General features: G+C 68.7%; 58 protein-coding genes and 2 tRNA genes (2 of these 60 running past the window's edge). 37 read left to right on the top strand and 23 right to left on the bottom strand.

The genetic code is table 11. From position 1 onward, the window contains the following. The 9 genes in view from SB816_RS28270 to SB816_RS28230 are tightly spaced (at most 23 nt apart) and all read left to right on the top strand, a layout consistent with a single transcriptional unit that may run on beyond the window. Positions 1-35, top strand: the 3' portion of a protein-coding gene (locus SB816_RS28270; RefSeq protein ID WP_410547859.1) for a hypothetical protein. Its footprint begins 145 nt before the window's first position; only the last 35 of its 180 coding nucleotides appear in the window; the start codon falls outside the window, past its left edge; its stop codon occupies positions 33-35. Continuing rightward, the gene (locus SB816_RS28265) at positions 32-1324 is read left to right on the top strand and encodes a hypothetical protein (RefSeq protein WP_410547858.1); all 1293 of its coding nucleotides are present in this window, start codon (positions 32-34) and stop codon (positions 1322-1324) included. Before SB816_RS28270 ends, SB816_RS28265 begins: the two co-directional genes overlap by 4 nt. Next, on the top strand, positions 1321-1491 hold the full coding sequence (locus SB816_RS28260; protein WP_410547857.1) for a hypothetical protein: 171 nt from the start codon (positions 1321-1323) through the stop codon (positions 1489-1491). Before SB816_RS28265 ends, SB816_RS28260 begins: the two co-directional genes overlap by 4 nt. Further along, positions 1484-1786, top strand: a complete 303-nt coding sequence (locus SB816_RS28255) for a hypothetical protein (protein ID WP_410547856.1) — start codon at positions 1484-1486, stop codon at positions 1784-1786. The genes SB816_RS28260 and SB816_RS28255 overlap by 8 nt, the downstream gene beginning before the upstream one ends. Beyond that, positions 1783-3180, top strand: a complete 1398-nt coding sequence (locus tag SB816_RS28250) for an SNF2-related protein (protein WP_410547855.1) — start codon at positions 1783-1785, stop codon at positions 3178-3180. Before SB816_RS28255 ends, SB816_RS28250 begins: the two co-directional genes overlap by 4 nt. Positions 3181-3182: 2 nt before the next feature. Further along, positions 3183-3440, top strand: coding sequence for a DUF3310 domain-containing protein (locus SB816_RS28245; RefSeq protein WP_410547854.1), 258 nt, complete (start codon positions 3183-3185; stop codon positions 3438-3440). Then, the gene (locus SB816_RS28240) at positions 3440-3631 is read left to right on the top strand and encodes a conjugal transfer protein TraR (protein WP_410547853.1); all 192 of its coding nucleotides are present in this window, start codon (positions 3440-3442) and stop codon (positions 3629-3631) included. The genes SB816_RS28245 and SB816_RS28240 overlap by 1 nt, the downstream gene beginning before the upstream one ends. Before the next feature lie 9 nt (positions 3632-3640). After that, complete coding sequence (locus SB816_RS28235; RefSeq protein ID WP_410547852.1) at positions 3641-3985, top strand: hypothetical protein; 345 nt, start codon at positions 3641-3643, stop codon at positions 3983-3985. Positions 3986-4008: 23 nt separating this feature from the next. After that, positions 4009-4920 (top strand): tyrosine-type recombinase/integrase, encoded by a 912-nt coding sequence (locus tag SB816_RS28230; RefSeq protein ID WP_410547851.1) that lies wholly within the window; start codon positions 4009-4011, stop codon positions 4918-4920. Between the two features lie 23 nt (positions 4921-4943). Here the strand turns inward: SB816_RS28230 and SB816_RS28225 are convergent. After that, positions 4944-5019 (bottom strand) — tRNA-His (locus SB816_RS28225). A 233-nt stretch (positions 5020-5252) separates the two neighbouring features. On the opposite strand from SB816_RS28225, the gene SB816_RS28220 reads away from it, so the two are divergent. Further along, complete coding sequence (locus SB816_RS28220; RefSeq protein WP_054503165.1) at positions 5253-6710, top strand: phospholipase D-like domain-containing protein; 1458 nt, start codon at positions 5253-5255, stop codon at positions 6708-6710. 92 nt (positions 6711-6802) lie between these two features. Here the strand turns inward: SB816_RS28220 and SB816_RS28215 are convergent, their stop codons facing one another. Continuing rightward, a complete protein-coding gene (locus SB816_RS28215; protein ID WP_054503166.1) occupies positions 6803-7231 on the bottom strand; it encodes a PaaI family thioesterase in 429 nt (142 codons plus the stop codon). Between the two features lie 170 nt (positions 7232-7401). Between SB816_RS28215 and SB816_RS28210 the strand changes: the two genes are divergently transcribed. From SB816_RS28210 to SB816_RS28200, 3 genes are all read left to right on the top strand, one after another. Then, positions 7402-8307: a helix-turn-helix transcriptional regulator gene (locus SB816_RS28210; protein WP_064526087.1), complete on the top strand. Its 906-nt coding sequence runs from the start codon at positions 7402-7404 to the stop codon at positions 8305-8307. 240 nt (positions 8308-8547) lie between these two features. Next, a complete protein-coding gene (locus tag SB816_RS28205) occupies positions 8548-9255 on the top strand; it encodes a fumarylacetoacetate hydrolase family protein (RefSeq protein ID WP_410547850.1) in 708 nt (235 codons plus the stop codon). A gap of 206 nt (positions 9256-9461) precedes the next feature. Continuing rightward, on the top strand, positions 9462-10334 hold the full coding sequence (locus SB816_RS28200; RefSeq protein WP_049072832.1) for an NAD(P)-dependent oxidoreductase: 873 nt from the start codon (positions 9462-9464) through the stop codon (positions 10332-10334). 19 nt (positions 10335-10353) lie between these two features. Here the strand turns inward: SB816_RS28200 and SB816_RS28195 are convergent, their stop codons facing one another. After that, entirely contained in the window at positions 10354-11625 is a 1272-nt protein-coding gene (locus tag SB816_RS28195) for an MFS transporter (protein WP_410547849.1), read from the bottom strand. 156 nt (positions 11626-11781) lie between these two features. Beyond that, positions 11782-12744 (bottom strand): LysR family transcriptional regulator, encoded by a 963-nt coding sequence (locus SB816_RS28190; RefSeq protein WP_054503170.1) that lies wholly within the window; start codon positions 12742-12744, stop codon positions 11782-11784. Between the two features lie 141 nt (positions 12745-12885). Here SB816_RS28190 and SB816_RS28185 point away from each other — a divergent pair, with 141 nt between their 5' ends. From SB816_RS28185 to SB816_RS28175, 3 genes are all read left to right on the top strand, one after another. After that, a complete protein-coding gene (locus tag SB816_RS28185) occupies positions 12886-13863 on the top strand; it encodes a Bug family tripartite tricarboxylate transporter substrate binding protein (RefSeq protein WP_054503171.1) in 978 nt (325 codons plus the stop codon). Positions 13864-13926: 63 nt separating this feature from the next. Further along, on the top strand, positions 13927-14880 hold the full coding sequence (locus tag SB816_RS28180) for a phosphate/phosphite/phosphonate ABC transporter substrate-binding protein (protein WP_144654620.1): 954 nt from the start codon (positions 13927-13929) through the stop codon (positions 14878-14880). A gap of 17 nt (positions 14881-14897) precedes the next feature. Continuing rightward, complete coding sequence (locus SB816_RS28175; protein ID WP_054503173.1) at positions 14898-15686, top strand: deaminated glutathione amidase; 789 nt, start codon at positions 14898-14900, stop codon at positions 15684-15686. Positions 15687-15720: 34 nt separating this feature from the next. On the opposite strand, the gene SB816_RS28170 is transcribed toward SB816_RS28175, so the two are convergent. Continuing rightward, positions 15721-16290, bottom strand: coding sequence for a helix-turn-helix domain-containing protein (locus SB816_RS28170; protein WP_144654619.1), 570 nt, complete (start codon positions 16288-16290; stop codon positions 15721-15723). A 38-nt stretch (positions 16291-16328) separates the two neighbouring features. Here SB816_RS28170 and SB816_RS28165 point away from each other — a divergent pair, with 38 nt between their 5' ends. After that, a complete protein-coding gene (locus SB816_RS28165) occupies positions 16329-17210 on the top strand; it encodes a DMT family transporter (RefSeq protein WP_144654887.1) in 882 nt (293 codons plus the stop codon). A 10-nt stretch (positions 17211-17220) separates the two neighbouring features. Here SB816_RS28165 and SB816_RS28160 read toward each other — a convergent pair whose 3' ends face one another. Continuing rightward, entirely contained in the window at positions 17221-17877 is a 657-nt protein-coding gene (locus SB816_RS28160; RefSeq protein WP_049072824.1) for a GntR family transcriptional regulator, read from the bottom strand. A 216-nt stretch (positions 17878-18093) separates the two neighbouring features. Here SB816_RS28160 and SB816_RS28155 point away from each other — a divergent pair, with 216 nt between their 5' ends. From SB816_RS28155 to SB816_RS28140, 4 genes are all read left to right on the top strand, one after another. Then, a complete protein-coding gene (locus SB816_RS28155) occupies positions 18094-19068 on the top strand; it encodes a Bug family tripartite tricarboxylate transporter substrate binding protein (protein ID WP_054503178.1) in 975 nt (324 codons plus the stop codon). 25 nt (positions 19069-19093) lie between these two features. Then, a complete protein-coding gene (gene ggt / locus SB816_RS28150; protein ID WP_054503179.1) occupies positions 19094-20689 on the top strand; it encodes a gamma-glutamyltransferase in 1596 nt (531 codons plus the stop codon). Positions 20690-20795: 106 nt separating this feature from the next. Then, entirely contained in the window at positions 20796-22136 is a 1341-nt protein-coding gene (locus SB816_RS28145) for a trypsin-like peptidase domain-containing protein (RefSeq protein WP_064527300.1), read from the top strand. A 54-nt stretch (positions 22137-22190) separates the two neighbouring features. After that, positions 22191-23453, top strand: a complete 1263-nt coding sequence (locus SB816_RS28140; RefSeq protein ID WP_269873526.1) for an arsenic transporter — start codon at positions 22191-22193, stop codon at positions 23451-23453. 99 nt (positions 23454-23552) lie between these two features. Here the strand turns inward: SB816_RS28140 and SB816_RS28135 are convergent, their stop codons facing one another. Beyond that, positions 23553-24098, bottom strand: a complete 546-nt coding sequence (locus SB816_RS28135) for a thioredoxin family protein (protein ID WP_144654616.1) — start codon at positions 24096-24098, stop codon at positions 23553-23555. Positions 24099-24129: 31 nt separating this feature from the next. Next, positions 24130-24822 (bottom strand): cytochrome c biogenesis CcdA family protein, encoded by a 693-nt coding sequence (locus tag SB816_RS28130; protein ID WP_410547848.1) that lies wholly within the window; start codon positions 24820-24822, stop codon positions 24130-24132. Positions 24823-25004: 182 nt separating this feature from the next. Between SB816_RS28130 and SB816_RS28125 the strand changes: the two genes are divergently transcribed. Genes SB816_RS28125 through SB816_RS28115 form a run of 3 tightly spaced genes read left to right on the top strand, consistent with a single transcriptional unit; the run spans position 25005 to position 27238 of the window. Beyond that, positions 25005-25166: a hypothetical protein gene (locus SB816_RS28125; RefSeq protein WP_155755589.1), complete on the top strand. Its 162-nt coding sequence runs from the start codon at positions 25005-25007 to the stop codon at positions 25164-25166. 8 nt (positions 25167-25174) lie between these two features. Further along, entirely contained in the window at positions 25175-25912 is a 738-nt protein-coding gene (locus tag SB816_RS28120) for a response regulator (RefSeq protein ID WP_054417700.1), read from the top strand. Beyond that, complete coding sequence (locus tag SB816_RS28115) at positions 25913-27238, top strand: ATP-binding protein (protein ID WP_100504627.1); 1326 nt, start codon at positions 25913-25915, stop codon at positions 27236-27238. Positions 27239-27356: 118 nt separating this feature from the next. On the opposite strand, the gene SB816_RS28110 is transcribed toward SB816_RS28115, so the two are convergent. Next, a complete protein-coding gene (locus tag SB816_RS28110; protein ID WP_410547847.1) occupies positions 27357-27782 on the bottom strand; it encodes an organic hydroperoxide resistance protein in 426 nt (141 codons plus the stop codon). 126 nt (positions 27783-27908) lie between these two features. After that, entirely contained in the window at positions 27909-28862 is a 954-nt protein-coding gene (locus tag SB816_RS28105) for a LysR family transcriptional regulator (RefSeq protein WP_410547846.1), read from the bottom strand. 270 nt (positions 28863-29132) lie between these two features. Here SB816_RS28105 and SB816_RS28100 point away from each other — a divergent pair, with 270 nt between their 5' ends. The 9 genes from SB816_RS28100 (at position 29133) to SB816_RS28060 (ending at position 39085) form a co-directional block, all read left to right on the top strand. After that, positions 29133-30107, top strand: a complete 975-nt coding sequence (locus SB816_RS28100) for an ABC transporter permease (protein ID WP_410547845.1) — start codon at positions 29133-29135, stop codon at positions 30105-30107. Then, positions 30104-31009, top strand: coding sequence for an ABC transporter permease (locus tag SB816_RS28095; protein ID WP_049072815.1), 906 nt, complete (start codon positions 30104-30106; stop codon positions 31007-31009). The genes SB816_RS28100 and SB816_RS28095 overlap by 4 nt, the downstream gene beginning before the upstream one ends. Before the next feature lie 8 nt (positions 31010-31017). After that, positions 31018-32001, top strand: coding sequence for an ABC transporter ATP-binding protein (locus tag SB816_RS28090; RefSeq protein ID WP_395756849.1), 984 nt, complete (start codon positions 31018-31020; stop codon positions 31999-32001). After that, entirely contained in the window at positions 31998-33026 is a 1029-nt protein-coding gene (locus tag SB816_RS28085; RefSeq protein WP_410547844.1) for an ABC transporter ATP-binding protein, read from the top strand. The genes SB816_RS28090 and SB816_RS28085 overlap by 4 nt, the downstream gene beginning before the upstream one ends. After that, a complete protein-coding gene (locus tag SB816_RS28080) occupies positions 33023-34618 on the top strand; it encodes an ABC transporter substrate-binding protein (protein ID WP_410547843.1) in 1596 nt (531 codons plus the stop codon). The genes SB816_RS28085 and SB816_RS28080 overlap by 4 nt, the downstream gene beginning before the upstream one ends. Then, positions 34615-36513: a CocE/NonD family hydrolase gene (locus SB816_RS28075; protein ID WP_410547842.1), complete on the top strand. Its 1899-nt coding sequence runs from the start codon at positions 34615-34617 to the stop codon at positions 36511-36513. The genes SB816_RS28080 and SB816_RS28075 overlap by 4 nt, the downstream gene beginning before the upstream one ends. Positions 36514-36622: 109 nt before the next feature. After that, positions 36623-37639: a porin gene (locus SB816_RS28070; RefSeq protein ID WP_410547841.1), complete on the top strand. Its 1017-nt coding sequence runs from the start codon at positions 36623-36625 to the stop codon at positions 37637-37639. Positions 37640-37820: 181 nt separating this feature from the next. Further along, positions 37821-38261, top strand: coding sequence for a hypothetical protein (locus SB816_RS28065; protein ID WP_054503189.1), 441 nt, complete (start codon positions 37821-37823; stop codon positions 38259-38261). Then, positions 38258-39085, top strand: a complete 828-nt coding sequence (locus tag SB816_RS28060; protein WP_064527282.1) for a DUF2145 domain-containing protein — start codon at positions 38258-38260, stop codon at positions 39083-39085. Before SB816_RS28065 ends, SB816_RS28060 begins: the two co-directional genes overlap by 4 nt. A 45-nt stretch (positions 39086-39130) precedes the next feature. Here SB816_RS28060 and SB816_RS28055 read toward each other — a convergent pair whose 3' ends face one another. Continuing rightward, positions 39131-39658, bottom strand: coding sequence for a DedA family protein (locus tag SB816_RS28055; protein WP_116791957.1), 528 nt, complete (start codon positions 39656-39658; stop codon positions 39131-39133). A 50-nt stretch (positions 39659-39708) separates the two neighbouring features. Beyond that, positions 39709-41094: a PLP-dependent aminotransferase family protein gene (locus SB816_RS28050; RefSeq protein WP_054503190.1), complete on the bottom strand. Its 1386-nt coding sequence runs from the start codon at positions 41092-41094 to the stop codon at positions 39709-39711. A 278-nt stretch (positions 41095-41372) separates the two neighbouring features. On the opposite strand from SB816_RS28050, the gene SB816_RS28045 reads away from it, so the two are divergent. Together SB816_RS28045 and SB816_RS28040 are read left to right on the top strand one after the other, a co-directional pair. Further along, positions 41373-42323, top strand: a complete 951-nt coding sequence (locus tag SB816_RS28045) for a glycosyltransferase family 9 protein (RefSeq protein ID WP_410547840.1) — start codon at positions 41373-41375, stop codon at positions 42321-42323. Positions 42324-42356: 33 nt separating this feature from the next. Next, a complete protein-coding gene (locus SB816_RS28040) occupies positions 42357-43478 on the top strand; it encodes a glycosyltransferase family 4 protein (protein WP_410547839.1) in 1122 nt (373 codons plus the stop codon). Between the two features lie 21 nt (positions 43479-43499). Here the strand turns inward: SB816_RS28040 and SB816_RS28035 are convergent, their stop codons facing one another. The 11 genes from SB816_RS28035 to SB816_RS27985 all read right to left on the bottom strand — a co-directional run bounded on the left by SB816_RS28035 (position 43500) and on the right by SB816_RS27985 (position 52548). Then, entirely contained in the window at positions 43500-43823 is a 324-nt protein-coding gene (locus SB816_RS28035; protein ID WP_410547838.1) for a four-helix bundle copper-binding protein, read from the bottom strand. A 128-nt stretch (positions 43824-43951) separates the two neighbouring features. Continuing rightward, positions 43952-44539 carry a GrpB family protein gene (locus SB816_RS28030; RefSeq protein ID WP_410547837.1) on the bottom strand — a complete coding sequence of 196 codons (588 nt, stop codon included), beginning with the start codon at positions 44537-44539 and terminating at the stop codon, positions 43952-43954. 43 nt (positions 44540-44582) lie between these two features. After that, positions 44583-45539, bottom strand: coding sequence for an alpha/beta hydrolase family protein (locus SB816_RS28025; RefSeq protein WP_410547836.1), 957 nt, complete (start codon positions 45537-45539; stop codon positions 44583-44585). A gap of 418 nt (positions 45540-45957) precedes the next feature. Then, a complete protein-coding gene (locus tag SB816_RS28020; protein ID WP_144654606.1) occupies positions 45958-46851 on the bottom strand; it encodes a manganese catalase family protein in 894 nt (297 codons plus the stop codon). A 399-nt stretch (positions 46852-47250) separates the two neighbouring features. Then, positions 47251-47327: transfer RNA gene (locus SB816_RS28015), tRNA-Arg, on the bottom strand. Between the two features lie 109 nt (positions 47328-47436). Then, a complete protein-coding gene (locus tag SB816_RS28010; RefSeq protein ID WP_049072794.1) occupies positions 47437-48021 on the bottom strand; it encodes a helix-turn-helix domain-containing protein in 585 nt (194 codons plus the stop codon). Positions 48022-48033: 12 nt separating this feature from the next. Further along, positions 48034-49326, bottom strand: a complete 1293-nt coding sequence (locus SB816_RS28005; protein ID WP_410547835.1) for an NAD(P)/FAD-dependent oxidoreductase — start codon at positions 49324-49326, stop codon at positions 48034-48036. Positions 49327-49373: 47 nt separating this feature from the next. Further along, entirely contained in the window at positions 49374-50063 is a 690-nt protein-coding gene (locus SB816_RS28000) for an amino acid ABC transporter permease (RefSeq protein ID WP_049072792.1), read from the bottom strand. A 2-nt stretch (positions 50064-50065) separates the two neighbouring features. After that, positions 50066-50758, bottom strand: a complete 693-nt coding sequence (locus tag SB816_RS27995; RefSeq protein WP_054503196.1) for an amino acid ABC transporter permease — start codon at positions 50756-50758, stop codon at positions 50066-50068. Positions 50759-50795: 37 nt separating this feature from the next. Beyond that, positions 50796-51587: an ABC transporter substrate-binding protein gene (locus SB816_RS27990; protein ID WP_343718970.1), complete on the bottom strand. Its 792-nt coding sequence runs from the start codon at positions 51585-51587 to the stop codon at positions 50796-50798. 205 nt (positions 51588-51792) lie between these two features. Beyond that, positions 51793-52548 (bottom strand): amino acid ABC transporter ATP-binding protein, encoded by a 756-nt coding sequence (locus tag SB816_RS27985; protein ID WP_410547834.1) that lies wholly within the window; start codon positions 52546-52548, stop codon positions 51793-51795. 127 nt (positions 52549-52675) lie between these two features. On the opposite strand from SB816_RS27985, the gene SB816_RS27980 reads away from it, so the two are divergent. Further along, positions 52676-54178: an aldehyde dehydrogenase family protein gene (locus SB816_RS27980; protein ID WP_410547833.1), complete on the top strand. Its 1503-nt coding sequence runs from the start codon at positions 52676-52678 to the stop codon at positions 54176-54178. A 149-nt stretch (positions 54179-54327) separates the two neighbouring features. Further along, on the top strand, positions 54328-54991 hold the 5' portion of the coding sequence (locus SB816_RS27975) for a phospholipase A (RefSeq protein WP_395756861.1). The gene runs 620 nt beyond the window's last position; 664 of the gene's 1284 nt are visible here — the first part of the coding sequence; its start codon is at positions 54328-54330; its stop codon lies off the right edge, out of view.

Here is a 54991-nt window from a genome sequence, read left to right as displayed (position 1 = left end):
TGGCCGCATGGCTGATAGGAGCATTTCTCAAATGACCCAACAAGACGACATCACCCAGCGCGTGCTGACGGACGACGAACTTATGGCCCTGCTACCTGGCGCTGTCCGCCTTCCTCCTGGCTGGAAAGACACCGCCCGCGCCATCGAATCCGTCGTGCTGTCCAAGCTGCGCGCCCCTGTAGCCGACGAGCGGGCGGCGTTTGAGGCGTGGGCAACCGCCATCGCAGAAAAATATGATGTGACGCGCAACGGCGACCACTACATGGAGCCGTACACCGAGTGGGTATGGGAGGCATGGCAAGCCAGCCGCGCCGCCCTGGCAAGCGCCCCTGTAGCCGACCGTCAGCGCCTTCGTGAACTAGTTGATGTGGTCTGGAACGAGGCGACCGAAAGTACCGCCGTGCCGGATACGCCGTGGGCTGATCGGCTGATCGACAAGGTATTCCCCTCGCTGGCGGCAAGCGCCCCTGTAGCCAGTCTGCCGGACGTTGAGCCGGAGCCGCGCACAGCCGAGGATTACGCAATCCCGGTGGTCGGCGTGGGGACAAGTGCCCCTGTAGCCATGTCCGAAACGGAGCGCAGCGCCATTACCGGCCTGATCGCCGTAGCGCGTGCCGCCTTCAACGTCGCAGACGACGCAGAGGACGACGGCGACCAGATCAAGGTGGACCGTGCGGACGCCGACGCCCTGAGCGCAGCTTTGGACGCGCTGGATGAACTGCCCGACGATCAACCAGGCTATTCGATGGGGCCGAGCAATAAGGCCGAGTGGGCGTTACGCCGTCTGCTGAACGCGGCGAGCGCCCCTGTAGCCGGGGAGGCGCGGCCGGTGGCCAGGATCGACAATTTCGGCAACGTGGTCATGCTGACGTCCGATGCGCCGCTCAATAGCTACCTCTATGCCGCGCCCCAGGCCAGCGCCGATGCGTTGGAAGTAGCGCGCGCGGCGCTGATGGAGATTGCCGACCTGGCGGACGTGGAGGCGGACCAGCGCGGCGTCATCGTCAATCAGGCGCTGACCAAGATTGCCAAGATTGCCAAGATGACCGCCGTGCCCCAGGCGGACAAGGATGGCGCGGTTGACGAATCGCGGAATCTGCAAGGAAATCCGGTTGACAGATCGGCGGAATTGCAAGGTGACAAGGACGGCGGCCAGCAGCGCGCCGAAGACGCCGAACGGTGGCGCTGGGCTACGGCCACCGATGAAAACGCCCAAATGCTCTACACCATCGTGCAGGCCTACGGCGGTGACCAGCAAAAGATCAACGAGCGCGCCGACTTCTACCGCGCCGCCCTTTCTGCCACCCAGGAGCCGCCCAAATGACCCGATACCGTGCGCTGCGCCTGATGGGCTGCGGCTGGTTCACTGCGGGATTTATCGCCGCCCTCAACGAAGCATTCGGCGTTCCGAAAAATGAGGCGAGATTCATGAATGTCGTCGTAGAGATTGATGACCCCACCCAGGCCGAACAAGGAGAGCGGGATGCCTAGCGCCACTACCCTCATCATCCTGACCATGCCGAAAGGGCATGTGCGGCCCGGCTCGAGCAAAGTGGATTGCCAGGCGCTGGCCGCCGCCTTCGACCCGACCACCGCGCCGCGCGACCAGCAGCTCAAGTACGCCGCATGCGTCCCGGTCTTGCACCCCAAGCCGGCCACACCCGCCAACCCGAACGACAACCCCGGGCTTCAAGCTGCCGCCGTGATGATCATCATCGGGTTCGCGGTGCTGCTGGCCGTCCTGGCCGTCCTGGCCCTGGAGAAATCGGGAGGCGCAAAGCCGTGACTGCCCGCCGCGCCTTCGCCGCGCGCCCCTATGGCGCGCTCATCACCAACCACATCCTGGACGTGGCGCGCTGCGGCGTGTGGGCCGGCATGGGCATGGGCAAGACCGTGTCCACGCTCAACGCCCTGGACCTGCTGGAGCTCGCCGAGCCGGGCCCGGCGCTGGTGTGCGCGCCGCTGCGCGTGGCGCAATCGACCTGGCCGGACGAGGCGGCCAAGTGGCGGCACCTGCGAAACGTCGCCGTCACGCCCATCGTCGGGGACGTGAAGGCCCGCGAGCGTGCCGCGCTGCGCGCCTTCGATTTCTCGGCCAGCATCTTCACGATCAACTACGAGAACCTGCCCTGGCTGGTGGACTTGCTGGAGCGCTGGAAACGGCCCTGGCCGTTCCGCAAGATCGTGGCCGACGAGTCCACCAAGCTCAAGGGCTTTCGGCTGCGGCAAGGCACGCAGCGCGCCCGCGCGTTGGGTCGCGTGGCGCACAAGCACGCCGCGCACTTCGTCGAGCTGACCGGCACTCCGTCGCCGAACGGGCTGCAGGATCTGTGGGGCCAGGCCTGGTACTTGGATCAGGGCCAGCGGCTGGGCCGAACGTTCGACGCGTTCCGCCAGCGCTGGTTTCGGCCGTCCTTCGATGGCTACGGCATCGAGCCGCTGCCCTTCGCCCAGGAGCAGATCGAGAATGCTATGCGCGATCTGTGCCTGTCCTTGGACGCGCGCGACTGGTTTGACTTGAAAGAACCGATCGTCAATATGATCCGCGTCGACCTGCCGCCCAAGGCCCGCGCGCTCTACGATGACATGGAAAAGGCCATGTTTGCCCAGATCGGCGAACACGAAGTCGAGGCGTTCAACGCGGCGGCCAAGACGATGAAGTGCCTGCAGTTGGCCAACGGTGCCGCCTACGTCGGCGAGGACGGCACGCAATGGGCCGTGGTGCACGACATCAAGCTGCAGGCACTGGACGAGATCATTGAGGAAGCGGCAGGCATGCCGGTGCTGGTGGCCTATCACTTCAAATCCGACCTGGTCCGGCTGCTCAAGGCGTTCCCAAAGGGACGCCAACTCGACAAGGACCCACAGACGCTGCGCGATTGGAACGCCGGCAAGATCCCGGTGCTGTTCGCCCACCCGGCCAGCGCCGGCCACGGCCTGAACCTGCAGGACGGCGGCAACATCCTGGTGTTCTTCAGCGTGAACTGGAACCTCGAAGAGCACCAGCAGATCATCGAACGCATCGGTCCCACGCGCCAGATGCAGGCCGGCCACGACCGGCCAGTCTTCATCCACTACATCCTGGCGCGCGACACGGTCGACGAGATCGTGCTGGCGCGCATCGAAACTAAGCGCGAGGTGCAAGACCTCCTGCTGGAAGCTCTGAAAAGGAGAGCATAACCATGGCTAAAAGGAAAATATTACTGCCGCCGCTTGTCGCGGAACAGCCGGCCGACGTGGTCAACCATCCCGCTCACTATACCGCCGGCGGCATCGAGTGCATCGAAGCGATCGCCGCTGCAACGACTGGCCTGGAAGGTATCGAGGCGGCCTGCACCGCCAACGCCATCAAGTACCTGTGGCGCTGGAAGCGTAAGAACGGCGTCGAGGATCTGCGCAAGGCCCGCTGGTACATCAACCACCTGCTGGGGGATAACTGATGGCTGACATCATCGACGAAGCTGGCGACCACATCGAGCGCGAGGCCGCCGCGCGCCAGGCGGCAGTCCGCGCACAGGCTGCGGCCATGCCCAAGGGCGAACCGGGCGATTGTGACCTGTGCGGCGAATGGACGGCCCGCCTCGTCGGCGGCGCCTGCGCGCCCTGCCGCGACCGGTACAAGCTGCCGTAGGAGGTCGCCATGGACGTCCCTGGCAACGAAACCGCGCTGACGCTGCAGGAAGCCGCGGCGCGCCTGAACCTTTCGTACAGCACCGTGTTTGCCCAGCGTGAGCGCATCGGCTTTCGCCTGCCCGGCTCCCGGGTATGGCGCGTCTGGCCATCCCGACTTGCTGAGCTGGGCCAAAAAAGTAACAATCTGACCCGGCTATCGCTGCGGGTCGGTGGAGATGATCAATGCCAATCCGCAAAGACAAAACAACCGGCGTCTACCAAGTTGACGTCCGCGCGCCAAGCGGCCAAAGAGTTAGATGCTCTGCTCGGACAACCGACAAAAAGGCAGCCCAGGAGTACCACGACCGGCTGAAAGCTGACCTTTGGCGCCAGTCCATGCTGGGTGAAGCGCCAGACCGTACCTTCGAAGAGGGGGCGGTGCGCTTTCTGCAAGAATGCGTGGGCCAGCGCGACTACGACACAAAGGTGCGTCACATCGCTTGGTGGCGCGGCCAGTTTGCCGGCCGCGCGCTTCGCTCTTTAACCTCTGTCGAAATCGTCGACGCCCTTCCGACCCACCGGCGGCATCGGTACGGCAAGGCCACGCCGTTGGCGCCTGCCACCCGCAACCGTTACATGGCGACCATCCGGGCGATGCTCAATTCATGCGCCAGCGCCGGCTGGCTCGACAAGCCGCCAAAGCTGACGCAGTTCACAGAGCCCAGGGTGCGTGTGCGGTGGGAGCCGCCCCACGTCATAGCGCGCATCATCCAAGGCATTACCCTGCCCTGGCTCAAGGATGCCGCGGTGGTGGCGGTGGCCACGGGAATGCGCGAGTCCGAGCTTTTCGGCCTCACACATTCCAGCATCAACATCGCCAACCGAACGGCGTGGGTTACCCACGATGAGGCGAAGTCGGCGCGGGCCCGGTCGGTCCCGCTCAACGGTGATTCGGTCTCGGTCATCGAGCGCCGGCTGAAGACGAGCAAGCGTCACGTGTTCACCCGGGACGGCGGCGACGGCCGGCGGATCCACAAGCACGACCGCCGGGCATTCCAGCGGGCCTGCAAGGCTGCTGGCGTCACCAATTTCAAATGGCATGACCTGCGGCATACCTGGGCGAGTTGGCACGCCCAGGCTGGCACGCCGTTGCTGGTGCTCAAGGAATTGGGCGGCTGGGAGCGAATTGAGATGGTGCAGAAGTACGCGCACCTGGCGCCCAGCCATTGGGCGGCCCATGCCGAGACGGTCAATTTTTGGTCAATCCCGGCCGACAAAGAAAAAACGCCGCTTGGCAGAGCGGCGTAACTTCTTGATCTGGAAAGAGTTTTTGGGGTGGCTGATGGGACTCGAACCCACGACAACCGGAATCACAATCCGGGACTCTACCAACTGAGCTACAGCCACCACTTGATCTGCTTCGCCGTTGACACGACAAGTTTCGTGCTCAACTGCAAAGAGGCCGAATTCTAGCACGTTTTTTTGAGGCGTGTAAAACGGGTGACACCTCGGCGGGCCAACGGGAACATTCCTCCCCTCGCCGCGTGACAAAACCGCGCGCGGCCCGCCGCGCTCGTGCGCGGGCCTTGCTATCCTTGGCGCTCGGATCATTCCCTGGAGGCCCGCGCTTCGCCGTTGCTATGGATCGCATACACCAACTACTGATCGATTACTGGCCCCACATGGTGTTCACCCTCAGCGTGGTGGCGGGCGCGGGCGCGGCGGTGCATGCGGCCATGACCAAGCAGGATGTGCGATCGGCCATCGGCTGGGTGGGGCTGGCGCTGTTTTCGCCGTTGTTCGGAGCGGCCGTCTATTTCGTGGCGGGGATCAATCGGATCCGCAAGACGCGGCTGTCGCAGCAGCGCGACGAGGCGATGCTGGTGGACGCGGCGCTGGTGGAGACCCCGAGCGTGGATGTGGCGCCGATCTCCGGGCCGCAGTTTGCGTCGCTGAAGGTGCTGGGGGACCGCGTCAGCCGGTTCCGGTTGCTGGGCGGCAATGCGGTGCAGCCGCTGGCCGGCGGCGACGAAGCCTATCCGGCGATGCTGCGGGCGATCCGCGAGGCGCGGCACGCGGTGGCGATGCAAAGCTACATCTTCGACAACGACGCGATCGGACGCGAGATGGCGCAGGCGCTGATCGAGGCGCGGGAGCGCGGGGTGCAGGTGCGGGTGCTGATCGACGCGATCGGCGCCAAGTATTCGCGGCCGCCGATCGTGCGGATGCTGGCGCGTGGCGGGGTGCCGGTGGCGCGGTTCATGACCAATCCGCTGGGCGTGCTGCGCATGCCGTACGCCAACCTGCGCAGCCACCGCAAGGTGCTGGTGGTCGACGGGCGCATCGGTTTCACCGGCGGCATGAATGTGCGGGCGGCGTTCGTGACGGCGCTGTCGGGCGCGGCGACCAACGTCGATACGCATTTCCGGGTGGAAGGGCCGATCGTGACGCAACTGATGTCGGTGTTCGCGCACGATTGGAATTTCACGACGCATGAGTCGCTGCCGGCGCAGCCATGGTTCGATCCGCAGGCGCAGCCGCCGCATGGCGCGGTGCCGATGCGCTGCGTGCCGTCGGGGCCGGACCGCGCCATGGGCAGCGCGCACAGCATCCTGCTGGGTGCGCTGGCGGTGGCGCAGCGGCATGTGCGGATCCAGTCTCCCTATTTCCTGCCCGATCAGCCGCTGATCGGCGCGCTGGCGACGGCGGCGCGGCGGGGGGTGGTGGTGGATATCGTGATTCCGGGCAAGAACAATCTGCGGCTGGTCGATTACGCCATGACGGCGCAACTGGACCAGGTGGTGCGCACGGGGTGCCGGGTATGGCGCTCGCGAGGAGCGTTCGACCACTCGAAGCTGATGACGGTGGACGACGGCTGGGCCTACGTGGGATCGTCGAATCTGGATCCGCGCAGCCTGCGGCTCAATTTCGAGCTGGATACCGAGATCTACGACGTGGACGTGGCGCGCTGGGTGAGCGCCCGGATCGACGCGCAGGTGGCCGCGGGGCGCCGCCAGACGTTGGAGGAGCTGCAGCAGGCGCCGTTCGCCAAGCGGCTGCGCAACAAGGTGATCTGGCTGGCGACGCCGTATCTGTAGGCCGGTGACAGCGCCGGCGGCTTGCCGCCGCCGATTCCGCGGCGTGGGGCGAAGCCACGGCGGCCCCATCGGCCCAAGGGCAAGCCGACCGTTCAGCCGTCCGAGGTGGGCACCGCCGCCTGGCGCACGGCGAAGACGGCGCTGGCCTTGAGCACCAGGCGTTCGTCCACTTTCAGGTGACAAGTGGCGTAGATCAGGCGCTTGCCGCGCTTGTCGATGGTGACGTGGGCTTCGAGCCAGTCGCCGGGCATGACGGCGTTGAGGTATTCGACCGACATCTGCGCGGTGACGACCGAGGCCTGGCACTGGTGAGCGATGACGAAGCCAAGCGCGCTGTCGGCCAGGGTGGCGAGCAGGCCGCCGTGGGCCATGCCATGCATGTTGCCGTGGGCCGTGCCGATGCGCATGGCCAGCACGTCATCAGCATCGCGCCGGTAGAAGCCGCCCAGGTCCGCCAGGTGGCGCATGAATTGGCTGCTGGGAAGCCAGGGTGCGAAGCCGGCGGGAATGGTGTCTGTCATGGCGAGGGAAAGGTGCGCTGCGCAATGCCCCACGGTAGCGCAAACCGCCGGGCGCGCGCCAGCGGCGGCGCCGGGCGACCGGTGAACGGACAATATCCGGCGCAACTGGCGCCGGCGTCGCGCCGGCGCTACAGTCTTCCCATGCAATTGCCCCTTTCTTCACCGCCCGCATGAACCGCATCAAGACCTACGGCATGGCCGAGCGCGCGGACTATTTCGATTTCGATATCCGCGCGCAGCAGGTGCGCGAACCGCTGGAGCAGCCGCACCGGCACGAGTATTTCCAGATCCAGGTAAACCTGGAGGGCGATACGCGCCAGACCATCAGCGGCACCACGCGGCCGTTCCCGCGCGGGGGGCTGAGTTTCGTGCTGCCGTACCGGGTGCACCTGGTGCCGCATCCGCCGGGCGCGCGCTACGTCATCATCAATTTCGCCCAGCGGTTCCTGTGGCCGGAGCTGGCGGTCGATCCGCTGGACCTGGAGGACGTGCCGATGGCGCAGGCGCCGGCGCTGGCGCCGTTCCTGTTCCAGGAGTACCTGGATTTCGCGCTGGACGCGGACGGGCTGGCCGAGGCCGAGACGCTGATCGGACGACTGACGGACCAGAACCGGCGCCGCGGGTTCGGGTCGACGACGGTCATCCGCGGCCTGATGCTGCAACTGATCGGGCTGGTGTGCGGCCGCTACGAGGCCGACCTGCTGCACCTGGCGCGGCACCATGCCGGCAGCAGCCGGCGCGAGAGCGTGCGGCGGGTGCTGGCGCACATCGGCGCGCACCTGGCCGAGAACCTGACGCTGAACGACGCGGCGGCGGCGGCATTCCTGTCGCCCAACTACCTGGCGCACCTGCTCAAGAAAGAGACCGGCAAGACCTTCACCGAGCTGGTGGCCGAGCGCCGCATGGCGCTGGCGCGCGACCTGCTGGCGCACACGGCGCGCACGGTGGCGCAGGTGGCGCATGCGGCGGGGTTCGCGGACGAGGCCTATTTCTCGCGCCGCTTCCGCCAACTGGAAGGGGTCAGCCCGACCGGCTACCGCGAGCGCCTGCGCGGCGGCGAGGCGGAGGCGCGGTGAAGCCTAGGCGCGGCAGGGCCGATGCCCAGTGAGGCGCGGTGAGGCCGCCGGCGGTAAGGTCGACCCGCTGCGAAGCCCCCACCCTGGGCGACTACCCGCCACAAGCCGCGCAAAAAGGACACGACAGGACGCGCGGCGAAATGCGTGGAATCGTCCACGGATTGCGTAATCGTCTCCAGGCCGGGCAGGCCAGGCCGACCTAAGCTGGCGGCAACCCTCGCAACCTTCAGGAGACCCGCGATGACCCAGGCCGTCCAAACCCCGTTTACCGTGGCGCAGACCACCGTGCCGATCGCCGGCAGCGCGCTGCGCTTTCCGGTGCGCCGCATCTACTGCATCGGCCGCAACTACGCCGCCCACGCCATCGAGATGGGTTCGGACCCGAGCCGCGAGCCGCCGTTCTTCTTCCAGAAGCCGACGGACGCGATCCAGGTGGTGTTGCCGGACACGGTGACCGACCATCCCTACCCGCCGCTGACGCAGAATTACCACTACGAGGTGGAGCTGGTGGCGGCGCTGTCCCAGGGCGGGCGCGACATTGCGCTGGACAAGGCGCTGGACTGCGTCTACGGCTACGCGCTGGGACTGGACATGACGCGGCGCGACCTGCAACGCGGCATGGGCGACCAGAAGAAGCCGTGGGAGATCGGCAAGAGCTTCGATCACGCGGCGCCGATCGGCCCGATCCATCCGGTGGCCCGGACCGGCCACTACAAGGAAGGCGACATCTGGCTGGCCGTCAACGGCGAGCGCAAGCAGCAGGCCACGCTGTCGCACATGATCTGGTCGGTGGCCGAGCAGATCTCGCGGCTGTCGCAGGCGTTCGAGCTGTTTCCCGGCGACCTGATCTATTCGGGCACGCCGGAGAACGTCGGCCCGGTGGTGCGCGGCGATGTGATCGTGGCGCACGTGGACGGCCTGCCGGAACTTAGCATCCGCATCGTGTGATGCGCGACGCCGGCTGGCCCTGCCGCCCTCCCCGGCGCCAGCCTGGTCTTGGCGCCTCGCCGCCCGGCATGCGGCGGGGCGCCGTAAGGCCGTCCGGCAAGGACCGCGGCGCCGTGCCCCACGGCGGTGCGGCGTCCGGATCCTCGCGGATCTGAGAGTAAGATTTATGCCATAACAAACAGCCCGTGTGGCAGGAGCAGTGGAAGATGGCAAAAATCGGTATGGTGGGCATCGGCCTGATGGGCCATGGCATCGCAAGCAATCTGGTCAAGCATGGTCACGCGCTGACGGTGCTGGAACATCCGGGCAACCAGCCGCTGGACGCGCTGAAGGCGGCGGGCGCCACCAGTTGCGCCGACGGCGCGACGCTGGCGGCGCAGTCCGACGTGATCATCCTGTGCGTCACGGGCAGCCCGCAGGTCGAGGCGGTGCTGCTGTCGCCGGGCGGCGTGCTGGAAGGCCTGCGGCCCGGCACGGTGATCATCGACTGCTCGACCGCCATTCCCTCCTCCACCGTCAAGGTGGCCGAGGCGGTCACCGAGAAGGGCGGCCGGTTCCTCGACGCCCCCATGACGCGCACGCCGAAGGAAGCCGCCGAAGGCCGCCTGAACCTGCTGGTGGGCGGCGACAAGTCCCTGTTCGAGGAATGCAAACCGATCCTGGCGTGCTTTGCCGAGAACATCGCGCATGCCGGCCCCGTGGGCGCCGGCCACCGCATGAAGCTGTTGCACAACTATGTGTCGCTGGGCGCGATCGCGCTGCTGTCGGAAGCGGCCGCCTGCGCGCTGCGCGCCGATATCGACCCGGCGGTGTTCGCCGAGGTGCTGACCAAGGGCGGCGGCGGCGGCGTGGCGCTGGAGCGCCTCAAGCCGTATCTGCTGGAACAGGACCCGTCGTCGCTGCGCTTTTTCATGTCGAACGCGCAGAAGGATCTTTCCTACTACAACACCATGGCGGCCGAGACCGGCGCGGTGCGCGAGATCGGCGCGGCCGTGCTGCACACCTATGACCAGGCGGTCAGCCAGGGCGGCGGCGAGCGCTACGTGCCCGAGCTGGTGTCGCTGCTGAAGGACCGCTGAGCCGGATGGCGGCGCGGACTCAGCGCCCGCCCGCCGCCATCGCCGGCACGGCGCGCAAGGCGCCGCGCCGCGGCAGTTGCAGGGAAATGGCCGCGGCCAGCAGCAGCAACGCGCCGGCCGCGCCGAATGCCACCCAGTGGGTCTGGAAGGCCTCGAAGGCCCAGCCGCCCAGCCATGAACTGATCATGCCGCCGACCTGGTGGCCCAGGTAGGTCAGCCCGTACAGGACGCCCACCAGGCGCACGCCGTAGACGTCGGCCAGGATGGCCGACGACAGCGCGATGCTGCCTGCCCAGACCACGCCGCCGATGGTGGCGGCGGCATACAGTTCCCAATGCGCGCCGACCATGACCAGCGCGAAGAACCCTAGCCCGCGCACCAGATAGATGACGGCCAGGATATTGCGCCGTTCGACCTGATCCGACATGCGGCCCAACACCAGCGTGCTGAAGATCGCCACCAGGCCGATCAGGCCGATGCCCAGCGAGCTGGTGGTGGCGTCAAAGCCATGGTCCATCAACATGGGCATGCCGTGCGTGCCCAGCAGGTTCATGCTGAAGCCACAGGCGAACAGGCCCAGCGCCACCTGCCAGAACGGCAGCGTGCGCACGGCGTCCTTGACGCGCGGCTCGGGCCCCTTGGCGGCGGGCCGCGACGCGGATTTTTTCTCGACGATCTGGTGCGGCAGCAGGTCGGTGTGCTCGGGCGCCTGGTCGCGCATCACGAACAAGGCCACCGGCACGGTCAACAACGCGAACAGGGTGGCAAAGGCCAGCAGGGTTTCGCGCCAGCCGACGGCGCCGATGGCAAAGGTGAGCGTGGGCGTCATCAGGGCGATGCCCGCCATGGACCCGGTGGACAGGAAGAACAGCGCCATGCCGCGCTGGCGCGTGAACCAGCGGCTGATGACCGGGGTCAGCGCCACCGGGCTGGTGAAGGCCAGGCCGACCGACAACGCCACGCCGAAGGACAGCAGGAATTCGATCGGGCCGCGCGCGAAGACGGTCCAGATGGACGAGGCCACCACGATGGCGGCGCCGGTCAGCAGCACGAAGCGGGTGCCGCGGGTGCTGACCAGGTAGCCGGCCAGCGGCATCGCCAGGCCATAGCACAGCATGCCGGCCGCGACGATGCCCGACAGCAGGCTGCGCGAAAAACCCAGGCCGTCCGCCATGGGCAGGAAAAACGGGCCGATGCCCATGCGCAGGCCCACCGTGAGCAGCGTCAGCACCGTTGCGGCGCCGACGATGTTCCAGCCGAAATACCAGCCGGCCGATTCTTGCTTCTCCACTTGCCTCTCTCCTTGTGTCTTCTTGTCGCGCTGGGGCGCTTCAGTACGGACACCGCGAGGGATGCGAGGAGACGGAAGCCGGCCGCCAGACGCGCCATATTACTCCCGGCTATATGTGGGCGGCGCGGCGGCGATGAAATCCTGTCCGGTGAGCGGTCAGGCGGCGCGCGGCTTGCGACGGCGCGGCCTGGGCGCGCCGTCAGCCGGCGCGGCGACCAGCGTCTCGACGTGGCGCAGCTTTTCGGCCGCGACGGCGCGCAGGTGCCGGATCAGCAGTTGCGCGGCCGGCGACGGCGGGCGCGCCTTGGGGTAGATCAGGCCATATTGCAGCGGCGTTTCCGGCTCGAAGCGGCGGATCTGCGCGCCCAGGTGGATCTGCGACAGGGCCGACAGCGGGTCGCTCAGGGCCGCGCCGCAACCGCGCACCGCCAACTGGCAGGCGATGAAGCCAAACGAGACATCGAACTGCGCATCGGGCTCGTAGCCGGCCTGGGCGAAGGCGCGCGCATAGCGGTGATGCAGGGCGCCGCGCTGCGGCAGGCCGATGAAGCGGCCCTGGCCCAGGATCCGCGGCGTGATGACGGCCTGCGCGGCGCGCGCGTCGGCGCCGCTGAGGACGGCGACGGCGCGCGATTCGGCCAGGATCTCGGTGGTCAGCAGCGGATGCTCGACCGGCAGTTGCGCCAGCGCCAGGTCGAACTGCTGCTGGCTGATCCAGGCATCGACATTGGGCGGCATGCGCGCATTGATGGTGACGCCGAAGGCATTGTCCTCCTGCACGGCGCGGGCCACGGCGTCGACCAGCAGGCCCTCGATCAGGTGCTGGGCCACCAGCACGTTGACATGGGTGCGGTTCTTGCGCCGGGCGCCGCGGGCGTATTCGCGCACGGCGTCGCCGGCCCGCAGCATCTCGTCGATGCGCTGGTAGAAGCCCTGCCCCTGTTCGGTCAGCGATAGCCGCCGCCCTTCCTTGAGCAGCAGCGGAAAGCCGGCCTCGTCCTCCAGCATGGCCAGCAGCCGGCTGACCTGCGACGGGCTGCGATGGATGCGCAGGGACGCTTCGGCGATGCTGCCGCCTTCGACGAAGGCGCGCAGCGCCTCCAGGGCCATGAAGTTCATGGCGGGCCTCCAAACAGTTGTGCGTTATGCAAGTATTACGCCGAATTTCGACATTGACGCATATTAGCCCGCCTGCCGACAATGGCCCTGCCGATGGCGCCCGACGCGGGCGCCCGGCCCAGAACAGCAAGGGGAAAATCCATGAACGCTATCCACCGCCTGGCCGTCGCCGCGACGCTGGGCCTGGCCCTGGCCGGCCCGGCCCAGGCGCAGGACGCCTATCCGTCCAAACCCATCAAGGTCATCGTGCACACGCTGCCGGGCGCGTCGTCCGACGTGCTGGCGCGCGCCGTCAGCAAGACGATGGGCGAGCAGCTCGGGCAGTCCTTCGTGGTCGAGAATCGCTCGGGCGCGGGCGGCGCCATCGGCGTGGACGCCGTGGCCAAGGCGGCGCCGGACGGCTATACGCTGCTGGCCGGCGCCTCCAGCGCCATGGTGATGCTGCCGATCGTGCTGAGCCGCAAGCTGCCGTATGACGAGAACAAGGACTTCGCGCCCATCGGCGTGATCTCGCGCTCGCCGTTCGTGCTGGTGGCCAGCAAGGCCTCGGGCATCCGCAGCGTGCAGGACCTGATCGCGCGCGCCAAGGCCGAGCCGGGCAAGCTGACCTACGGCAGCGCCGGCCCCGGCACCAACCCGCACCTGCTGGGCGAGCTGCTGAGCCAGTTGGCCGGCATCCAACTGTCGCACATTCCGTACAAGGGGCCGGCCGCCGCCGAGTCCGACCTGATCGGCGGCACCATCGACATCCTGTTCGATACGCCGTCCTCGGCGCTGCCGTACGTGAAGGCCGGCAAGACCGTGGCCATTGCCGCCACCAGCGACAAGCGCGTGGCCGACGCGCCCGAGGTGCCCACGGTGGCCGAGCTGGGCTATCCGAGCCTGACGCTGTACGGCTGGACCGCGCTGTACGCGCCGGCCGCCACGCCGCCCGCGGCGTTGGCCAAGCTGCGCGAAGCGCTGCGCCAGGCGCTCAGGACGCCCGCGCTGCGCGAGTTCATCCTGAACTCGGGCAACGACATCCTGGACCTGTACGGCGACGACCTGCTCAAGATGCAGGTCGGCATGCAGGACTTCTGGCGCGACGTCGTCAAGGCGCGCGGCATCCGCCTGGACTAGGCGCGGGCCGGCAATTCCCTTCCCTCCCCCCACCGCGGCCGTCCGGCCGCGAGGACACCATCCATGAGCATCAAGATCCGATTCGCCGTGCGCGACTGGGACTACATTGTCCCGCTCGCCCTCGGCGATGTGACCGCCCGCGGCATTGACCTGGAGATCCACCGGGTCGGCGCCCTGCCCGACGACCTGGCCAGCGACCCGCGCTTCGACGCCGGTGAAATGTCGATGAGCCGCTATTGCCTGGGCCGCGCCCGGGGCCGCGACGACATCGTCGGCGTGCCGCACTTCCTGATGCGCGGCTTTCGCCACCGCTGCATCATCACCACGCGCGGCAGCGGCATCACGCGGCTGGACCAACTGGCCGGCGCCCGCATCGGCATGACCGGATGGCAGGACTCCGGCAATACCTGGACCCGCGCGCTGTTGCGGCGCGAGGGCATCGGCGTGGAGGACGCGGTGTGGAAGGTGGGACGCCTGACCGGCGCGCACCCGATCACCGACCGGCTGGGCGGCTTCGGCCGGCCCGGCGTGATCGAGGCGGTGGCCGACGAGCGCCCGCTGGTGGACCTGCTGCGCGCCGGCGAACTGGAGGCGGTGTTCACGCCCTTCATGCCGGACGGCTTCTTCGACGCCGGGTCGGACCTGCGTCAACTGCTGCCCTCTTGCCGCGACAGCGAGGTCGACTACTTCCGTCAGGTCGGCTACGTGCCGGGCATCCACCTGCTGGGGCTCAAGCCGGCGCTGGCCAACGCCCATCCCTGGGTGGCGCAGGCGCTGAGCGAGGCGCTGGACGCATCAGCCGCGCTGTGGCTGGACAAGCGCCGCAAGTATGCCGACACCACGCCGTGGATCCTGGACGAACTGATCCAGACCTCGCGCGACCTGCCCGAGGCCTGGAACCGCAACGGCCTGGAACCGAACCTGAAGATGATCGGCGATTTCGCCGCCGAGCTGCACGCCCAGCAACTGGCCGACCGCGTCATGACGCCGGCCGAGCTGTTTCCGCACGCGCACTGAACACCGAGGAATCCATCATGAAAATCGCCATGGGGCAATTCGCCGTCCGCCCGGTCTGGGAAGACAACGCCCGCGTCTGCCTGGACCTGATGCGCCGCGCCGCCGAGGCCGGCGCCGACCTGCTGGTGCTGCCCGAGGGCATCCTGGCGCGCGACATCGCCGACCCCGACCTGGTGCGGCGCGCCGCCCAGCCGCTGGACGGCCCGTTCATGACGCAGTTGCAGGCGCTGTCGCGCGGGCTGGACCTGACGGTCATCATGACCGTGCACACGCCCGCGGCGGGCGAGCGCGTCTGGAACACGCAGGTGGCGCTGCGCCGCGGCGAGATCGTGGCGCAGTACCGCAAGCTGCACCTGTACGACGCGTTCTCGATGCAGGAGTCGGTCAACGTGGTGCCGGGTGACGAGGTGCCGCCGCTGGTGCCGGTGGCCGGCATGCGGGTCGGCATGATGACCTGCTACGACCTGCGCTTTCCCGAGCTGGCGCGCCGCCTGGCGCTGGATGGCGCCGACGTGCTGGTGGCGCCGTCGGCCTGGGTCAAGGGACCGCTCAAGGAAGCGCACTGGTCGGTGCTGAGCACGGCGCGGGCGCTGGAGAACACCTGCTATGTGGCGGCGGTGGGCGAATGCGGCCCGCGCAACATCGGCGCCAGCCTGGTGGTGGACCCGCTGGGCGTGGCGATCGCGCAGGCCGGCGAGCAGGAGGCGCTGGTGTTCGCCGACCTGGATCCGGCGCGCATCGCGCATGCGCGCGACGTGCTGCCGGTGCTGAAGAACCGCCGCTTCGCGCGGCCCGAGCTGGCCTGACCCGCCGGTTGACGTGCCACCGCCCGGCGGCGGGCTATCTCAACACATTGCGCACGAAGCGCAGCGGCGCGTCGGCGTCGTTGCGATAGGAATACGGCTGCGCGCTGCTGTAGATGGCGAAGTCGTTGGCCCGCACCTGCTGCACGGCGCCCGAAAGCTCCAGCAGCAGCGTGCCCTCGATGACGTAGATCATCTCGTGCCAGCCTTGCGGGTCGGGCTCGGCCACGTAGGTTTCGCCCGGTCCCAGCGACCAGATCCAGAGCTGCGCCTCGCAACTGGCGGGCGCGGCGCCCAGCAGCACGGCCTGGCTGCCGGGGCGCTTGCCGCGCCAGGCGCGGGCCTCGATGCGGCGCCGTTCGCGCGCCGGATCGCTGACCAGGTCGACAAACCCCACATCCAGCGCCTGCGCCAGCTTGTCCAGACTGGACAGGCTGATGTTGGCGTTGCCCGCTTCCAGGCCGGCGATCATGCGGCGGCTGATGCCGGAGGCGTCGGCCAGCGCCGACTGGCTCAGGCCGGCCAGCTTGCGCAGGCGTTTCAGATTGGCCCCCACGTGCGTGAGGACATCACTGTCGGAATTGGTAATGTGCAGTATATTGCTCAAATTAGTGACACCTGAAGTCCGCCGTGAAATCCGAATCGATGTTTGCCTTGTCGCGCCAGGAAATCGCCCTGGTGCTGGTCACCATGCTGTGGGGAAGCACTTTCCTCATTATCCATATCGCCATGCAGCATAGCGGACCGCTGTTCTTCGTGGGCGTGCGGTTCACCCTGGCGGGGGTGGGGTCGATGCTGCTGTTCCGCCGGCACATGGCGGGGCTGACGCGGCGCGAGACCGGGGCGGGGGTGGCGATCGGCTGCGCCCTGTTCCTGGGGTATTACCTGCAGACCTACGGCCTGCGCACCATCACCAGCAGCCAGTCGGCCTTCATCACCGCGCTGTATGTGCCGATCGTGCCGTTGCTGCAATGGGCGGTGCTCAAGCGCCCGCCGGGCCTGATGAGCTGGGTCGGCGTGGCGCTGGCGTTCACCGGGCTGGTGCTGTTGGCGGGGCCCGAGGCGGGCGCGCTGCATTTCAGTCCGGGCGAGGTCGCGACGCTGGCGGGCGCGGCGGCGATTGCCGCCGAGATCATCCTGATCGGCCATTTCGCCAGCTCGGTGGACAGCCGCCGTGTCACGGCGGTGCAGTTGCTGACGGCGGGGCTGGTGTCGTTCGCGCTGATGCCGCTGCTGGGCGAGCCCGTGCCGGCGTTCTCGTGGCGATGGGCCGGCGGGGCGATCGGGCTGGGCCTGGCCAGCGCGGTGATCCAGTTGACCATGAACTGGGCGCAAAAGTCGGTGTCGCCGACCCGCGCCACGGTGATCTATGCCGGCGAGCCGGTGTGGGGCGGCATCGTCGGCCGGCTGGCCGGGGAACGCCTGCCGGGCGTGGCGCTGGTGGGCGCGGCGCTGATCGTGGCCGGGGTCCTGGCCAGCGAGATCAAGTTCAAGCGCAAACCGAAGTCGCTGCCGCGCGAGGCCTGACCGCCGGACCTCAGTTTGCCCGTTCGAGGAAGGCCTGCAACGCCGGCACCGTGTTCAGCACGTGCTGGCGCATCGCCGCCTCGCAGCGGTCGGCGTCGCCGGTGAGCAGCGCGTCGATCAGTTCCTGGTGCGATTCGCGCACCCGCAGCACGCGTCCCGGCTGGGCGGCCCACAGGCGCATGTAGGGCTCGACCACCGAGTGCAGTTCGGAGATCTGCCGCAACAGGCGCGGCTGCTGGCAGAAACTGCAAAGGTATTCGTGGAAGTCGCGATGGGCGCTGGTCCAGTCCAGGTAATCGCCGGAGCCCTGTTCGAGCTGGTCCAGCATGTTGGCCAGGCGGCGGATGTGTTCGGCGCTCATGTGGCGCACGGCGTTGCGCACGGCCAGCCCTTCGAGCACCGAGCGCATTTCGAAGACTTCGCGCATTTCCTGCTGGTTCAGGCCGCGCACCACGGCGCCGCGATTGGCGCGGATCTCGACCAGGCCCTCGGAGGCGAGCCGGCGCAGCGCGCCGCGCACCGGCATGCGGCTGGTGCCGATCTCGCTGGCGATGACCTCGGGCACCAGGCGGTGGCCGGGCGGGTAGTTGCCCAGCCGGATTTCGCGCTGCAGGTGCTGGTAGGCCTCTTCTTCGGCGCTGACGGCTGTCTTCTGAAACTGCAGCATTCTCGTCCCCGGGGTTTTCAAAGCCGCCATGATAGATAAACGCAAAAATAACACAAATTGGATCCAGTGATCCATGGATGCAAATACCTATGTTCGGATCGCCGGCGCTCGCGTCAAATCCGTGACTGGCGCGCCGACCTTGCGCGTCCGCCGGGACCGCAACGGGCGATAGACCCGCCTGGCGCTCCATCGATACAACGCATTCAAGGGGAATCCATGCCTTTCCGTCTCATCCGCGCCCTGGCGGGCGCCGCCGCCGTGGCCTTCGCCGCGCAAGCCGGCGCCCAGGCCACCGATTGGCCGCAGCATCCGGTGCGCATCGTGGTGCCGTTCCAGGCTGGTTCGGCCACCGACCTGATTTCGCGCCAGCTTGGCGCGGCGCTGTCGACCGAACTGGGCCAGCCCTTCGTGGTGGAGGCCCGCCCGGGCGCCGCCGCCGCGATCGGCAGCGCCTCGGTGGCGCGCTCGGCGCCCGATGGCTACACACTGCTGATGGGCGGCCCGGCCGCCGTCGTCACCAACCGATTCCTGCAAAAGCGCCTGGCCTACGATCCGGACAAGTTCGAGCTGGTGTCGATGGTGGCGTATACGCCCAACATCCTGCTGGCCAATCCGCAGCAGCCGTTCAAGACCCTGCCCGAGATGATCGCGTACGCCCGCGCCAATCCCGGCAAGCTGACCTACGCCTCGTTCGGCACCGGCACCACCTCGCACATGGCGGGCGAAATGCTCAAGTCGGTGGCCGGCATCGACATCCTGCACGTGCCCTACAAGGGCGCCGGCGAAGCGATTCCGGCGCTGCTGAGCGGCCAGGTGTCGATGTACTTCGACACCATCATGACCGGCCTGCCGCAGGTCAAGAGCGGCGCGCTGCTGGCGCTGGGCATGTCCAATTCGCAGCGCTCGTCGCTGGCGCCCGACATCCCCACCATCGCCGAGCAGGGCTATGCCGGCTACGACATCGCCCCCTGGTACGGGCTGGTGGCGCCGGAAGGCACGCCCGCGCCGATCCTGGACAAGCTCAACCGCGCCGTCAACAAGGTGCTGGCCGATCCCGCCTTGCGCGGTAAGCTGGCCGAAGCCGGCGCCGAGCCGCGTGGCGGCAGCCGCGAGGAATTCGCCGCCTTCATCAAGGCCGAGATTCCGCGCACCAAGCAGTTGATCGACCAGGCCGGCATCACCCCGCAGTAATTTTCCACAGAGTCCCCACGCCACCATGTCTTCTTCCTTCGATTGGTCTTTTCCGTACGCTTCCCGAAAAATGCCGGTGCTGGCCGCCAATGCGGTCGCGACCAGCCAGCCGCTGGCGGCGCAGGCCGGGCTGCGCATGCTGCTGGCCGGCGGCAACGCCGTGGACAGCGCCATCGCCACCGCCATCGCGCTGACCGTGGTCGAGCCCGTGATGAACGGCATCGGCGGCGACATGTTCGCGCTGGTGTGGCACGAAGGAAGACTGCATGGCCTGAACTCCAGCGGCTGCTCGCCGGCGGCGTGGACGCCGGCGTACTTCGCCGGCCGCGAGGCGATGCCGGGCACCGGCTGGGGCACGGTCACCGTGCCCGGCCAGGTGGCGGGCTGGAAGGCGCTGTCCGACCGCTTCGGCAAGCTGCCGTTCGCGCAGTTGTTCGAGCCCGCCATCGCCTACGCCGAGAACGGCTTCGCGGTGAGCCCGACGATCGCGCGCCAATGGGCCAACCAGGCGTCCAAGCTGGCGCAGGAGCCGGGCTTCGCGCAGGCCTTCCTGCCGCAAGGCCGCGCGCCGCAGGCGGGTGAATGGTGGCGTTTTCCGGACCAGGCGCGCACCCTGCGCGAGATCGCCGAGAGCGGCGGCGACAGCTTCTACCGCGGCGCGCTGGCCAACAGGATCGCCGATTTCGCCGCCCGCACCGGCGGCGCGCTGAGCGCGGCCGACCTGGACCAGCATCGCCCCGAGTGGGTCGAGCCGATCTCGCAATCGTTCCGCGGCTACCAACTGCATGAAATCCCGCCCAGCGGCCAGGGCATCTCGGCGCTGATGGCGCTGGGCATGCTGGAACAATTCGACCTGGAATCGATGGGCCGCGACAGCGCCGATTACTACCACGTCAGCATCGAGGCCATGAAGCTGGCCTTCGCCGACCTGCATCACCACGTGGCCGACCCGCGCCACATGCGCACCGACGCCCGCGCCCTGCTCGACCCGGCCTACCTGGCCGAGCGCGCGCGGCTGATCTCGATGGATCGCGCCGCCGTGCCGGTGGCCGGCACGCCCGCGACCGGCGGCACGGTCTACCTGACCGCCGCCGACGCGGCCGGCACCATGGTGTCGTTCATCCAGTCCAACTACCACGGCTTCGGTTCGGGCGTGGTGGTGCCGGGCACCGGCATCAGCCTGCACAACCGCGGCCTGAACTTCGTGCTGACGCCCGGCCACGTCAATCAGGTGGCGCCGCGCAAGAAGCCGATGCACACCATCATCCCGGCCTTCGTCACCCGCGGCGGCGAGCCGGTGATGTCGTTCGGCGTGATGGGCGGCTCGATGCAGGCGCAGGGTCACCTGCAGATGATGACGCGGCTGGCGGCCTTCGGCCAGAATCCCCAGGCCATGAGCGACGCGCCGCGCTTCCGGGTGGAAAAGGGTCCGGTGGTGAACGTCGAATCGCACCTGCCCGCCGACGTGGTCGACACGCTGCGCCAGCGCGGCCACAACGTGGCGGTGGCGCCGGTCGACAGCCTGGAGTTCGGTTCGGCGCAATTGATCCGCCGGCTGCCGCAGGGCGGCTATGTGGCGGCGTCCGATTCTCGCCGCGACGGTCAGGCGGTCGGTTTCTAGGCGCGCCGGGCGCGGCGGCGGAACACGCCGCCGGAAAGGGGCTTGATCGGTCATATGGGCGACGCCGGTCGCGGCGATACTGCCGTGCAGACTCAGCAAGGCCCCCATGAACCGAATCCTGTCCGCCGCGGCCCTGGCCGCCTCCCTGGCAATCCCGTCCGCCCTGCCCTGCCGCGCGCTGGCCGCGCTGCCGATGGCCGTGGACGGCCAGCCGTTGCCCTCGCTGGCGCCGATGCTCGAACGCGTGACGCCGGCGGTGGTCAACATTTCCGCCCAGGGCGACGGCGGGCAGGCGCCCGCCTTCGGTCCGGCCCGCGCCGGCGGACGCCAGAGCATCGGCTCGGGCGTGATCGTCGACGCGGCCCAGGGCAACATCCTGACCAATCACCATGTGGTGCGCGGCGCCACCTCCATCCGCGTGTCGCTGCAGGACGGCCGCAGCTTCACCGCGACGGTGGTCGGCAGCGATCCGGACACCGACCTGGCGGTGCTGCGCATTCCGCCCGACAGGCTGCAGGCCCTGACCCTGTCCGATTCCAGCGACCTGCGGGTGGGCGATTTCGTGGTCGCCATCGGCGATCCCTACGGCCTGGGGCAGTCGGCCTCGTCGGGCATTGTGTCGGCGCTGGAGCGCTCAAGCCTGCGCGCGGCCGGCTACCAGAACTTCATCCAGACCGACGCTTCCATCAATCCGGGCAACTCGGGCGGCGCGCTGGTCAACCTGAATGGCGAGCTGGTCGGCATCAACACCATGATCTACACGCCCTCGGGCGGCAACGTCGGCATCGGTTTCGCGATTCCGTCGAACCTGGCGGGCGAGGTCATGCGCCAACTGCTGCAGCACGGCCAGGTGCAGCGCGGCGGCCTGGGGCTGGACACCATCGACGTCACGCCGCGCAACGCGCGCCAGTTGGGCATGGCGCCCAACGCCACGGGGGTGGTGGTGGCGCGCGTGGCGGACGGCTCGCCGGCGCAACAGGCGGGGGTGCAGGCGCGCGACCTGATCGTGGCGCTGGATGGCAAGCCGATCGGCAGCAGCGCGCAACTGCGCAACGCCGAGGGCCTGCTGCCGGTGGGCAAGCAGGTGCGGCTGACGCTGTCGCGCGGCGGCCAGCGCTCGGAGGTGACGCTGCGCATCGAACCCGAGAAGAACGAGCGGCTGCACGGCGGTTCGCTGGATGCGCGCCTGAACGGCGTGGAATTCGCCGAGATCGGCCGCGAGCAGCGCCTGAAGGGCAACGATGGCGTGGCGGTCAGCGCCACCTATCCCGAGCGCGGCGCGGTGGCGGCGCGGATGCAGCGCGGCGACGTCATCATCGGCGTCAACCAGCGCCCGGTCAGCCGGCTGGCCGACCTGCGTGGCCTGCTCGCCGGCGCCGCGCCGGGGCAGCCGCTGCTGCTGACGCTGGTGCGCGGCCGGGCGATGTATACCTTGCAGATCCAGTAGGCGCGCCGAACCGGCGATAATGCTTCCCGCCCTGGATTCTCGCCGTCGCCGCCCATGTCCTTTCCCGCACCCTCCCTCGCCCTCTGGGGCATTTCCGCCCTGGCGATCGTCGGCATCCTGCTGCGCCCCTGGAAGCTGCCCGAATACGTCTGGGCCGGCGGCGCCGCGCTGCTGCTGACGGCGACCGGGCTGATCCCGTGGCACGCGGCGCTGGGCGCGGTCGGCAAGGGGCTGGACGTGTACCTGTTCCTGATCGGCATGATGGTGCTGGCCGAGCTGGCGCGCCAGCAGGGGCTGTTCGACTGGCTGGCGATGGTGGCGGCGCGCCATGCGCGCGGGTCGGCGCGGCGGCTGTTCGACCTGGTGTTCCTGGTGGGTATCCTGGTCACCGTCTTCCTGTCGAACGACGCCACCGCCGTGGTGCTGACACCGGCGGTGTACGCCGCGGCGCGGGCCGCCGGCGCGCGGCCGCTGCCCTATTTGTTCATCTGCGCATTCATCGCCAACGCCGCCAGCTTCGTGCTGCCGATCTCCAACCCCGCCAACCTGGTGGTGTACGGCAGCCAGATGCCGCCGCTGCTGGACTGGCTGCAACGCTTCACCCTGCCGTCGCTGGCGGCCATCGGCCTGACCTATCTGGCCCTGCGCTTCAGCCAGCGCGAGGCGCTGCGCCAGCCGCTGCGCACCGACATCGTGCCGCAACCGCTGGCCGCGGGCGCGCGCCTGACCGGCATCGGCATCCTGCTGACGGCGGCGGTGCTGATGCTGGCCTCGGCGCTGCACGCCGACCTGGGCCTGCCGACCTTCATCGCCGGGCTGGCCACCGCCGGCCTGATCCACCTGAAGCAGCGGCTCAGCCCGCTGCCGGTGCTGCGCCACGTGGCCTGGGGCGTGCTGCCGATGGTGGCCGGCCTGTTCGTGCTGGTCGAGGGCCTGGCGCTCAGCGGCGCCATCGACGCGCTGGCGCGGGCACTGCTGCGGCTGGCAGGCGACTCGGCCGGCGGCGCGCTGTGGGGCGCGGGCATCGTGGCGGCATTGGCCAGCAATGTCATCAACAACCTGCCGGCCGGCCTGATCGCCGGCTCGGTCGGCCAGATCGCCGACCTGCCGGCACAGACCGCCGGCGCGCTGCTGATCGGCGTGGACCTGGGCCCCAACCTGTCGATCACCGGCTCGCTGGCGACGCTGCTGTGGCTGATCGCCGTGCGGCGCGAGGGCCAGCACGTCGGCGCGCTGCGCTTTCTCAAGCTGGGCGCGTGGGTGATGCCGCCAGCCCTGCTGGGCGCGCTGCTGATGCTGGCGCTGGCCGGCGGCTGACAGCCCGCGGCCGCGTCACGCGCCGCTCCCGCGTGCCGTCGCACGCCCTCTGGCGTACCCAGCGGCGGTCCGTCGCGATGGCGGCGCCGCGCGCAGGGGTCAAGACTGGGGCTGCGCCAGCAGCCGCTGGATCTCGGCCTCGGTCTCGGCATAGCGCCCCTCGCCGAAGTGGCGGTAGACGATGTTGCCGCCCTTGTCGATCAGGTAGAACGCGGGCCAGTACTGGTTGCGGTAGGCGTCCCAGGTCTTGTACTGGTTGTCCTGCGCCACCGGATATTCGATGCCGAAGCGCTTGATGGCGTCCGCCACGTTACGGGTGGTGCGCTCGAACGGGAATTCCGGCGTGTGCACGCCGACCACGACCAGGCCCTGGTCCTTGTACTTCTGGTTCCACTGCTTCACGTACGGCAGGGTGTTGATGCAATTGATGCAGGTGTAGGTCCAGAAATCGACCAGCACGACCTTGCCGCGCAGGCCGGCCAGGGTCAGCGGCTCGCTGTTGAGCCAGGTCTGGATGCCGGTGAATTCCGGCGCGGGAGCCGGCGCGGGCGCGGCGGCGTGCGCGGCGGCGCCGAGCAGCAGGCCGGCCAGGGCCAGTTTGGCGGAGATGAGGGCCCGGCGGGCCGGCAGGCGGATGGATGGCATGGTGCGCTCCTTCAGGTTGCGGATAAACGGCTCAGGAAAACAGGCGGCTGATCCAGGCATAGGCCAGCACGTCGTATTGGAAATGGATGGCGACGGCCGAAGCCACCAGCAGCACGCCGAAGGCGCGCTGCAGGCGCACGGCGTGGCGGGCGATGGCGCCGACCCGGCGCGCGGCAAAGCCGCCGCCGTAGGCGATGGCCAGCATCGGGATGCCCGCGCCCAGCCCGTAGACGAGCAGCAGCAGGCTGGAATGGGTCAGGTTGTCGGCGCGCGCGGCCAGGATCAGGATCGAGGCCAGCACCGGGCCGGCGCAGGGGGTCCAGACGGCGCCCAGCGACATGCCAAGCAGGAAGCCGCCGGCATTGCCCGAACCGCCTTTGTCGCCCAGGCCGATCACCCCTTGCAGCGGACCGCTCAAGCGCGCCGCGAGCCAGTCGTAGGGTCGCGGCCAGATGCGCGCCAGGCCGAACAGCGCCAGCGCCGCCACCGACACCGAACGCACCGCCTCGTGGGCCGACTCGACCGCGCCCGACAACAGGCTGAGCGCGATGCCCAGCCCGGAAAACGCCACCACGAAGCCCAGCACAATGAACAGGGGACGCAGCCGGCCGCCGCGCTCGACCGCGCTGCCCAGCAGGATGGGCAGCAGCGGCAGCACGCAGGGCGAGGCCACCGTCAGCATGCCGGCGGCCAGGGCAAGGGGGGTGTCGATGAAGGTGGTCATGGCGCGGCGGTCCGTTTGTGTCTCGATGACCGCATTGGACGCGCGCCGGGTATCCGTCCTGTGCCCGGAAAGCGGGTTTTTACCCGGCTTTTGTATCGTGTCCGGCCCCGCATACACTACGACACACTTGGCGGCGCGGGCGGCGCTATAACCTGCCGGACACCTGTTGCCGGAGCCCGCGCATGAACACCGTTCCCCTTCCCCGCCCCCGCCTTTCCTGGCGGCGCCTGCTGGCCGTGCTGGCGCTGCTGGCCGGCGGCCTGGGCGCCGAAGCCGTCCAGCCCGGCCCCTGCCAGTTGATCGTCAACAGCCAGGCGCGCCGCCGCACGCCGCCCGCTGAGTAGAATGCGCCATGGACAATCCAGACCACATCCTGATCGTCGACGACGACCGCGAGATCCGCGAACTGGCCGGCAACTTCCTCAAGAAGAACGGCCTGAACGTCACCCTGGCCGCCGACGGCCGGCAGATGCGCACGCTGCTCGAAACGCTGACCGTCGACCTGATCGTGCTGGACATCATGATGCCCGGCGACGACGGCCTGGTGCTGTGCCGCGAACTGCGCGCCGGCAAGCACCGGCGCACCCCGATCCTGCTGCTGACCGCGCGCGACGAGGACATGGACCGCGTGCTGGGACTGGAGATGGGCGCCGACGACTACCTGGTCAAGCCGTTCGTGGCGCGCGAACTGCTGGCGCGGATCAAGGCGATCCTGCGCCGCACCCGCATGCTGCCGCCCAACTTCCAGGTCACCGAACCGGGCCGCGCCGTGCGGTTCGGCGCCTGGACGCTGGACACCACCGCGCGCCACCTGGTCGACGCCGAAGGCACCATCGTGTCGCTCAGCGGCGCCGAGTACCGGCTGCTGCGGGTGTTCCTGGACCACCCGCAGCGGGTGCTGAACCGCGACCAGTTGCTCAACCTGACGCAGGGCCGCGACGCCGATTTCTTCGGCCGCTCGATCGACCTGCTGGTCAGCCGGCTGCGCCAGCGGCTGCGCGAGGACGCGCGCGAGCCGATGTACATCAAGACCGTGCGCAGCGAAGGCTATGTGTTCGCCGCGCAGGTCGACGTGTCCGAGGCGACGTAGATGGCCACGCTGGTTCCGGCGCTGCGCCGCTGGCCGCGCACCCTGGCGAGCCGGCTGTTCCTGATCTTCCTGGTGGGCCTGGTGCTGGCGCACGGGCTGTCGTTCGGGCTGCAGTTCTACGAACGCTACCAGTCCGCCAAGAGCGTCATGCTCGACAACCTGGAGCGCGACGTGGTGGTGGCGCTGGCGATCCTGAACCGCCTGCCGGCCGACGAACGCGCGGCCTGGCTGCCGCGCCTGAGCGGCAACAACCGTCAATACCTGCTCGGCCCCGGCGACATCGACCGCCCGCTGCAGACGCCCGCCGCCGAGGCGGTGCGCGACTCGATCCAGGCGGCGCTGGGCAACGCCTACCCGCTGGCGTTCGGCACCGTCGGCGACGATCCCAAGCACATCCAGGCGCGCGCCACGCTGGCCGATGGCCAGGCGGTCACGCTCGACATCCACATGACCGTGATGCCGCTGGCGATGTGGCTGCCGGTGGTGCTGCTGGCGCAACTGGCGCTGCTGATCCTGTGCGCCTGGCTGGCGGTGCGGCTGGCGATCCGCCCGCTGACGCGGTTGGCCGGCGCGGCCGACGCGATGAGCCCCGACCGCCGCAGCCCGCGCCTGGCCGAGGACGGGCCGGCCGAAGTGGCGCAGGCCTCGGCCGCCTTCAACGCCATGCAGGACCGCATCGCCGCGCACCTGGCCGAACGCATGCAGATCCTGGGCGCGATTTCGCACGACCTGCAGACGCCGATCACGCGCATGAAGCTGCGCTCGGAATTCATGGACGATTCGGCCGACCGCGACAAGCTGGCGCATGACCTGCAAGAAGTCGAACAATTGGTGCGCGACGGCCTGGCCTACGCGCGCAGCGCCGGCGCGGCCACCGAGCCGCCGGCGCGCATCGACCTGGACGCGTTCCTGGACAGCCTGGTGTGCGACTACACCGACATCGGCAAGCCGGTGACGCTGCAAGGACACTGCCCCGGCCCCTGGCAGACACGCCCGCGCGCGCTGCGGCGCATCCTCGGCAACCTGATCGACAACGCGCTGAAATTCGGCGGCGCCGCCGAGGTCGAGGTCGGCGCGGCCGACGATGGCCGCGGCGTGTCGATCCGCGTACTGGACCGCGGTCCCGGCATTCCCGAACAGGAATTGCAGGCGGTGCTGCAGCCGTTCTACCGGCTGGAAGGCTCGCGCAACCGCGACAGCGGCGGCACCGGCCTGGGGCTGGCGATCGCGCGGCAACTGGCCGATGTGATCGACGGCGAACTGCGCCTGCGCAACCGCGAGGGCGGCGGGCTGGAGGCGCAAGTGCTGTTGCGGCCCGGCGCCTGAGCCCAGGCGCCGGACGGCGCATCGACGCGCCCTGCTCCCGCCCGCCCCGGTTCCCGGCTGCACGAAAAACGCCCCGCGATGTGTCATCGCGGGGCGTTGCGCTTGGCGTCGGGGGGATTCAGACGATCGCCAGTTCCACGTCGATGTTGCCCCGGATCGCCCCCGAGTAGGGGCAGGTCTGGTGCGCGGTGTCGACCAGTTGGCGCCGCTGTTCGTCCGACAGTCCCGGCAGCGAAATGTTCAGCCTGACCGCCAGCGCGTAGCGCGCGCCGCCGTCGGTCTTGCCCAGCGACACCTCGGCATCGACCGCCACGTCGCGCGGCACGACGATGCCGAGCTTGGCGCCGGCCAGTTGCATGGCGCCGATGAAGCAGGCGGAATAGCCGATGCCGAACAGTTGCTCGGGGTTGGTGCCGGGCCGCCCCGAGCCCGGCGGGCTGAGCGGCAGCAACAGCGCGCCGTCGTCGCTGCGGCCGGCGCCGTCGCGGCCCCCGGTGGTGTGGGTGTGGGCGGTGTACAGCACGGTTTCCAGCGCTTGGGACATGATGGCTCCTGGTATCGGAATTGAGGAACCCGCATTGCACCAAGGCGCTGTATCCCGCCTGTGTCGCAAGACCGCCGCTTTTGCGTCGTACTGTATCCCGCGTCCGAGCCGGCGGCGGCGCGCGCCTCAGGCCGGCGCGGCAGGCGCGGCGGCGTCGTCCGGCGCCAGCAGCGTGAAGGCGTCCGGTCCCGCCCGCCGCGCCATCGCGTCGAGGATGCGCTGGACCAGTTCGGGCACCAGCGGGTGCGGCGGCTGGCCGGCCAGCGTGGCCATGCCCACGCAGTAGTCGATGCGCGGCCGGAACGGCCGGCAGGCGATGCCCATGTCCAGGCACAGGCGCGCGAACAGGCCGTTGACGATCGACACGCCGATGCCCTGCGCGGCCAGGCGGCAGGCCATTTCCACCGAATGCACCTCGGCCTTGATCTGCGGCATCATGCGGCCCTGGCGGAAGGCCTGGTCGATCTGCAGGCGCAGCGATCGCTGCCGGCCCAGCAGCACCAGGTCGACGCCGATCAGGTCGGCCGGGCCGATCTCGTCCAGCGCCTCCAACGGATGGCCGGGCGGCATGATGCAGACCGCCTCGGTGGCCAGCCGCCGCATCATGGACAGGCCCGAATTCATGGGCGGCGAACGCACCAGCGCCAGGTCGGCCTCGCGGCCCAGCACCGCCACTTCGCTGGTTTCATAGGTGCCCACCAGCACTTCCAGCGCGACGTCGGGATGGTCGGCCAGGAACGACTCGACCACGGCGGGCATGACCGACTGCGCCACCGTGCTGGGCAACTGCACGCGGATCAGCGTGCGCCGCTGTCCGCCCAGCCGCAACTGGTTGACGTGGCGCTGCAGCGACTCGGCGTCCGAGATCATGTTCTGCACGTCGGGCAGCAGCGATTCGGCCTCGGCGGTGGGATGCAGTCGCCCCTTGCGGCGCACGAACAGCGGCACGCCCAGGTAGGTCTCGAACTGGCTCAGCAGGCGGCTGACGGCCGGCTGCGACGAACCCAGCCGCTGCGCGGCCTCGATGGTCGAGCCGGTGGTCATGAAGGCGAGGAAAGCCTCTAGCTGCTTGAAGTTCATCCTGTCCCGCGGGGTTCTCGATGCCGGCCCCGCGCGGCGAATCGACGCGCGGGGCCTAGGGTTAACACCAAATTTCTCGTCATTCACATAGCCGTATGCCGCCTTCGCATACGGTTGCCAGCCTGGCGCGATGGATCGAACATTCCGCCCATCCGGATTCTCGCCATTCACGAATCCGCAATCAATACGCGATATCGCCGATATTGTCCGGCAAGGAGCCCCACCGATGCGCGCCGTTCCGTTTCCCGCTTCCTGTCGCCGCGAGGCGCCATGACCGCGTTCATTATCCGCCGGCTGTGCCAGAGCCTGGTGATCCTGGCGCTGACCTCGCTGATCGTGTTCGCCGGCGTCTACGCCATCGGCGACCCGATCGAGATCCTGGTGCCGGCCGACGCCACGCAGGCCGAGATCGCGCAGGCGGTGCGGTCGCTGGGCCTGGACCTGCCGCTGTACCAGCAGTACCTGAAGTTTGTCGGCAACGCGCTGCACGGCGACCTGGGCAACTCGTTCGTCTTCAACCAGCCCGCCATCCAGTTGATCCTGCAACGCCTGCCGGCCACGCTGGAGCTGGCCTGCGTGGCGCTGCTGCTGGCCCTGGCCATCGGCCTGCCGCTCGGCCTGGTGGCCGGCCTGAAGCCGGATTCGGCGCTGGATCGCGGCATCATGACCGGCTCGATCCTGGGTTTCAGCCTGCCCAACTTCTGGCAGGGCATCATGCTGGTGCTGATCTTCTCGGTGACGCTGGGCTGGCTGCCGTCCACCGGCCGCGGTCCCACCGGCGAGATCCTCGGCATCCACACCAGCCTGGCGTCGTGGGACGGCATCCGCCACCTGATCCTGCCGGCGCTGAACCTGGCGCTGTTCAAGATCGCGCTGATCGTGCGCCTGACCCGCAGCGGCGTGCGCGAGACCATGCCGCTGGACTACGTGAAATTCGCCCGCGCCAAGGGCCTGCGCGAATCGCGCGTGATCTATATGCACGTACTCAAGAACATCCTGATCCCCATCGTCACCGTGGTGGGCATGGAGTTCGGCTCGCTGATCGCGTTCGCCACCGTCACCGAAACCATCTTCGCCTGGCCCGGCGTGGGCAAGCTCATCATCGACAGCATCATGAAGCTGGACCGCCCGGTGGTGGTCGCCTACCTGTTGATCGTGGTCACCATGTTCATCGTGCTCAACCTGCTGGTGGACATCATCTATTCCGTGCTGGATCCCCGTGTCCGCGTGGGAGCCTCCGAATGACATTGCTTGCCAAAAAATGGCTGCCCGGCCGCGACACCACTTTCGGCCAGGCGCTGCACGGCGTGCTGGACAGCCGCCCCGCGACGCTGGCCGCGATCATCTTCCTGCTGCTGGTGCTGGCCGCGCTGCTGGCGCCGTGGATCGCGCCGCAGAACCCGTATGACCTGGCCGCCATCACCATCCTGGACGGCCGCATGCCGCCGGGCAGCCAGGGCATCTATGGCGACATCTACTGGGCCGGCACCGACGCCCAGGGCCGCGACATGCTGTCGGCCATGATGTATGGCCTGCGCACCAGCCTTTCCGTGGGCGTGCTGAGCGGCCTGTTCGCCATGGCCGTGGGCACGGTGCTGGGCCTGACGGCGGCGTATTTCGGCGGCCGCATCGATGCGCTGATCATGCGCCTGGTGGACCTGATGCTGGGTTTCCCGACCATCCTGGTGGCGCTGATGATGCTGGCCATCCTGGGCCAGGGCGTGGACAAGGTGATCCTGGCTCTGGTGGTGGTGCAGTGGGCCTACTTCGCCCGCGCGGTGCGCGCCACCGCCGTGGTCGAGCGGCGCAAGGAATACATGGAAGCGGCGCTGTGCCTGGGGCTGAGCCACCGGCGCGCGCTGTTCAGCCAGCTACTGCCGAACTGCATCCCGCCGGTCATCGTCATCGCCATGATCCAGACCGCCAACGCCATCGCCGCCGAGGCCACGCTCAGCTTCCTGGGCATCGGCCTGCCGGTCACCGAGCCGTCGCTGGGCCTCCTGATCGCCAACGGCTACCAGCAGATGCTGGCCGGCCTGTACTGGATCAGCGTGTTCCCCGGCGTGCTGCTGCTGACCGTGGTTTTCACCATGAACATCGTCGGCGACCGCGTCCGCGAGGCGCTCAATCCGCGCCTGCAGAAATAGGAAGCGCCATGCAATCGGCAACCCCCACTCTTTCCGTGCGCAACCTGCGCACCTGGTTCCACACCCGCGCCGGCCTGGTGCGGGCGGTGGACGACGTCAGCTTCGATGTCCATCCCGGCGAGATCCTCGGCCTGGTGGGCGAGTCCGGCTCGGGCAAGTCCATCACCGGCTTTTCCATCCTCGGCCTGATCGACCCGCCAGGGCGCATCGACGGCGGCCAGATCCTGTTCAAGGGCACCGACCTGGCGACGCTGTCGCGCGAGGAACTGCGTCAGTTGCGCGGCAACCGCATCGCCATGGTGTTCCAGGACCCGATGATGACGCTGAACCCGGTGTTCCGCATCGAGACCCAGATGGTCGAGACGGTGCTGAGCCACGAGCGCTGCAGCCGCAAGGCGGCCCGGGACCGGGCCCGCGACACGCTGGCCGCGGTCGGTATCCCCTCGCCGGCCGAGCGCCTGAAGGCCTACCCGCACCAACTGTCGGGCGGCATGCGCCAGCGCGTGGCGATCGCCATCGCCATGCTGCACAAGCCCGACCTGATCATCGCCGACGAACCGACCACCGCGCTGGACGTCACCATCCAGGCGCAGATCCTGGCCGAAATGCAGAAGCTGTGCGCCGAGACCGGCACCGCCATGGTGTGGGTCAGCCACGACCTGGCGGTGGTGGCGGGCCTGGCCGACCGCGTCTGTGTGATGTACGCCGGCCGCGTGGTCGAGTCCGGCAGCACCGACGACATTCTCGACCGTCCACGCCACCCGTACACCATCGGCCTGATCGGCTCGGTGCCGAGCAATGAGCACACCGGCGACCGCCTGTACCAGATCCCCGGCATGGCGCCGTCGCCGCTGGCGCTGCCGGCCGGCTGCGCCTTCAACCCGCGCTGCGGCCACGCCACCGAGCGCTGCCGCGCCGAGCAACCGCCGCTGGAGACCACGGGCGTCCGTGGCCTGCGCTGCTTCCATCCCCAGACTGGAGTGCTTTCGTGAGCCCGACGATCCTGATGCAGGCCAACCGGGTGTCGCGCCTGTTCGTGAAGCGGCCCGACTACGCCGAACGCCTGGCCGGCCTGCTGGGCGCCAAGGTGGCCTCTCACACCGTGCACGCGGTCGACCGCGTCGATCTGACCATCCACCAGGGCGAAGTGGTCGGCCTGGTGGGCGAATCCGGCTGCGGCAAGTCGACGCTGGGCCGGGTGCTGGCAGGCATCCTGCCGGCCACCTCGGGCAGCATCCAGACGCCCGCCGGCGAGCTGTCCACCCTGACCGGCCGCGCCGCGCACGCACAGCGCATGGCCACGCAGATGATCTTCCAGGACCCGATGTCCTCGCTCAATCCGCGCAAGCGGGTGCGCGACATCATCGGCGAGGCGCCGCTGGCCAACGGCATCATCGCGCGCCGCGACTACGACGACTACGTGGTGCAGGTGATGCGGCGCGTGGGGCTGGACCCCGACTACCGCAACCGCTTTCCGCACCAGTTCTCGGGCGACCAGCGCCAACGCGTGGGCATCGGGCGGGCGCTGGCGGTCAAGCCGGGCTTCCTGATCTGCGACGAGTCGATCGCGGCGCTGGACGTGTCGATCCAGGCGCAGATCCTGAACCTCTTCATGGACCTGCGTCAGGATCTGGGCCTGACCTATCTCTTCATCAGCCACGACCTGGGCGTGGTGCGGCGCATCAGCGACCGCACCGTCATCATGTACCTGGGCCGCGTGGTCGAATCGGGCCCCACCGCCGAGGTGTTCGCCGCGCCGCGCCACCCCTACACCCAGGCGCTGCTGGAGGAAGTGCCGCGGCTGTCGAACCGCAAGCGACGCTTCAACGCCATCAAGGGCGAGATCCCGTCGCCGCTGAACCCGCCGGCCGGCTGCCATTTCCATCCGCGCTGCCCGCAGGCCATGGCGCGCTGCAAGACCGAGCAGCCCTTGCTGCGCGTCACGGCCGACGGCCACCAGGCCGCCTGTCACCTGCTCGATGGCGCCGCGCCCCTTCAAGGAACCCCCGCCGCATGAACCGCTTTTCCACTCCGATCCGCCGCGGCGTCGCCGCGCTGGCCCTGCTGGCGCTGCTGGCCGGCGCCGCGCCCGCCCTGGCGCGGCCGCTGCTGACCATCGGCCATTCCAGCGAGCCATCGTCGATGGACCCGCTGTTCTCGCGCACCGGCAACAACCAGGCCGCCGCCGAGAACATCTTCGAGCGGCTGGTGTCGACCGACGAGAACATGCAGATGCGGCCGGGCCTGGCCCTGTCGTGGCGGGCACTGGCACCCGATACCTGGGAGATCAAGCTGCGGCCCGGCGTGCGCTTCCATGACGGCACGCCGTTCAGCGCCGACGACGTGGTCTTTTCACTGGCTCGCGCGCCCAAGGTGCCGAACAGCCCGGCGCCCTTCAGCGGCGCGGTGCGCTCGATCGCCGCGGTCGAGGTGGTCGATGCGCTGACGCTGCGCATCCGCACCAAGGAGCCCACGCCCGACTTCATGGAGCAGATCGGGCTAGTCTACATCCTGTCGCGCCACGCGGCGCAGGACAAGCGCTCGGAAGACTTCAACAGCGGCGTGGCGGCCATCGGCACCGGCCCCTACAAGTTCGTGCGCTGGCAGCCGGGCGACAGCCTGGAGCTGGCGCGCAACGACGCCTACTGGGGCGCGCGGCCGGACTTCGAGCGCGTGGTGATCCGCTACATCGCCAACGACGCGGCGCGCATCTCGGCGCTGCTGTCGGGCACGGTCGACCTGATCGACAGCGTGCCGCCGACCGACGCCAAGACGCTCACGGACAAGGCCGGCTATACGCTCTATCGCTCGCCGTCGGCGCGCCTGATCTACCTGGCGCTGGACTCGGCGCGCGATGTCAGCCCGTTCGTCACCGACGCGCAGGGCAAGCCGATGACGGTGAACCCGCTCAAGGACGTGCGGGTGCGCCAGGCGATCTCGAAGATGTTCATGCGCGGCCCGATCACCGAGCGCCTGCTCAGCGGCGCCGGCGTGCCGGCCGGCCAGATGGTGCCCGAGGGCCTGGGCGGCTACAGCCCCAACCTGCCGGCGCCCGCCTACGACCTGGCGGGCGCGCGCGCCCTGCTGGCCGAGGCCGGCTATCCGCACGGCTTCGGCCTGAGCCTGCATTCATCGAACGACCGCTTCGCCGGCGACAGCGACCTGGCCCAGGCGCTGGCGCAAATGATGGCGCGCGCCGGCCTGCGCATCAACGGCGTGGTGACCCAGCCCTACAACGTCTACGCCGGCGCCAGCGGCAAGCAGCAGTACAGCGCCTTCATCTTCTCGTACGGCAACAGCACCGGCGATTCGTCCAATGGCCTGACCAACGTGCTGGCCACCTACGACAACGCCGCCGGCACCGGCGCCTTCAACCGCGCGCGCTATTCCAATCCGGCCGTGGACCGCTTGCTGGCGCGGGCCGCGGTGGAGTTCGACCCGGCGCAGCGCGACGCCCTGCTGCGCCAGGCGGCGGAAACCGCCTTCAACGACGTCGGCATCGTGCCGCTGTATTTCCCGGTGGCCTTCTGGGCCGCGCGCGACGGCACCGTGATGCGCGCCAACAAGCTCGAACGCACCTCAATGCTGTACATACAGGAAGCAAAATGACCGCCCCCGAAGTTTCTCCCGCCGTGCTGCTGGCGGACCAGATGGTGCGCATGCGCGATGGCGTGCGCCTGGCCACCGACGTGCACCTGCCGCCCGGCTATCGCCCCGGCCAGGACGCGCCGCTGCCCGTGATCCTGGAGCGCACGCCCTACGGCAAGGCCGAGGTGTCGCGCTCGGAACAGATCGGCGGCCGGCTCGGCGTGCGGCGACCCGAGGTGGCGCGCTATTTCACCGCGCGCGGCTTTGCCGTGGTGTTCCAGGACTGCCGCGGCCGCTACGGCTCGGAAGGCCACTTCACCAAGTACCTGTCGGAAGGCCCCGACGGCTTCGACACGCTGGCCTGGATCCTGCAGCAGCCGTGGTGCAACGGCCGCATCGGCACCATGGGCCTGTCGTATGCCGCGCACACGCAGATGGCGCTGGCCTGCCTGAACCCGCCGGGCCTGGCCTGCATGGTGCTGGACTCGGGCGGCTTTTCCAACGGCTACCAGTGCGGCATCCGCCAGTCGGGCGCGTTCGAGCTGAAGCAGGCCACCTGGGCCTACAAGCAGGCCAAGCTGAGCCCGGCCGCGCAGCAGGACCCGCTGGTGCTGGCCGCGCTCGAGGCCGAGGACATCCGCCAGTGGTTCACGCGCATGCCGTGGCGTCCCGGCCATTCGCCGCTAGCCAGCGTGCCCGAGTACGAGGATTACCTGTTCGAGCAATGGCGCGCCGACACCTTCGACGAATCCTGGCGGCAACTGGGCATCTACGCCCAGGGCTACTACGACGCGATTCCCGACATCCCGGTGGCGCTGATGTCCAGTTGGTACGACGCCTACGTGCGCACCACCCTGGAGAACTACGCCGGCCTGACGCAGGGCCGGCGGTCGCCGGTGCGGCTCATCATGGGCCCGTGGCTGCATGGCGACCGCAACACCACCCACAGCGGCGACGCCGAGTTCGGTCCGCGCGCGGCCTTCGACGGCAACCTGGCGCGGCACTGGCTGGACTTCCGGCTGGCGTGGTTCCAGCGCTGGCTGCAGGACGCGCCGGCGGGCGCCGCGCCGGACCCGGTCGCGCGCCTGTTCCTGATGGGCGGCGGCAGCGGCGCGCGCGATGCGCAGGGCCGCTTCGACCACGGCGGCGCGTGGATCCAGGCCGACGCCTGGCCGGTGCCGCAGGCCCACGCCACCGTCTTCTACCTGCACGCCGACGGCCGCCTGGACCAACGCGCGTCGACGGGCGAGGCGGACCGGCTGCGCTACCAGTACGACCCGCGCAATCCCGTGCCGACGATCGGCGGCGCGCTGACCTCGGGCCAGCCGGTGTTCGAGGGCGGCGGCTTCGACCAGCGCGAGGACGCGCGCTTCTTCGGCGTGCGCCAGCCCGGCCTGCCGCTGGCCGCGCGCGACGACGTGCTGGTGTTCCAGACCGAGCCGCTGCCAGAGGACCTGGCGGTGGCCGGGCCGGTGACGGTCCGGCTGCACATTTCGTCAGACTGCCCCGACACCGACTTCACCGCCAAGCTGATCGACGTCTACCCGCCCAGCGCCGACTACCCGCAGGGCTATGCACTGAACCTGACCGACGGCATCTTCCGCTGCCGCTTCCACGAGACCTGGGACGAGGCGCGGCCGCTGGCGCCGGGCAAGGTCTACGAGATCACCATCGAGCCGTTCGCCACCTGCAACCTGTTCCAGCGCGGGCACCGCATCCGCCTGGACATCTCCAGCAGCAACTTTCCGAAGTACGACGTCAACCCGAACAGCGGCGAATCGGCCGCCGACGCCCGCGAAAAGCGCATTGCGCTGAACACAGTGCATCTGTCGGCCGCCCATCCGTCGAGCGTCACGCTGTGCGTGGCCGCGCCACGGGACCTGACGCCGCTGCCCGCGCACGGGGCCGTCACATGACCCGCTAGCGCCCGCGCCGACACCTCCGCTTGCTTCATCCTTTGCCGCCGGCGAGCCGGCGGCAGGGGCTTCTTTTGTCCAACGCCATACCAATCGAGGGGATCACACCATGAAAAGAATCATCCGCCACCGCAGCTCCCTGGGCGCCGCGCTGGCCCTGAGCTGCCTGAATCCGGCGCAGGCGGCCGAGACCAGCAGCGTGACGCTGTACGGGATCGTCGACCTGGGCACCACCTATGAACGCAAGGACGGCCAGTCCAGCCTGCGGCAAAAGAGCGGCAACCAGTCGGGCTCGCGCTGGGGCCTGCGTGGCTCGGAGGACCTGGGCAACGGCTACAAGGCCGTGTTCCGCCTGGAAAGCGGCTTCAACGCCAATAACGGCACGCAGGCGCAGGGCCGCCTGTTCGGCCGCTGGGCCTACGTCGGCCTGGCCGGCGGCTTCGGCGAAGTGCGGCTGGGACGGCAGTGGGTCTATGGCTTCGAGTGGGCCGGCGTCGGCTCGCCGTTCGGCACCGGCTGGGGCCAGTCGTCCAACAACGCCAGCCTGGGCTACAACGACGGCGACTTCGGCGCCGGCGGCCGCGTCAACAACGCCGTGTTCTACGCCACGCCGCGCCTGGGCGGCTGGCAGGCGGGCCTGGGCTACAGCTTCGAGGCCCACGACGGCGAGGCCTTCGCCACCAACGCCCATGACCGCGTGCTGACCGCCGGCCTGCGCTACAACGGCGGTCCGGTGGCGGCGGCGCTGACGTACGAACGGCTCAATCCGAATTCGCAACTGCCGAACAAGAAGACGGCGGGCAACCTGCAGTTGGCGGCCTCGTACGATTTCGACTGGATCAAACTGCACGGCACCTACGGCAACCTGCGCAACGCCAACACCGGCCCGTCGGCGGGCTATGGCCGGGTCAATTCGTACATCGCAGGTGTGACGCTGCCGACGAGCAAGGCCGGCTCGGTGATGGCCTCGTACCAGCGCGGCACCGGCTCGGACATCACCGGCTGGGCCCTGGGCTATCAGTACGACCTGTCCAGGCGCACCAACCTGTATGCCTACGTCAATCGCCTGGATATCCGCGAGTCGCACACGCTGCAAAGCTCGGTCGGCATCCGGCATCAGTTCTGACGCGCGGGACCATTTGATGTCAGATTGAACGCCATGGTCTGAATATCGGACTCATCTAATTTACCGCGCCCGGATCCCCCAATACGCTTGTCGGAGTTTTCAACATATCCGCCGACGATCGCGCCGGGGGATTCCGAGAGGCTGCATGCATTCCATTCGACTACCGCGCATCGGCGCCCCCATGCTGGGACTCGCCCTGCTGATGGGCACCAATGTGGCTCACCCCCAGTCCGTCGGCTCAATGGACGCGTCGCAGAAAGTGTCCTTGGGCACGGCGTCCATCCTGGCCTCGCCCGTCACAAGTGTTGGCGGCAGCGCCGACGGCGACGCCAGCCTCGGCGCTGCCGTCGCGATCACGGGCTCGTCGTTCGTCGTGGCCGGCATCGCCCAGCTTTCGGCCGACACCACCGAGATCATCCTGGAATCCGCGGGCAAGGCTGCCAAGATCTCGGTACAGGTCGCCTCATCCGTGGTGCGCGGCCTGGGCGTCTCGACCGGCGCCGCCGTGCAGGCCGTGGCGGCCTCGACCGGCACGGTGCTGGTGATCTCGGGCAAGGTTCTGGCGTTCATTCCAAACACGCTCGGCCAGGCCCTGCTGCATCACGAACGGGTGCCCGGATGAAGCGCTGCGCCACCTTCCGTCTGCGCCACGCCTTGTGCGCCGTGGCCACCTGGGGCGCGCTTTGCGGCGTGCCGACCCTGTCGGCCCACGCCGGCCAGGGTTGTTCCGACACGGCGGTCAGCGCCGCCACCCTGATCACCGCCATGGATACCGCGCAACGCGTATCCGACTTGCTGGATAAGCTGCCGGTGAATGTCGTCGTGTTGGGGCGAATGGGGCAGGACCTTTCCGAGTACCACCTTCGCTACAGCCACGCCGGCTTCGCCTACCGCGCCGAGGCGGGCGCACCTTGGCGCATCGCCCACCTGCTCAACGAATGCGGCACAGCCAAATCCGACCTCTGGTATGAAGGCCTGGGCAACTTCTTCCTGGACGACATGTTCAGGTTCGACACGCTGATGCTGATCCCGCCCAAGCCGATCGCCGACGGCCTGCTCGCGCGACTGCAGCAGCCGCAGGCCCTGCGGTCGCTGTTCGATCCCAGCTACAACATGATTGCGTTCCCCTTTTCCACGCGCCATCAGAATTCCAATGCCTGGGTGCTGGAGACCATCGCCAGCGTGCTGTCCAAGGATGCACGCCTGCGCAACCGTGAACAATCACAGGCATGGTTGAAGCTGGCGGGTTATCAGCCATCGGAACTGCGCATTGGCGCGTTGACGCGCCTGGGTGGGCGCATGTTCAAAGCGAACATCGCCTTCGATGACCATCCCGACAAGCTGCGTTACGCCGGCCGCATCATGACCGTCACCGTCGACTCGCTGCAAGATTTCCTGGTGCGTGACGAAGGGTGGACGGTCCGGGAGGTGCGCGCTTCCCATTGAAGCGAGCAGCCGCGCGGGCGGTCTTTGATCCACACCGCCGCGCGCTCACAGGAACGCGCGCGTGCCCCACCACCCGGGCAGCAGCAGCGCCGCCGCCCACAGGAATGCCGAGGCCCAATTGGCGACCTGGAACGCGGCGGCGCGCATGCCGCAGATGCCGGCGATCATCGGCACGGTGGCGCGCAGGGGGCCAAAGAAGCGGCACAGCACGATGCTCAGCACGCCCCACTTCTGGATGAACCGCGCGCTGCGATGCAGCAGTTCGGGACGTTTGCGCAGCGGCTTCGATTGCGTCAGGCTCGGCCCGAACCATACGCCGCAGGCATACTGCACCCAGTCGCCCAGCGCCGCGCCCACCGCGATCGCCAGCCATACCGGCACGAAGCCGCTATCGCCCAGCCCCAGGATGGCGCCGATCGACAGCAGCAGCGCGGTCCCGGGAATCACCAGCGCCACCAGCGGCAGCGACTTCAGGAACGCGAACGCGAAGCCCAGCGGCGCCAGCCAGTCGGCGTGGGTCCGGGCGAAATCGACCAGGGTCTCCTGCAGGGAATGGAACGTCTCGAACAGCATGCGGCGTCAGCACCAGACAGGCATCAGGTCCATAGTATGCGGCCCGCGCCTCAGACGACGAGGTCGCGCGGGTCGCGCGGCCGCCGCAGCACCAGGCCGGCCAGCCGCTCCAGCGCCAGCCCCAATGCCCCGCGCTCGGGAATGCTGCCGAGCGAAATACGGATGGCATTGGGCGTGCCGGGGCCCTGGTGGAAGGCTTCCGACGAGGTCACGCTCAAGCCCTCGTCGCGCGCCACCCGCTCCAGGTCGGCCGCGGTCCAACGATCGGGCAGCGGCTGCCACAGGTGGATGCCGGCCGCCGCGGCCGGAAAGGGCCCCGGCAACAGCCGGCGCGCCAGCCGCTGGCGCGCAAGGGACTCGGCGCGCACGCCGTCCAGGATCTGCTGCGCGGCGCCGCTGGTGATCCACTGCGTGGTCAACGCGCCCATCAGCGGCGCGGCCATCACCGCGAAGGACCGCATTGCCGCCAGCACGTTGCGGCGGCTGTCCTGGTCGGGACTCAGCACGAACGCGGTGCGCAGCCCCGGCGTCAGCGTCTTGGCCAGCGTGGCGATGTAGAACACCGAGGCCGGCGCCAGGCTGGCCAGCGCCGGCGGCGCGCCGTCCAGGAACAGCGAATAGGGATCGTCCTCGATGATGCGGGCGCCACAGGCCACGGCCGCGCGCACCAGGTCGCGGCGGCGCGCCGCGCTCATGGTGTGGGCGGTAGGGTTCTGCAACGTGGGATTCAGGTAGACCAGCCGGCCGCCCTCGCGGCAGGCGCGCTCCAGCCCGGCGGGGGTCATGCCGTCGGCATCGGTCTCGGCCACCAGCACGCGGCGGCCCAGTTGCCGCGCGGCGGTCAGGAGGCCCGGGTACACCAACGGCTCGGCGACGATGCCGTCGCCCGGCTGGCTGTAGGCCAGCATCACCGCGGCCAGCGCGGCCTGCGCGCCGGGACACACCAGCACGCGGTCCGGATCGACCCGCTCGACCGACTGCGACAGCCATTGCGCCCCGGCCTCGCGCTCGGCGGGACCGCCGCCGGCCTGGTGATAGGTCATCATCACCCCCACGTCGTGGCGTTCCATGGCCTTGGCCAGGCCACGCCGCAGCAGGTCCTGCAGGTCGCAGTCGAGCGGCAGCGGCGGCATGTTCATGCCCAGGTCCAGCATCTGCAAGAGCGGCTGCTCGGCCGGTCGCGCGATGAACGTGCCGAGCGGCCCGCGCGCCTCGAGCAGGCCGCGCTGCCCCGCCTCGGCGTAGGCGCGCGTCACGGTCGTCAGGTCCACCCCCAGGTGCCGCGCCAGGCCCCGCTGCGGCGGCAGGCGGTCGCCCGGCTGCATGCGGTTGGCGGCCACCGAGGTCTCGATGAAATCGGCGATCTGGCGGTAGCGGGGGCCGGCGCCGCGGACGAATTTCAGCGGCCAGGATGCATACATGTCGTCGTTATGCATTGGTTCTATTGCGCCAAAATGCCGCAACATATGGGGATACAAGGGCCAGACAGTATGGCGACAAACTCCGCTTGCGTCCATACATCGGGAAGCTTGTACGGCCTTTCCTGACCGTCGGGCAGAAGATGGGGTGAATCCGGCCGGCGGCACAGATATGTATTTCTATGAAGCCGCCCCCGTTAAATTTTCACATTCCTTAAATGTATCGAAGAAGGTTTGGCCGCCCGCTCCTTTAGATTGCGTAGCCATCACACACGGCTACCGAGGAGAGGCAAAGCGTGTCGGACATCGTCGTCTACGTCAGAAGCCAGCCCCAGTTGGGCGACCAGATCGTCGCCTTCGCGACGCTCTACCAGCTCAAGGCCTGGTGGCCCGCGCGGCAGGTCAAGGTCGTCGCGCGCGACGACGTCGGCCACATCTACCGCGGCCTGCCATGGGTCGATGAATTCGTGCGCGCCCGCAGCCTGCTGGATTACGCCCGCAGCCTGACCGCGCGGACCCAGGTGTCGGTCAGCCTGCACCACAGCAGCGAACGCTTCGGCCTCATCAACCTGCTGCGGCTGCCCGCCATCCGACTGGGCTTTCGCAATGCCCGCTTCAGCGACCTGGTGTGGACCCATTGCCATCGCAAGGACGAGGCCGAGTACATCGGCCTGGCCAACCTGCGCCTGCTGGCCGCGTACCGTCCGCTGAACGCCGAGGAGGCGGCTCGCCGCTGCTTCACCGAACTGGCCCGCGCGCACCGGCACACCCCGCTCGGCGCGGACGTGGTGTTCATTCCCGGCGGCGGCTCGGGTCCCTTCAAGCGCTGGAGCCTGGCGCACTACCTGCGGTTGGCCCACCGGCTCAAGCCGCTGCTGGGCGCCGACACCCGCTACACCTTCGTGCTGGGCCAGCAGGAAGCGCGCGAGCGCGCCGAGCTGGACGCCCTGCGGCGCGCCGACATCGAGGTGGCCTATTGCCGTCCGCTGTCCGAGCTGAGCGCGATCATGTTGCGCGCGCGCCTGGTGGTGGCCAACGACTGCGGCCCGTCCCACGTGGCGCAGGCTACCGGCGTGCCTTACGTCGGCATCTTCAACCACAGCAATCCCGAATGGTTCTGGCGCCGCCGCAGCGCCACCGACGTCGTGCCGCAGCATCCGCGCGACGGCATCAATTCGATCACGCCGGACCAGGTCGCGCACGCCTGCGCGCAGGTTCTGCCGCACGCCCCTCCGGCCCGCGCCTGACGCGACGGCCGCCTTCACAGCCCTGATCACACCATGCGGATCCTGCATACTCTCGGCGAAAAAAGCCTGGGCGGACTCGAATTCCGCACGCTCGACCAGGCCTGCTGGCTGGCGCGCCACGGCCACGACACGGCCATCGCCGCCCCCGCCGGCAGCGCCATCAACCTGGCGGCGCGGCAGCGCGGCATCGCCACCGTCGACATCAACTTCGACGCGCCCTATTCGCCGGTCACCGTGCTGCGGCTGCGGCGCGCCGTGCGGCGCCTGCACATCGACGTCATCGACAGCCACAGCCGCGCCGACGGCAAGACCGGCGCGCTGTGCCGCGACCTGTGCGCCGTGGTGCGCACACGCCATTTCGCCAAGCCCATGCGCAGCAGCGCACGCCGTCGCCTGGAATGGAAACTGGGCTGCGACCACGTGATCGCCACCAGCGCGGCCGGCCGCGACGCGCTGCTGGACGCCCGGCTGGCGCCGGCCGGCCGCATCAGCGTGGTGGGCGAGTGGGCCGGCGACGAATTCTTCCGCGCCACCGACAAGCAGGGCGTGCGCCGCCAGGTGCGGCGCGAGCTGGCAATGGGCCCGCACGATTACGTGGTCTCGACAATCGGCATGCTGCGCCCCGAGAAACGCCAGGCCGACCTGCTGCGCGTGGTGCTGCGGCTGCGCCGCAACGCCGTGCCGGCCACCGCGCTGGTGGTGGGCACGGCCACCGCCGACACCCAGGCGTACGCGAACGAACTGCGCATCCTGGCCGCGCGGCTCGGCATTGCCGAGCACGTGGTGTTCGCCGGCCACCGCGCCGACGTGGCCGACCTGATCCATGCCTCCGACGTGGTGCTGGTGCCGTCCGCCACCGAAGCCTGGTCGCGGGTGGTGCCGGAGTCGTTCGCGGTGCGCTGCCCGGTGGTGGCCAGCAATGTCGGCGGCCTGCCCGAGATCGTGCGGCCCGGCGACACCGGCTGGCTGGCCGAGCCGGGCGACATCGCCGGCTTCGCCGACCGCATCATGCAGATCCGCGCCGACCCCGCCGCCACCGCCGCCGCCGTCGCCCATGCGCGCGGCTACGCCGAATCGCACTTCCGCCTGGCCAGCCAGATGCAGCGCACGCTGGAGGCTTATGCGCGCGCCATGGCGCGCAGCCCGGGCGGCTGAGCCGCGCGCCTGCCGAGCGCCTCAGCCTCTCATGCTTTCGCAGGCCTGGGCACACGCGCGGCAAGTGTCGGCGCAGGCCCGCATCCCGTCGATGGCGTCACAACTGGCCGCGCAGTCCCGGCATACGGCGGCGCAGACCTTACACACCTGCGCATGATTTTCCGCGCCCAACAGCATCATGTGCGCCGATGTGCGGCACATTTCCGCGCAGGCCATCATGCTACGGAAATGGCCCGGCGCGACGTGTTGTCCTCCCGCCTCCAGGCAGTGCCCCATCGCCTCTTCCAGGCAGGTTCGGTAACAGTTCAGGCAGGCGTCGATGCATTCTTTCATGGCGTCATCCATGGCGTTTCTCCTGGTATCGCATCAATGAACGACACAAGGTCAGCAACCGCCATTCCCGCCTGCGCATCTGGCCCATCCCGGCCGCTACGGCCTGGCCGCAGCGGCGTCCGCCCCCTTGGCGCGGCGCGCTAGATGAAGCCGGCCGCCCGGAACATGCGTTCGTAGATCTCGCGGATGACCGCCTGCTTGCGCAGGTTGTAGTCGGCCACCCGGTCCACGCCCCGCACCGCGGCGTGCTTGGCCTGGGCATAGCGGTCACGGTCCTCGTCATGCGCGCGCAGCCAGTCGCGGAACATGCGATGGCGGATGTTCTCGGGGCAGTCCGGGGCGAACACATGCAGGTTGACGCGCGGCGCCGCCAATTGCAGGCAGCGATGCTGGTGCCAGGACGGCTCGCGGATCGTCAGCACGTAGCCCAGCGCCTCCAGCGCCGGCACGTACGCGGCCTCGTCGGCGGGGTCGGCCACCGCCACGTCGATATCCACCACCGGCTTGGCCGGCAACCCCGGCACCGCCGTCGAGCCCACATGATCGATGCGCAGCGCCGCCGGCCCCAGCGCCGCCGAGATCTCGGCGGCAAGGCGCGCATAGCGCGCGGGCCAGTCCGGGTCGTACGGCGCCACGGTCACCGCCTCCGGCGCCGGCTTGCCGCGCACCCATGGATCCTCGTCCGGATCCGAGTCGTAGTGCCGCATGATGTCTTCAGGCGTGGGCATTGCGAGTCCTTGAATAACGAACCGTTATTGTAGGAAGCCCGCGTCAGCGCGCGGGCAGGCCGTCCAGCCACGCCGCCATGTCATCGGCCACTTCGCCCATGCGGCTGACGCCGTCCGCGTCGCGCAGGCCATGGTCCAGCCGCGGATAGGCACGATAGGCGATATGGCGCTGCCCCGCGCGCCGCAGCTCCTCGACCATGCGTTCGACCGCCCCCGGCGACACCGAGGCGTCCCGTCCGCCCTGCACGATCAGCAACGGCGTGCGCACGCGCGCGAGCACCGCCTGTTGATCCAGCGCCAGCGCCTGCCGCCACCACGCATGGCCGTGGCTGCTGGCGACCAGGTCAGACGACGGCGTCTCGCGCAGGAACGCGGCGAACTCCCGGAACCCCGCCGCCGAGTCCGCCTTGGCCTCGGCGGGCGTATCGGCGGCCTCGATGGTGTGCAGCACGTCATCGAGGAACCAGCGCCCGCCGCCGTTGAAGGCGATGCTGGCGTCGACCGACCCGCCGCGCGCGGCCAGCAGGTTGGCCACCACCGCGCCTTCGCTGCCGCCCAGCGCCACCACGCGCCGGTACGCGCCATGGCGGCGGAGCAAAGCGATCACGGCCTCGTAGTCGCGCACGCGCTGGTCGAAGTCGTCATGCTGCAGGTACGCCCGCGGGCAATCGGCGCGGTTCTCGCCGTCGTCCTGCTGATACGGCAAGGCGGCATCGATGCCGTACTTGTCGACCGTCAACACATCGGCCGCCGGCAGCACCCGCCACAACTGCTCGCGGATCGCGCGGTTGTGGCGCACGCTGTTGCAGTCGGATCCCTGCATCACCACCAGCAGGCTGTCGGCGGTCCGCGCCGGATCTCGCTGCTGCAGGTAATAGGCGATCGACGAGCCGTCGGGGCGCGGCAAGCGGCCCTGCTCGAGCAATTGGGCGTGGACGGGCAGGCAGGCGGCCAGGGCGGCGGCGGCCGATAGCAGCGGGCGAATCCAACGCCGCCGCAAGCGCAGGCAAACCCGCGGCGTTTGCTTGATTTTTGTACCAGGCGTCATGCTGCGAAGGATACGCCACGTCCAGGCGTCCGAGTTTTCGCCCACGGCCGCCGCGTCAGGGCTGCGGTCGTCTGGACCGCGCCAACAATCCAGACGCATTGGCAAAACGCTGATCTTCACCCCGCCCATGAAGGCCAGCTTGCGGCGGTGGTGCGGGGTATCGCCGGCGCCTGACGATCTGGGCTACCAGGGAGGAAACATCAGGAACAGCCCGATCAGTAAAACGGCTGCCAATAGCCACATCAGGAACTTTCTGTTCTTCATGGCGAACTCCAAGAGTCGCTGGGCGGATCATAGCCCAGGCACCGGGCCCTCCCGCCGTGGCGGATTCGGGCACCGCGCCTGCGGCGTGCAGCAATGACGGCTCTGATCATTCCTCGCGTTGATCCGTCATCACGCTACCGTCGCCCAGTTCAGTACCCGTCACCGGGTCGGCAGCGGGATCCGACGCGGTACGGGCGACCATGGCCTGCAGCGCCATCGTTTCATCCTCGGTAAGACCTACCGATGCGAGCCCGTCTCCGTCGATTGCGCATTGCGCCTCGCGCTCAGACACGTAGGTGAAGTTCTCGTCGCTATTCCACGACCCACGCATATCGCCCTCGCCCTGCGACATATTGAAATAGACGTTCGCAAAGCTCGGATCGCCCGGCAGCTTGCCAGGAGGGAAGTTCGGCTCCATCGAGTACAGCGCCTTCTCGAACGAGCGCTGATGCGACACTTCACGCGTCATCAGAAAGCCCAGCGCCTCCTTGACGCCTGGATCGTCGGTCGCATTGATCAGCCGTTCGTAGATGATCTTGGCCCGCGCCTCGGCGGCAATGTTCGAACGCAGGTCTGCGGAAGGGTCGCCGATGGTATCGATATAGCCGGCGTTCCATAGCTGGCCGCCGGAGTTGACCAGGGCCGGGCCACCGCCGAACAAAAGCTGCGTCACGTGCGAATCGTTGCCCGGCCCGTTCAGGCGGCGATAGATCTCGGCTTCCGATTCGGTGGCCTCGGCCAGTACGCCCTTCGCGCCCTTGTTGAGCATGGCCACCATCGTACCGATAACTTCCAGATGGCTCAGTTCCTCGGTGGCGATATCAAGCAGCATGTCTTTTCGTCCCGGATCGTCCTCCGCCAGGGCCTGAGTGAAGTATCGACAGGCAGCCGCCAATTCCCCCTGCGGCCCCCCGAACTGCTCCAACAGCAAGTTGGCCAGCCCAGGATTCGTCTGCGCGACGCGCACGGTGTACTGCAAGCGTTTGTTGTGAGCAAACATGGTCATCTCCCGATTTCCCGTCCTCCATTGGCCGGGGCGGAACGGTGGAAGCAACTGCCATGCCGAAACCTGGGACTTTCCCAATTTTCTCAACGACATATATGGAGGCCGACCATGTTCGCTGCCCTTATCCGCTTCCTGGGAACGCTGTTCGACCATCAACCGTGACGGGCGCGGCCTTGGTGGCGCTACAACCGGCCGCTATAGGCCCGGATTTGTCGTTACCGCGTGCGATGGGCCACGCACGCCAACACGGCGGCAAGCCATCGACACAATGACAGGCGGGCGTCAGACGTGCTTACGCTACCGAGTAAGTGCTAACGTCGGCTCAATCATTCTAATAATTGCCATGTTAGCGACCCGCAGCCCGGCGTAAGCGCTTGATACTACGGATGATCCTGGCGCGGCAGGAGGGGCTCGAACCCCCGACCCCGGGCTTAGAAGGCCCGTGCTCTATCCAGCTGAGCTACTGCCGCGCGGTGTGTGACTGCCCGGAACCGGTCCGGGCGGCGCATTTTACCCTGTTGCGGACGGCCCGTGGCGCCGCCGGACCACGTGCTCCGGTTTATCAGTCGCGGGAACGGTTCATTCCTCGCCCAAATCGGCGTGGGTGGACACCCACAGCACCAGCGCGTCCTGCTTGCTCAGGCTGATCACCCGGTGGCCCATGCGGCTGTCGATATAGAAGCTTTCGCCCGCCTTCAGCCGAGCCGGTTCGTAGAACTCGGTGTACAGCTCGACCTCGCCCTCCAGCACGTAGACGAACTCCTCCCCGCCATGCCGGCTCCAGTCCTGGAATTCATCGAAGGAGCGCGCCTTGACGCGGGTATGGAACGGCATCATGCGCTTGTGCGACAGCGCGGTACAGAGCAGGCGGTGGTCGTAATACGGGGTTTCGTACTGGCGGCCCTCGCCCTGGCGGCTGAGGCTGCGGCGGCCGGTGCCCATGTGGGCGTCCGACGCGGTGAACAGTTCGGCCACGTCCAGCTCCAGGCCGGCGGCGATCTTGATCAGGTTGTCATAGGTGGGCGAGAGCAGGCCGTTCTCGATTTTCGAGAGCGTGGAGGTGGACACGCCGGTGGCCTGCGCCGCCTGCTTGAGCGTCCAATCGCGCGCCTGGCGCAGGGCTCGCAGCCGTTGTGCCAACACGCTCTGTTTGTTGCCTTGCATCTGTACACCCTGTCATGCCCGCGACTGCCGCTCCCGCCACCAATCGCGCGCCTGGTAAGACCAATATGTGAGTTGAACCGCCGCCGTGCCCAGCGCCCCGCCGTTCCACGCCAGTCCGAAGGGCTCGAACAGCCGGTAACGCTGGCTGTCACCGGAGATCCCTTCGGCCACGACACGGCCGCCGATGGCGGTGGTGTTCATGCCGTGCCCGCCAAAGGCCGTGCAATACCAGACGTCGGGCGCCAGCCTGCCGATCTGCGGCATCAGGTGCCGCGCGTAGGCCATGCGCCCGGACCACGCGGTCTCGACGCGCAACCCCTGCAACTGGGGATAGACGCTGAGCAATTCGCGGCGCAGGGACTCGGCCAGGTCGGGCGGATCGTCGACACGGGTGGTGATTCTACTGCCCCAGCCGATGCGTCCGCCTTCCAGTACCCGGTAGTAGTTGCCGGCGCGGCGGTCGTCGCCGATGGCGGCCTGGGTGCGGATGGCTTCGCGCACCCGTTCGCCCAGCGGCTCGGTCAGCATGATGTAGGTGGCGATCGGCAGCATGGCGCGCCGCAACGCCGGCACCACCCCATCGGTATAGCCGCCGGTGGCCAGCACCACGGTGCGCGCGTTGATCTCGCCAGCGGCGGTGCGCAATTGCTTGGCGGCCCCTTCCAGGCGGGCCTGGGTGACCGAGGAATCCTCGTGGATGCGCACCCCCAGCCGCGCGCACTCGCGCGCCAGGGCGCGGGCGTAGTTCAGCGGATGGAAGTGGAACGAGGACAGATCCTCGATGCCCTGGAAGTAGACGTCGGATACCAGCCGCTCGCGCACCTCGGCGCGGTTCAATAGCCGCACGTCGCGGCCGAAGTCGCGCCACTGGTCCTCGCAATAACGCCGCAGCGCGTCGCTGGCCTCGTAGCGCACCACCCGCAGGCGGCCGTCGACCTTGTGGGCGTCATCGATGCTCAGGTCGCGGATGTTGTCGCGGATGATCTCCACGCCCTCCATCGACAGCCGGTACAGTTGGCGGTAGTGATCCTCGTCGACGTGCTTGCGGATGGCGTCGGCGCCCGCCGAGAACGCCGGCGACACCGAGCCGCCGTTGCGGCCCGAGGCGCCCCAGGCGACACGGCGCCCCTCCAGCAGCGTCACGGCGCGGCCGCGGCGGGCCAGTTCCAGCGCGGTGGTCAGGCCGGCCAGCCCGCCGCCGACGACGCAGACGTCGGTCTCGGCCGCGCCCGCCAGCGGCGGGTAGCAGGTCTGCGCATCGCCCAGCGTGCGCTTGTAATAGGTGTCGATGTACTCGGTAGCCATGGTCGTGGGTCAGGGCCCGTGCGGGACTCTCGTCGGTGTGGGCGGGCCTAGTTCAGCCCGGCGCCCTGCAGCCCGCCGGTCAGGCGCTTCTCCAGCCAGGTGGCCAGGCGCAGCAGCGGGTAGCAGTACAGGAAATAGATGGCGGCGATCATGCCGTAGATGAACAGCGATTTCGCCGGGAAGGTGATGATGAAGACCTCGCCCTGCCGCGTCAGCTCGGTGATGCCGACCACCGACAGGATGGCGGTGCTCTTGATCAGCATGACGTAGACGCCGCTCATGGGCTGCACGATCAAACGCATGGCCTGCGGCAGGATCACCAGCCTCAGGATCTGCAAGGGCCGCAGGCCCAGCGTCATGGCGCCCTCGGTCTGGCCGCGCGGCACGGCGCGGATGGCGCCGGTGACGATCTCTGCCACATAGCAGGATGTGTAGACCGACAGCGACACGAACGCCGCCGTGCCCGAGTCCCAGTGCAGCAGCTCGATGCCGGTGCTGGGCAGCACGAAATAGAAGATATAGAGCTGCACCAGGAACGGCGTGCCGCGCAGCACGTGGATGTACAGCCCCAGCAGTTGATGCAGGCCACGGATGCGGTAGCTGCGGATCACGCCGATCACGAAGCCCAGCAGCGAGCCGGCAATGATCGCCAGGAACGAGATCTTGAGCGTCTCCCAGAAGCCCTTGAGCAGGAACGGCAGCACGACGCCGGCGGTGGACAGGTAGGAATCCAGCATGCTTACCTCGCGTTCCAGGCCGGACCGGCCAGCCACAGGCTCACGCCCCGCGACAGCATCAGCATCACGGCGTAGATCAGCAGGTAGCCGGCGGCGATGGTCAGGAAGCTCTCGGTAGGCACGATACGGTCGCTGTTCATCTGCACGCCCGCGGCCACCAGTTCGAACACCGTGATCAGCGACAGCAGCGAGGTGTCCTTGATCAACACCGCGGTCTGTCCCAGCAGCGGCGGCAGCGTGTTGGCGAAGGCCTGCGGCAGCACCACGTAGCGCAGGCGCTGGTGGTAGTTCATGCCGCAGGCCTTGGCGCCTTCGATCTGGCCGCGCGGCACCGACTCGATGCCGACGCGGATGATCTCGCTCATGTAGGCGGCGTGGTGCAGCGTCATCGCCAGGATGCCCAGCAGCATCTCGCTCCAGCCCTTGGCGCCGGGCACCAGCATCGGCACGGCGTAATACACCAGGTAGATCTGCACCAGCAGCGGGGTCGAGCGGATGAACTGCACGTAGCCCGCCACCGGCCGCCAGACCGCGGCGCGCGGCGACATGCGCGCCAGCGCCAGCGGCACGCCAGCCAGCACCGACAGCACCAGGCTGGCGCCGGCCGCGATCAGGGTATTGGCCAGGCCGGTGGCGAACTGGCCCGTGTACTGGCTGACGATGCGCCAGTTGTAGTAGTCGATCAGCCAGTCCATGCGGGTCCTGTCGGTCGGTGGTGGCGAAGGCGCGCGATCAGTGGTCTTTCTTCCATTCGGTCGAATACCAGTACTTGACCTGTTCCGGCAATGTGTTGTCGGCGGTCTTGAGCGTCTGCCAGTTGTCGAGCCAGAACTTCAGGCGGAAGGCATTGGGGCCGACGGCGAAGGCCAGCGGTTCGCGCACCATGATGCCGTCCAGCACCCGCAGGTTGCCGAAGTCCACCAGGAACTGGTTGGCGGTGGACAGCGACATGATGCCGGCGTCCAGGCGGCCGGAGGACAGCGCCTGGCCGACCGGCGCGCTGCCGCCGGAGAATTCCTTGAGGGTGGCCTTGGGCAGCATCTTCTTGCCGACCTCGGCGTAGGTGCTGGCGCCCAGCGCGCCGACGGTCACCCCGTCCTTGTCCAGTTCCGCATACGACTTGTAGGGCGAGTCCTTGGGCACCACGGCCACGGTGTCGGCGTAGAACATGGGCGCCGAGAACAGCACCTGGGCGGCGCGCTGCGGCGTCGGCGTCATGTCGGCGGCCACCATGTCGGCCTTGCCGGACAGCAGCGCCGGGATCAGGCCCTTCCACTCGTAGTCCTGCAGCACCAGCTTGACGCCCAGGTCGTCGGCCATGCGCTTGGCGACTTCGACCGCCAGGCCGGTGCGCTTGCCGCTCTTGTCCATGAAGCTCATCAGCGGGCCGGAGGTCTGCACCGCCACCCGCAGCTCGCCGCGCTTGATGATGTCCGACAGTTCGTCGGCGCGGGCAGGCTGCGCCATCGCGGTAACGGCCAGCGCGACGCCGGCGGCGCCCAGCCATTGTTTGATTTTCAGCATTTGCTTCCCCTTCAAGATGGATGACATGTGTCGTTCCGGGCGTACACCTGGTGCCGGCGGCGCCCGGTCAGGCCGGGCCGGCCCTGCTTGCTGCGTACTGCGATTGCTGCGTGATGCGGATGCGGCGTGCTGCGTGAAGCGAAGACTGCGTGATGCGCAAATACGAACGGCCATGCGGGCCGGCGCCGACGGCGCCGCCGGCCCGCTACAGGATCTTTTCCAGGAAAGCCCGGGTGCGCGCCTCTTTCGGCTGGCCGAAGACTTCAGCCGGCGTGCCGGACTCGACGACGCGGCCGGCGTCCATGAACAGGGCGCGGTCGCCCACGTCGCGGGCAAAGCCCATCTCGTGCGTCACCACCGCCATGGTCATGCCGTCGCGCGCCAGCGCGCGCATCAATTCCAGGATGCCGCCAACGGTTTCCGGGTCGAGCGCCGAGGTGGCCTCGTCGAACAGCATCAGTTTCGGGTCCATCGCCAGGGCGCGGGCGATCGCCACGCGCTGCTGCTGGCCGCCGGACAACTGGCTGGGATAGCGCGGGCCGAAGTCGGCCATGCCGACCCGGTCCAGCAGTTCCAGGGCGTAGAGCTCGGCCTGGGCGCGGTCGCGGCCGCGCACCACGCGTTGCGGCAGGGCCACATTGTCGAGCGCGGTGCGATGCTGGAACAGGTTGAAGTGCTGGAACACCATGCCGACCTCGGTGCGCCAGCGGTTGACGTCGGTGGCCGGGTCGGTCAGCGAGACGCCATCGACGCGGATGGTGCCGCTGTCGATGCGCTCCAGCCCGTTGAGGGTGCGCAGGAAGGTGCTCTTGCCCGAGCCCGACGGCCCCACCACCACCAGCACCTCGCCACGCTCCAGGCGGCAGTCGATGCCCGCCAGCGCCAGATGATCGGGCTGGCCTTCGCGCTGGTAGGTCTTGGTGACCGACTCGACTAGCAGCAGGGGTTCTGACACGCGCATCGCCTTCAAAAAAGGTTTCGCATTTCGCGCTGGAGTTTCGTATAGTAAATTTATTTCCAGAATCGCCACTTAGGCATAACCCTTAAGCGAAGGCTCGCCCCTTCGCCGGCATCTCCAAGGAACCGGTATGGACACGCCCCAAGACATCCTGCGCGCACTCGGCCTCAACCCCGCGACCCTGACCGGCGGCACGCTCGTCGCCCGCAGCCCGATCGACGGCACCGAGCTGGCCCAGGTCCACGAGCACACGGTGGCGCAGGCCCACGCGGCCATCACCCGCGCCCGCCAGGCCAGCCTGGCCTGGCGCGACGTGCCGGCGCCGCGCCGCGGCGAGCTGCTGCGCCTGTTCGGCGAAGTGCTGCGCCAGCACAAGCGCGAACTGGGCCGCCTGGTCAGCCTGGAAGCCGGCAAGATCCTGGCCGAGGGCGAAGGCGAGGTCCAGGAAATGATCGACATCTGCGACTTCGCCGTGGGCCTGTCGCGCCAACTGTACGGCCTGACCATCGCCTCCGAGCGCCCCGGCCACCGCATGATGGAAACCTGGCATCCGCTGGGCGTGGTGGGCGTCATCAGCGCCTTCAACTTCCCGGTGGCGGTGTGGTCGTGGAACGCCGCGCTGGCGCTGGTGTGCGGCAACGCGGTGGTCTGGAAGCCGTCGGAAAAGACGCCGCTGACGGCGCTGGCCTGCCAGGCGCTGTTCGCGCAGGCGCTGCAGCGCTTTGGCGACGCGCCGGCCGGCCTGTCGGAAGTGCTGATCGGCGGCCGGGACATCGGCGAGGCGCTGGTGGATTCGCACACCGTGGCGCTGGTGTCGGCCACCGGCTCGACCCGCATGGGCCGCCAGGTGGGCCCGCGCGTGGCGCAACGCTTCGGCCGCGTGCTGCTGGAACTGGGCGGCAACAACGCCATCATCGTCGGCCCCACCGCCGACCTGGACATGGCCGCGCGCGGCATCGTCTTCGGCGCCATCGGCACCGCCGGCCAGCGCTGCACCACCACGCGCCGCCTGATCGTGCACGAAAGCGTGGCCGACGATCTGCTGCAACGCCTGCACAAGGCCTACGCCAGCGCGCCCATCGGCAACCCGCTGGACGGCAAGAACCTGGTCGGTCCGCTGATCGACCGCGCCTCGTTCGACGCCATGCAGGCCGCGCTCAAGGCCGCCGGCGAACAGGGCGGCAAGGTCACCGGCGGCGAACGCGTGCTGGCCGACCAGTACCCGGACGCCTGGTACGTGCGCCCCGCCATCGCCGAGATGCCGGGCCAGACCGACGTGGTCTGCCACGAGACCTTCGCGCCGATCCTGTACGTGATGCGCTACAGCGACTTCAACCAGGCGCTGGCGCTGCAGAACGGCGTGCCGCAGGGCCTGTCGTCGGCCATCTTCACCAACGACCTGCGCGAGGCCGAGACCTTCCTGTCGGCCGCGGGGTCCGACTGCGGCATCGCCAACGTCAACATCGGCACCTCGGGCGCCGAGATCGGCGGCGCCTTCGGCGGGGAAAAGGAAACCGGCGGCGGCCGCGAGTCGGGCTCGGACGCCTGGCGCAACTACATGCGCCGCGCCACCAACACCATCAACTACTCGCGCAACCTGCCGCTGGCGCAGGGCATCAAGTTCGGCGAATAGGCCGCAAGGCGGGTGACATGAGGCCCGCGCGTCGCCGGCGATGCGCGGGCCTCGCCCATGTTGCAAGTCCTACATCCGATTAGCCTGGCTTACAAAATGTAGGCCGGGCCGATGCTACATTGCATCGTCACAGATTCCACCCGCCTCCCATGACTTCGTCCCGACGCATCGCCCTTCCCCTGCGCACCCTGACCGCCGCCCTGGCGCTGGGCCTGGCCGGCACCGCCGCCGCCGGCGTATCCTACCGGCTCGACCGTCCTTCGGCCGCCCCCGGCGACACCGTCACCATCGAAGCGGTGTATTTCAACGAAGGCAATGCCCGCGCCACCTGGGAGGCCCCGCCAGAGCTGGTGCTGCAATGGCGCGGCCAGGACGGCCAGATCGTGCGCAGCCTGGCCAAGCTGCAGGGCGACAAGGCTAATTACAGCGTGCCGGTCAACAATTTCGCGCGGATGGCGTGGACGGCCGTCGTGCCCGCCACGGCGCGCGGCTTGCAGGCGATCGCCATCGAAGGCCAGCCGGCGATGATGGCGCTGGACGCCACCGGCCGCGACAGCGGCACGCTGGCCAGCACGCCCGCGCAAGGCCCCGTGGTCGATCCGCGCACCGGCCAGCCCGTGCCGCCGGCAGTGGTCACAGCGGCCGGCGCGTCGCCCGAGGGCGGACCGGCGCCGGACACCGTGGCCGTCTCGTCCTACCAGCAATCGGCCTTCGATCATTTCCGCAGCGCGATCTCGGAATACAAGCCGGTGTACTTCGACATCGGCACCCGCGGCCAGACCACCGCGCGCTTCCAGATCAGCGCCAAGTACC

The sequence above is a fragment of the Achromobacter sp. SIMBA_011 genome (assembly GCF_046535435.1).
Lineage (GTDB): Bacteria > Pseudomonadota > Gammaproteobacteria > Burkholderiales > Burkholderiaceae_B > Achromobacter > Achromobacter dolens.
This window is presented reverse-complemented; position numbering and strand designations above follow the sequence as displayed.

Coding starts and splice junctions, on each gene's coding strand:
- SB816_RS28070 (WP_410547841.1), top strand. CDS start 36,623: ATGAAAAGAATCATCCGCCACCGCAGCTCCCTGGGCGCCGCGCTGGCC.
- SB816_RS28090 (WP_395756849.1), top strand. CDS start 31,018: ATGCAATCGGCAACCCCCACTCTTTCCGTGCGCAACCTGCGCACCTGG.
- SB816_RS28080 (WP_410547843.1), top strand. CDS start 33,023: ATGAACCGCTTTTCCACTCCGATCCGCCGCGGCGTCGCCGCGCTGGCC.
- SB816_RS28145 (WP_064527300.1), top strand. CDS start 20,796: ATGAACCGAATCCTGTCCGCCGCGGCCCTGGCCGCCTCCCTGGCAATC.
- SB816_RS27990 (WP_343718970.1), bottom strand. CDS start 51,587: ATGCTGAAAATCAAACAATGGCTGGGCGCCGCCGGCGTCGCGCTGGCC.
- SB816_RS28140 (WP_269873526.1), top strand. CDS start 22,191: ATGTCCTTTCCCGCACCCTCCCTCGCCCTCTGGGGCATTTCCGCCCTG.
- SB816_RS28260 (WP_410547857.1), top strand. CDS start 1,321: ATGACCCGATACCGTGCGCTGCGCCTGATGGGCTGCGGCTGGTTCACT.
- SB816_RS28175 (WP_054503173.1), top strand. CDS start 14,898: ATGAAAATCGCCATGGGGCAATTCGCCGTCCGCCCGGTCTGGGAAGAC.
- SB816_RS28220 (WP_054503165.1), top strand. CDS start 5,253: ATGGATCGCATACACCAACTACTGATCGATTACTGGCCCCACATGGTG.
- SB816_RS28005 (WP_410547835.1), bottom strand. CDS start 49,326: ATGGCTACCGAGTACATCGACACCTATTACAAGCGCACGCTGGGCGAT.
- SB816_RS27995 (WP_054503196.1), bottom strand. CDS start 50,758: ATGGACTGGCTGATCGACTACTACAACTGGCGCATCGTCAGCCAGTAC.
- SB816_RS28190 (WP_054503170.1), bottom strand. CDS start 12,744: ATGAACTTCATGGCCCTGGAGGCGCTGCGCGCCTTCGTCGAAGGCGGC.
- SB816_RS28245 (WP_410547854.1), top strand. CDS start 3,183: ATGGCTAAAAGGAAAATATTACTGCCGCCGCTTGTCGCGGAACAGCCG.
- SB816_RS28100 (WP_410547845.1), top strand. CDS start 29,133: ATGACCGCGTTCATTATCCGCCGGCTGTGCCAGAGCCTGGTGATCCTG.
- SB816_RS28230 (WP_410547851.1), top strand. CDS start 4,009: ATGCTGGGTGAAGCGCCAGACCGTACCTTCGAAGAGGGGGCGGTGCGC.
- SB816_RS28040 (WP_410547839.1), top strand. CDS start 42,357: ATGCGGATCCTGCATACTCTCGGCGAAAAAAGCCTGGGCGGACTCGAA.
- SB816_RS28115 (WP_100504627.1), top strand. CDS start 25,913: ATGGCCACGCTGGTTCCGGCGCTGCGCCGCTGGCCGCGCACCCTGGCG.
- SB816_RS28205 (WP_410547850.1), top strand. CDS start 8,548: ATGACCCAGGCCGTCCAAACCCCGTTTACCGTGGCGCAGACCACCGTG.
- SB816_RS28135 (WP_144654616.1), bottom strand. CDS start 24,098: ATGCCATCCATCCGCCTGCCGGCCCGCCGGGCCCTCATCTCCGCCAAA.
- SB816_RS28255 (WP_410547856.1), top strand. CDS start 1,484: ATGCCTAGCGCCACTACCCTCATCATCCTGACCATGCCGAAAGGGCAT.
- SB816_RS28240 (WP_410547853.1), top strand. CDS start 3,440: ATGGCTGACATCATCGACGAAGCTGGCGACCACATCGAGCGCGAGGCC.
- SB816_RS28210 (WP_064526087.1), top strand. CDS start 7,402: ATGAACCGCATCAAGACCTACGGCATGGCCGAGCGCGCGGACTATTTC.
- SB816_RS28265 (WP_410547858.1), top strand. CDS start 32: ATGACCCAACAAGACGACATCACCCAGCGCGTGCTGACGGACGACGAA.
- SB816_RS28130 (WP_410547848.1), bottom strand. CDS start 24,822: ATGACCACCTTCATCGACACCCCCCTTGCCCTGGCCGCCGGCATGCTG.
- SB816_RS28215 (WP_054503166.1), bottom strand. CDS start 7,231: ATGACAGACACCATTCCCGCCGGCTTCGCACCCTGGCTTCCCAGCAGC.
- SB816_RS28075 (WP_410547842.1), top strand. CDS start 34,615: ATGACCGCCCCCGAAGTTTCTCCCGCCGTGCTGCTGGCGGACCAGATG.
- SB816_RS28180 (WP_144654620.1), top strand. CDS start 13,927: ATGAGCATCAAGATCCGATTCGCCGTGCGCGACTGGGACTACATTGTC.
- SB816_RS28035 (WP_410547838.1), bottom strand. CDS start 43,823: ATGGATGACGCCATGAAAGAATGCATCGACGCCTGCCTGAACTGTTAC.
- SB816_RS28055 (WP_116791957.1), bottom strand. CDS start 39,658: ATGCTGTTCGAGACGTTCCATTCCCTGCAGGAGACCCTGGTCGATTTC.
- SB816_RS28120 (WP_054417700.1), top strand. CDS start 25,175: ATGGACAATCCAGACCACATCCTGATCGTCGACGACGACCGCGAGATC.
- SB816_RS28095 (WP_049072815.1), top strand. CDS start 30,104: ATGACATTGCTTGCCAAAAAATGGCTGCCCGGCCGCGACACCACTTTC.
- SB816_RS28200 (WP_049072832.1), top strand. CDS start 9,462: ATGGCAAAAATCGGTATGGTGGGCATCGGCCTGATGGGCCATGGCATC.
- SB816_RS28010 (WP_049072794.1), bottom strand. CDS start 48,021: ATGCAAGGCAACAAACAGAGCGTGTTGGCACAACGGCTGCGAGCCCTG.
- SB816_RS27985 (WP_410547834.1), bottom strand. CDS start 52,548: ATGCGCGTGTCAGAACCCCTGCTGCTAGTCGAGTCGGTCACCAAGACC.
- SB816_RS28125 (WP_155755589.1), top strand. CDS start 25,005: ATGAACACCGTTCCCCTTCCCCGCCCCCGCCTTTCCTGGCGGCGCCTG.
- SB816_RS28185 (WP_054503171.1), top strand. CDS start 12,886: ATGAACGCTATCCACCGCCTGGCCGTCGCCGCGACGCTGGGCCTGGCC.
- SB816_RS28105 (WP_410547846.1), bottom strand. CDS start 28,862: ATGAACTTCAAGCAGCTAGAGGCTTTCCTCGCCTTCATGACCACCGGC.
- SB816_RS28110 (WP_410547847.1), bottom strand. CDS start 27,782: ATGTCCCAAGCGCTGGAAACCGTGCTGTACACCGCCCACACCCACACC.
- SB816_RS28065 (WP_054503189.1), top strand. CDS start 37,821: ATGCTGGGACTCGCCCTGCTGATGGGCACCAATGTGGCTCACCCCCAG.
- SB816_RS28165 (WP_144654887.1), top strand. CDS start 16,329: ATGTTTGCCTTGTCGCGCCAGGAAATCGCCCTGGTGCTGGTCACCATG.
- SB816_RS28050 (WP_054503190.1), bottom strand. CDS start 41,094: ATGCATAACGACGACATGTATGCATCCTGGCCGCTGAAATTCGTCCGC.
- SB816_RS28020 (WP_144654606.1), bottom strand. CDS start 46,851: ATGTTTGCTCACAACAAACGCTTGCAGTACACCGTGCGCGTCGCGCAG.
- SB816_RS28000 (WP_049072792.1), bottom strand. CDS start 50,063: ATGCTGGATTCCTACCTGTCCACCGCCGGCGTCGTGCTGCCGTTCCTG.
- SB816_RS28160 (WP_049072824.1), bottom strand. CDS start 17,877: ATGCTGCAGTTTCAGAAGACAGCCGTCAGCGCCGAAGAAGAGGCCTAC.
- ggt (WP_054503179.1), top strand. CDS start 19,094: ATGTCTTCTTCCTTCGATTGGTCTTTTCCGTACGCTTCCCGAAAAATG.
- SB816_RS28030 (WP_410547837.1), bottom strand. CDS start 44,539: ATGCCCACGCCTGAAGACATCATGCGGCACTACGACTCGGATCCGGAC.
- SB816_RS28235 (WP_410547852.1), top strand. CDS start 3,641: ATGGACGTCCCTGGCAACGAAACCGCGCTGACGCTGCAGGAAGCCGCG.
- SB816_RS27980 (WP_410547833.1), top strand. CDS start 52,676: ATGGACACGCCCCAAGACATCCTGCGCGCACTCGGCCTCAACCCCGCG.
- SB816_RS28060 (WP_064527282.1), top strand. CDS start 38,258: ATGAAGCGCTGCGCCACCTTCCGTCTGCGCCACGCCTTGTGCGCCGTG.
- SB816_RS28155 (WP_054503178.1), top strand. CDS start 18,094: ATGCCTTTCCGTCTCATCCGCGCCCTGGCGGGCGCCGCCGCCGTGGCC.